The sequence below is a fragment of the Bacillus cereus group sp. BfR-BA-01408 genome (assembly GCF_022663305.1).
Taxonomy (GTDB): Bacteria; Bacillota; Bacilli; order Bacillales; family Bacillaceae_G; genus Bacillus_A; species Bacillus_A pacificus.
Window position 1 is genome coordinate 57,472 of record NZ_JAKUFF010000006.1, and the last position, 57,333, is coordinate 114,804.

A 57,333-nucleotide genomic window follows, 5' to 3' on the forward strand; every position below is an offset into this window, starting at 1 on the left:
CCAGCTTCTGCTTCGACTAGATCGTGAATAATAACCATTTTAAGTAATTTTTCAATATTTACTTTCTGATCTAAATAAGGTTCAACTAAAATGGCCATTAGAGACATGCGCCACGTATGTTCAGCAACGCTTTCTTGACGTCCGTTAGAAAGCCAGCTATGTCGCATTTCATATTTTAGTTTTTCTGCTAGTGCAATGACTTGTAAAATGTTATGTTCCATCGTGATCCTCCTCATATTTCCATACTATAATTCTAATATGGAAATGAAATGTGTCAATTTTATGAGTATATTGCGATAAATAGATGATGAGCGTATAATAAGCATTATATGTGAAAACGCATTATTAAAATAAAAAAATGTTTTATAAAAATGAAAAGGAAAGGGCAGGAATATGGGAGACAAAAATCAAGGATTTGCTAGACCAGAAAGAAGAAAAAGGAAGTTTGACATTTCTAGCCCATTTGGCATTTTAGTAGGTTTTGCTATAGTGATAGCGGCAATTATGCTTGGTGGAGGCGGAATAAAAGCTTTTAAAAACTTTTTAGATGTTTCATCTATTTTAATTGTCATAGGGGGAACAACTGCGACAATTGTTGTGGCATATCGATTTGGAGAAATAAAAAAATATACGAAAAGTATTTTTACTGTTTTACATAGAAAAGAAGAAGATTTAGAACAGTTAACGGATTTGTTTGTTGATTTTTCGAAAAAATCTAAAAAACACGGTTTACTTTCTTTAGAGGTTGATGGAGAGCAGGTGGACAATCCTTTTATTCAAAAAGGAATTCGATTAATGTTAAGTGGTTACGATGAAGAGGAATTAAAAGAAGTGTTAATGAAAGATGTTGAAACGGAAGTGTATGAATTAAGAAAAGGGGCAGTATTATTAGATAAAATTGGCGATTTCGCTCCGGCTTGGGGTATGATAGGGACTTTAATTGGTCTTATCATTATGCTTCAAAACTTGCAAGACACATCGCAAATTGGTACAGGGATGGCAGTTGCGATGTTAACGACATTGTATGGATCAGTACTTGCAAATATGATTGCAATCCCTCTTGCTGAAAAAGTGTATCGTGGTATTGAAGATTTATATACAGAGAAGAAGTTTGTTATTGAAGCAATTTCAGAATTGTATCGTGGACAAATTCCGTCTAAATTAAAGTTAAAACTCGATACGTATGTATACGAAACAAAGATAAAAAAAGTAAAACGAGCAGCCTAATATTGCAAGGAGTGGTATGGTGATGATAAAACGACCGCAAAAGGGATCGCCTCGTTGGATGACGACTTTTACAGATTTAACGATGTTATTATTAACTTTCTTTGTATTACTAGTTGCTACTTCAAAGCAGGATGCAGTAAAATTGTCAAAGATGCTTGAAAAGTTTAGTGATACGGAGCAAGTTGATGCAAAAGTAATGGAAAATACTATACCAGATATTTCACATGAAAAAAATGATGAAAAAATGGTCTCAAAAAAGCGAATGGACGACTTGTACAAAAAGTTAAAAGCATATGTAGATAATAACGGTATTAGTCAAGTGAATGTATATCGAGAAGATACAGGGGTAAGCGTTGTTATAGTAGATAATTTAATATTTGATACAGGTGATGCGAACGTTAAGCCTGAAGCAAAAGAAATTATTAGCAAATTAGTCGGATTTTTTCAATCCGTACCAAACTCAATTGTTGTGGAGGGGCATACAGATAGTAGACCGATCCATAATGAAAAGTTCCCTTCTAATTGGGAATTATCTTCAGCACGAGCAGCTAATATGATCCACCATTTAATTGAAGTGTATAATGTGGAGGATAAAAGGTTAGCTGCGGTAGGATATGCAGACACAAAGCCAGTTGTACCGAATGATTCACCGCAAAATTGGGAGAAAAACCGTCGCGTTGTCATTTATATTAAAGAATAGTATTTTAGTATTTTAGTAATAAAATACTAAAATGCAGAAATTCTTTTAAAAAAATATTAAATTTTATCGTTTTATTTTGTATAATGAGTGAGAATGATAAGGTGAAATATTAAGATATATTTATACATAGAAGGAGAGAATCAAAAAGAATGGCACATAAAATTTTAGTTGTAGATGATGCGATGTTCATGCGAACAATGATTAAAAACTTATTAAAAAGTAATTCTGAATTTGAAGTAATCGGAGAAGCGGAAAATGGAGTGGAGGCAATTCAAAAATATAAAGAACTTCAACCTGATATTGTAACATTAGATATTACTATGCCAGAAATGGACGGACTTGAAGCATTAAAAGAAATTATGAAAATTGATTCAAGTGCAAAGGTTGTTATTTGTTCAGCAATGGGACAACAAGGTATGGTATTAGATGCAATTAAGGGCGGGGCAAAAGACTTTATTGTAAAGCCATTCCAAGCAGATCGCGTAATCGAAGCTTTAACAAAAGTAGCAAATAGCTAATATAAAAGGGGTGCCACAAGGAATCAAAACAGTGATAACGGATAGATGTGTGGCCCCTTTTTTCTCATTTTAAAACACTAAATTGTTATACATAAATGAAATGTTTGTTAGACAGGTAGGGGATGAAAATGCAAACAGATCTATTAAATATATTTTTTGAAGAATCGGAAGAACATTTACAGTCGCTAAATGAAAATGTGCTAACTTTAGAACAAAATCCCACTGATATGGATGTTGTGGGAGAAATATTCCGCTCAGCCCATACATTTAAAGGTATGTCTGCGAGTATGGAATTTACGGAAATGGCGGATTTAACGCATAAAATGGAAAACGTTTTAGATGAAATTCGTCATGGGAATATAGTAGTACATGCGGATATTATTGATGTGATTTTTGAATGCATTGATAATTTAGAGAAAATGGTTGCAGATGTGCAGCAAGGCGGAATGGGTAATATTGATGTAGTCGCAACGAAGCAAAAATTAGAAGCGTTATTGAACGGAAATGTAGAAACTTCTATGGAACATGTAGAGCAAGAGTCTATAAACAATGATGATGCAGTTTCGCATGAAGTGCATATAACCGTTGAACAGCAAGCTATTTTAAAAGCAGTACGTGCCATTATGTGTATTGAAGCACTGCAAAATATAGGCGATATACAAAAAACGGTTCCTAGTATTGAAGAAATCGAAGCGGATGCTTTCGGGTTTGAGTTTACAGTATTTATGAATACGGATCGTAGTGAAGAAGAATTGAAACAGGTAGTGCTTCATGTTTCTGAAATTGAGAAAGTAGTAGTGAAACAAGGAGAATTATTACAGGAAGTAGATTCGATGGTTGCTACGCAAGAAACTACGCGAGTAGAAGAAATGATACAGCCGTCTGTAGTTGCGCAGGTGGAAGCACCTATTGAGACAGCGAAGCAACCTGCAAGTACTACGCCAACTAAAAGCACTGCAAAAACGAAAAATGCTAAAGGTGAGAATCGTTCCATTCGTGTGCAGCTAGAGAAAATTGAACGATTAATGAACATGTTTGAAGAGAGTGTAATTGAGCGTGGTCGCATAGATGAATTGGCACAAGCAATTCAAAACAAAGAATTAATTGAGCATTTAAATCGATTAGGCGATATTTCAAAAGATATTCAAAATGTACTTCTAAACATGCGTATGGTGCCGATTGAAACAGTCTTTAATCGTTTTCCGCGTATGGTACGTATGTTAGCGAAAGATTTAGGGAAGAAAATCGATTTACAAATTACGGGTGAAGATACAGAAGTTGATAAAATTGTTATTGATGAAATCGGTGATCCACTCGTTCATTTAATTCGTAATGCAATTGATCATGGTATTGAGACTGTTGAAAAACGTCGTGATGCAGGGAAAAATGAGACGGGTACAATTAAATTAGAAGCGTTCCATAGTGGAAATCATGTCGTAATTCAAATTACGGATGATGGAAATGGAATTCATAAAGGGAAAGTATTAGAAAAAGCGATTAAAAATGGTGTTGTAACAGAATCTGAGGCAAATAAATTAACGGATCGTGAAGTGTTTGATCTCATTTTCCAACCAGGATTTAGTACAGCAGAAGTAGTATCGGATCTTTCGGGGCGCGGGGTTGGATTAGATGTTGTAAAACATACAATCCATAGTTTAGGTGGACATTTAATTATTGATTCAGAAGAAGGAAAGGGAAGTACATTTAGAATTGAACTTCCATTAACGTTGTCCATTATTCAATCTATGCTTGTTCAAACGAATGATAAACGTTATGCTTTACCTCTTGGTAATATTGTTGAAGCAATTCGAATTAAGAGAGAAGACATCCAATCCATACAAGGAAAAGATGTGTTAAACTATCGTGATCAAATTATTGAAGTGAAGCATTTAAGTACTGTATTTGGTGAAAAAACAGTAGATGAGGCATTTGAATCATATGAAAGTCAAATGGTTCCTGTGTTAATTGTTCGTAATACACATCGTAGCTATGGACTTATTGTAAACACAATTATCGGCCAAAGAGAAATAGTCTTAAAGTCATTAGGTGATTTCTTTGCAGAGAGTTCGAACTATTTCTCTGGCGCGACGATTCTCGGCGATGGACGAGTGGTCCTCATTTTAAACCCAGAAGGTTTATAATAGGAATGAAGGAAAGCTCCCCACTTGTATACAATTGGGGAGCTTTTTGGTTAACTACATACTAATATAAAAAACTAATATATATAGCAGGAAATAAATACATGTTCACGATTTACGTAATAAGTTTGTTAAAATGTAATGAGTGTATTCATTGAATAGAAAAACAAAAATGAGGAGGCAGGGAAAATGCCTGAGCAACACACAAAAGGGGATACGAGCACAATTGTGCTAGAAAAAGAAAAGGAGCTTTTAACGCCTCAAGAATGTGATATTCTTGGCGAAATTGCAAATATATCATTTGGCTCTGCTTCGACAGTATTATCAACGATTTTAAATAGGCAAGTAAGTATAACTGCTCCTCATGTAGAGTTAGTGGATTTATACGATACAAGTGATGTTGAGGTTCCTCATGTTGTATTAAATATTTATTTTACAAAAGGATTAGATATGGAAAATCTACTTGTCCTTCAGCAAGATGTTGCTTTATCTATTGCTGATTTAATGATGATGGGGACAGGTGAAGTGGAAGAGGGAAAAGAACTTGGCGAATTAGAGCTCAGTGCTGTACAAGAAGCGATGAACCAGATGATGGGATTCGCAGCGACGTCTATGTCGGAATTCTTCCAAGATACAGTAGACATGTCACCGCCGACAATTAAAGTTGTAAAGTTATTAGAAGAGATGGAGAAAATCTCTGGAATAACAGGAAATAACACGATTGTGAAAGTGTCGTTTGACCTTAAAATAGATAATCTTGTAAACTCTAAACTCGTACAAATTGTTTCAGTTGAACATGCGAAACAAATGATAAATAAATTACTACAATTATCTGGTGGCGTAGAAGAGCAAGACGAGCCAGCAGAAGTAGCGGAAGCTGAAATTGTAGAAGAACATGTTAAAAAAGAACAGTTAACGCAAGAAGAGAAAGATGTACTTGGGGAAATTGCCAACATTTCCATCGGTTCAGCTTCAACGGTATTATCAACGCTTTTAAATCAGCCGGTTACGATTAGTACACCCAATGTAGAAGCGATTAATGTGCGTCATTATGACGGTGTACCGGTTCCCTTTGTGATTTTAAATGTCGATTTTGTTGAAGGTTTAAAGAATGAGAACGTATTCGTATTTACGAAAGATGTTGCTTTGACAATGGTAGATTTAATGATGATGGGAACAGGGGAGATTGATCCAGAGAAAGAGCTTAGTGAATTAGAGCTGAGCGGTATTAAAGAAATCATGAACCAAATGATGGGGCATGCGGCAACAGCGATGTCAGAAATGTTTAAAGAGAAGATGGACATGACGCCGCCAGACGTTAAATTTGTCACGTTAAAAGAAGAAATGGAATATTTGGGAGAGTCAATGGAAGTGGATGAACTCGTTCAAATTACGTTCAACCTTGAAATTGGCGACTTGCTTCAATCAAAAATGTATCAAATTTTACCGATTTCAGAAGCGAAAGAAATGGTAAGACGACTGCTATATCCAATGGTGGAAGCAGAAGAAGAGATTGCAGAGGAAGAAATGGAAGAAGAGGTTGTAGAACCTGTTGTACAACCTATTGAATTTAAAGAAGTGAAACAAATTGAGCCAGTGTATATGGATACATCTATTCTACAAAATGTAGAAATGAATGTGAAATTTGTATTTGGAAGTACAGTGAAAACGATTCAAGATATATTAAGTTTACAAGAAAATGAAGCCGTTGTATTAGATGAAGATATTGATGAACCAATTCGAATTTATGTAAATGATGTATTGGTGGCGTATGGTGAACTTGTAAATGTAGATGGATTTTTCGGAGTAAAAGTGACGAAATCACTATAAGGCGTTGAAATAGTAGATGAAAAGCGTAAAGTTTTTTCTAATTTGCTGGCTATGCATACATGTGTGCTTGCTCTTCCCGCTGCAAAGTCAGGCGGAAGAGCAAAATGTGCCAGAACAAAATATAAATGAAGTGAATGTACAAGAAGAGAATAAGGAAGTTCAAGAACAGCCAGAACAGGTGGAAATGAAGCAAGATAAAGAGGAACAACAAGAAGTAAAGAATGAGCAAGAAACCGAAAAAAAGATAGAGACGGATCAAGGGATTATTACAATAAATAAGCGAGAATTAAAGGTTGGCGAAGAAGTACGGATTATTGTAGAGCCAAAAGAGAAAAATATTCAAAGTATAAAAGGTATGTTGCGTTTGCCAAAAAACAGTAATCTGTATGAGCAAGAAAGAATGATACCTTTTGACTATGAAGAAGAGACGAAGCGATGGATTGCTAACTATAAGGTCGGGATTTTTGATTTGCAAGGTGATTGGAACCTTCAGCTTATTCAAAGTTTTAAAGAAAATGAGAAAGAAGAGCTTATAGAAAATGAAGTGAAAGTTCCTCTTATTCGTATAAATAATGAAACACCAACAATAGATAAAGAGATGCCGAAGTTGCATAAAGTCACTATTGACGAGGCGACGGAGAATGTAATCGAACGAAAACGAGGCGATTCTATACGTGTAAGAGTGAAGGCGGCAGACGTGGAATCGGTTGTGAAAGAAGTTCGTGTTACATTAAAAGGAAAAGAAAATAAAGAGATTACATTTTTATTAGATTACAATAAGCGCGACATGGAATGGCAAAAAGTATTTGAAATAACGGATGCATTGCCAAATGGGACATACGAGCTACTTGTAGAGGTAGTAGATGCGGCTGGAAATAAACTCGTTGAAGAAAGTGAGTATGTCGTTTCTGTTTTGGAACAAAAAACAGAAGAGGATAAAAAGACAGAAGAACGAGAGAAAGAAGATAAATTAGAAAATAAAATAGAAGATAAGAAAGAAACTGAGAAGCAGGAAGACACGAAAGTAGAAATCCCGCTGCAGGAAGAAAAACAGCCAGTTGTTCAAATTCCGAAAAAAGAAGCGAAAGTAAACGACCTTATAAAAGAACCATTGAAAGAGAAAGAAAAAATTACTTATGTTATAAAAGAGCCTCTCACAGACAACAAGGAAGTAAATAATACGAAGGCTCAAAAAGATAAAGATAATAACAATCAAGTCATTTCGAAAAAGAAAGAAAAAAAAGAAGAGCCAGAAGATAAGAAAGAAACTAAAAGTGACCATGGAATACAAGCTTCTAATGTATTTGCTATTATGTCAGGTTTATTCGTACTATTTTTAGTGTTAAAGAGTAATAAAGAATGGGGCTAATTATTTCATCATAGTGGAGGCGCTTAAATGGAAATTAAACGTACGACAATTGAAAATAAGACGCTACAACCATTAAAACAGCCTGCAGCTATTTCGGAACATGAAATCCAGAAAGAACGAAAGTATAGTAATCTAGTGTTTACTGGACAGTCTAAGATTATTTCGAAAAATAATGAAATCGGGATTTTACTTGCGAGTTTAGGTGATGGAAAGGTTATGAAGGAAATGCTTTCTAAAGAGATGGATACAGTATTACAACTCTTTAAAAAGTTACATACATTATCTGGAGAAGGAAAGCAAACAGATAAAATATTTGAACAAGTCATGAGAAGCCTGCAAGGACTTGTTAAGCAGGCGCATATAAAAGAACTTCCTTTGTTAGATGGAACGTATGATTTCGCTGAAGTACAACTATCATTTGGTAGAAAGGTACACATTCCGTTATTAGATGTAAGTGCACTCCTCTCTAGCGTGGAGAGTGATTCATCAGAAGGAAATATAAATTTAATGGTAACGGTTATTACTGCGTATATCACGAAATTGTCTAACGAAACCATTTTAATTAGCGTCACGGATCGCACAGCTAAAGAGCGGGATGCAAGTGTATGGAGAGCACTTGCAGAAATGAATATGACACAATTATCACAGGCGTTGAAACAAACGGTGCAAGAACATAAATGGTCAATGACGTTTCTTTTTCTCGTTATATGGGTTGCTTGTATTATTTTAATTCGAGTTATATAAGAAACGAACGGAATCACGCAATTCTTTGTTATGATTTTAGTAAATAAATACAAAAAAAGCAGGGTGCAATAATCCTGCTTTTTTCTATATTTTTTCATAAAAGAATGTATCAAAACGCTGAAGATTGAATCGTTCAGGTGTTAAAATTTGTTCTGTGCTACCGACAAATAGCACACCGCCTTTTCGTAAAGAACGGCTAAACTTTTCATACAGCTTGACTCTTGCTTCTTCTGTGAAATAGATCATTACATTACGACAAACAATTAAATCGTAATTTGTATCGAACGATTGCATTAATAGGTCATGCTGTTTGAACGTGACGTGTTGCTTAATATTTTGATGTAATGAATATACATCATCTTCTTTTGTGAAATGACGTTCTTTCAAATCGCTAGGTAATTCTTTTAAAGAACGGTCCGTATATTGACCACGTTTTGCACTCTCTAATATATGAAAATCAAGATCTGTTGCTAGTATTTCATAGCGAAATGGAGAGAGATGTTTCGATAAAATTAAAGAGAGTGTATATGGTTCTTCGCCAGCAGCGCAAGCGGCACTCCATACTTTTAATTTTCCGTTATTTTGTTCGAGTAATTTTGGCAGTGCTTTCGATTCTAACGTTTGCCAACGTTCTTTATTTCTAAAAAACTCTGAAACGTTAATTGTAATATAGTCAATAAAACTTAAAAATAAGTTTTGATCAACACGTAAAGTACTTAAAAACGTAGTGTAGTTTTCAAAGCCTTTTCTTGAAATAAAAGCATCGATTCTACGGCGCATCCTATCTTGTTTATACGAAGCGATATCCATATTGAATTGTTGTTTAAAACTCGCGATAAAATGATCATAATCTTGTTCAATTATCATATTTACAATGGGCACAATAACGATATTGTGCCGCCCCCTTTACATCATACGAATTTTTTGTTCAAAGCTTTTTTTCATTTGTTTTTCATGTAAACCTGGTAAATCATAAATGACAGCATCAATCCCAGCTTCTTTTGCAATGTCAACGGGAATGACAGATGTATGTTTGTCTCCGTTATAAAAACAGAGAACTAAATCGGTATCTTCAATAATTTGTTTCACAAAAAACATATAATCAGATCGATAAATAGAGTCGGAAGGGTGATCAAAAGCAACATACTCGGCTCCGTGTGATTTTAAATAATCTACGATTTCTTGGAATTCATCTGTTACTGCTTGTAACGGTTGGAGCGTGTAAAGGCATAAATTTTGAGCGAGTCTTTCGTTTTCAACGAAAAAACGAAGTACCTCATTTTCAATAGATTTATAACATAATATGTAAATTTTATGTTTGTGAGCATAGTCAGTTAAAAATTTTTTGATTTCTTCTTGATCTAATGCTGTTAATTGATTTGAACCACAAAGAAAAATATTCATAGAATTGTGCCACCTCATGCTAAATTGTAACATATCTTCTATAAAAAATAACTGCAAAATATTAGTGTTCAGAGTATAATTATAAATAACTAGATTTTACGATTAACTTTTGGAAGAAATAAAAAAATAAATAGGTGATATATATGCTGCGTTCAATCTCGCATAATCCAATCTTATCGCATATACCGCCTGCTACTCAAATGCCGAAAGAAGCAAATGTCAGGACTGGACTTGCATTTTCGGATAATTTGCATGCAGATCCGAAAAAAGATAAGTTGTTAGAACAAATGGAAGCGTTTGTTGATAATATTGGAGAAATTAAAGAAAAAATCGAAATGGAATTAACACTTGATAACGTAATGGAATACAAAAATACAGTAAAATCATTTTTGAATTTTTACGTTGATAATGTATTGCAATATAAAGATGTCATGTCTCGTCATCCGCGTTATGGCTATTCACAGAAAATGACGATTGTAAAACAGGCGGAAATGGGATTGAATGAGTTAGAAGATGTTATGAACTTAATTAATACAAAAACAGGACATTTAGAAATGTTAAATCAAATTGGAGAAATCCACGGTTTAATTGTAAATTTAGTCTTGTAAAAGGGAAGGAAGCTATATGTATATACAATTATATGAAAAGCTCGTTATTATTCAAAAAGCATATGAAAACATTCAAACGCTTGGAGAACAAATATATGAGAATTTAAAAAATAAAAATGTAAATGCAGTTCAAAAGTTACAAGTAGAGCAATTGCAGTACATTGAAGGTTTAAAACAATTATCGAGATCATTTGAAGAAATGGTTGTTCAGTTTTGTAAAGAACAGGGAGTGGAATCATTTCGCGTAAGTGCGTTATTTTCGTATTTTTCTCAAGAAGAAATTGAGAAAATGGAAAAATTACAAAAAAACTTAATTAGATTAGAAGAAAATGTAAAAATGCTTCTTTTGAAAAATCAATATTACTTAAACGTACTATTAAAAACTACAGAAAGTATTGTGGATTCAGTTTCTGAATATAACTTAGAACGAAACAATAATTCGCAAATCTTTATGAATGAACTATTGTAAAGGGGAAGTGAAGCATTATGAGATTATCTGATTACAATACCCCGTTATCGGGTATGTTAGCGGCCCAAATGGGATTACAAACGACGAGACAAAACTTATCAAATATTCATACACCTGGCTATGTGCGCCAAATGGTGAATTACGGATCTGTTGGAGCGAGCAATGGCCATACGCCAGAACAGAGAATTGGTTATGGTGTACAAACGTTAGGTGTTGATCGTATTACAGATGAAGTGAAGACGAAACAGTTTAACGACCAATTATCTCAGCTCTCTTACTATAATTATAAGAACTCGGTTTTATCACGAGTAGAGTCTATGGTAGGAACGACAGGCAAAAACTCACTATCTAGTTTAATGGATGGATTCTTTAATGCTTTTCGAGAAGTTGCAAAAAATCCAGATCAATCAAACTATTATGATACGCTAATTTCTGAAACTGGGAAGTTTACAAGTCAGGTAAATAAACTTGCGAAAAATTTAGATTCAGTAGAAGCGCAGACGACAGAAGATATTGAAGCGCATGTCAATGAATTTAATCGTCTTGCTGACAGTTTAGCAGAAGCGAATCAAAAAATTGGGCAAGCTGGTACACAAGTGCCAAATCAACTTTTAGACGAACGTGACCGTATCGTTACAGAAATGTCTAAGTATGCCAATATAGAAGTATCTTATGAATCTATGAATCCTAATATCGCAAGTGTTAGAATGAATGGCGTTTTAACAGTGAATGGACAAGATACATATCCATTGCAATTAAATAAAACGAAAGAACCTATGTCTGTTGAAATTTACGGTTCGGAAATTCCTTTAACTAGTGGGGCAATAAAATCTGCAATCGATACGAAAGGGCAGATTGCTAGTTATAAGAAAAATCTTGAAGAGTTAATGGGTTCAGTGAAAAATCAAGTAAATACAGTGATGGGAAAAGACTTCTTCGTTGGAGATTATGCGAAAGAGTTGAAATTAAATCCAGAATTTGCGAATGATTTTTCGAAAATGAAAATATCTGCTGAAACTGCAAATAAATTGGCAGGAATTACAGATGAAGATTATAAAGATGGTCTTTCATATAAAAAAGCATTAGACCAATTCATAGTGAAGGTAGCATCTGATAAAAGTGAAGTGAACGGTTATCAAAAAATTCATGGAGACTTATTAGAAGGTATTCAGCAAGAAAAGATGAGTATCGAAGGCGTGAATATGGAAGAAGAAATGGTTAATTTAATGGCCTTCCAAAAATACTTCGTTGCGAATTCTAAAGCTATTACTACAATGAATGAAGTGTTTGATAGTCTGTTTTCAATCATTAGATAATGAGAGGTAAAAACAAAACCCTTTTCTTTTATGTTTGAAGAGAGGGCCAGCAGAGTGTAGAAGCGGTCAGTGCCTAATAGAGGACCTATCGGTGTGAGACCAGAGATATGGAGCGGGTGCCAGATAAAGTAGAAGAGGAAACGACCTAGATTTGAGAATGGAACGCTTTGTAGCACCTTTTGTATAACGATGAATGAGAGGTAAAAGCGAAACCTTTTTCTTTTATGTTTGAAGAAAGAGCCAGCGGAGTATAGTTCCGGTTTCAGCTTCCAATCAATTTTCAATAGATAAAGGAGGAGATATAAATGAGAGTATCTACATTTCAAAATGCAAACTGGGCAAAGAACCAGTTAATGGATTTGAATGCCCAACAGCAATATCATCGAAATCAAGTAACTTCAGGGAAGAAAAATCTTCTTATGAGTGAAGATCCACTTGCAGCAAGTAAATCATTTGCAATTCAACATTCGTTGGCGAATATTGAACAAATGCAAAAGGATATAGCGGATTCAAAAAATGTGTTAAGTCAGACGGAAAATACATTGCAAGGCATTGTGAAGTCTTTAACAAGAGTGGATCAATTAACTTTACAAGCAGTAAATGGAACCAATAGTTCTAATGAATTAAAAGCAAGTGCGGCAGAAGTGGATCAACTTTTAAAGCAAGTAGTATATTTAGCAAATAAGCAAGAACAAGGAAGATATATTTTCGGAGGAGATAGCGCTTCTCACCCACCATTTGCAGAAGATGGTACATATCAAGGTGGAGAAAATGATGTGAATTGGAAATTAAATGATGGATATGAAGTAAAGATGTTTCGTAATGGTAAAGATTTATTAGAACCAACAATAAAAACATTAACAAAAATAAGAGATGCCATGCAAGATGGAGATCAAGATACCTTAAGATCTGTAATGGGAGAGAATAAAAAAAGTATAGATAATGTCTTAAATCGTACCACTGAAGTAGGATCAATATTAAATACGATGGATACATTTAAGACAATCTTAAGCGAACAAAACGTAGCTCTTCAGGAAAACAGAAAAGAAATAGAAGATGTAGATTTAGCAGTAGCTATTTCGGATTTAGCATATATAAACGCTACATATGAAGCGACGTTAAAAGCAATTAGTACAATGAGTAAAACTAGCATTTTAGACTATATGTAAAAAGGAGTGAATTCAGATGGGAACTTCAGTATCGAATTTAGGCGGTCGTCAACAGATATGGAATCTTGGTAATAATATAATTGACACTTCAAACCTAGTAAATTTAGAGTTACAAGCTTTAGAAATGAAAAAAACACCGTATAATAATCAAAAACAAACTTTAGCTACTGAAAGAAATATATATGCGAGTATGAAAAAAGAATTCGGTAGTTTTATGCAAGTATTCAAGGATATGTATGCGTTTAAAGGGAATGAGAAAAAAGCTGGAGTCTCTAAAGAGGGATTTATTAATGTTCAAGCTGATGCTACGGCAATTGCGGGAACATATACAATTAATGTTAACAAAGTAGCAGAAAGACATCAGATTACAACTAGGCTCATTGATAAATCAGATCCTGAGAATCCCAAAAATATTATTGATTTAGATTCTAAAATTGGAAAAGATGCTACATTTCTCATTAATGATAAAGAAGTTAAGCTTACTAAAGATATGACGTATAAGGATTTTGTTAATAAAATGAATAATGGAAATTATGGAGTGTCTGTATATTCATTAGGTGGACAATTATTCTTTACTTCAACAACTGCTGGTAAAAATGGAGAAATTAAATTAGTTGATGGAGAAGGAGGACTCTTAAAAGATATTGGATTGGTAACTTCAGAAGTAAAAGAGGGAAAAAATATAATTGCTAATCAAGTGACACCAGCCCAAAATGCTCAGTATACAATTAATGGTATAGCGGATAGTAGTTCATCTAATAAAATTGATACAATTCCAGGGCTAACTATTAATTTAGAAAAAGAAACGACTGAACCAATTAAAGTTACAATTGAAGATTCAAACATTAAAGAATCGATTAATATGATAAAGAAAATGAGAGATGAATACAATAAGGCTGTTTCGACGCTGGATTTGTTCGCTGGTGAAAACGGAGCTATGCAAGGTAACAATGTTGCATTTTCTATTAGTAATACTATGACAAGTGTATTTAGATATAAACAAGATGATAAATTTATGTTTTCATTTGGAATTGAAGTTGATAAGACAGGGAAGATGGTTCTTGATGAAGAGAAATTAACTAAGGCTTTTAAGGAGAGTCCAGAAACTGCAAAACAGTTTTTCTTTGGATTTAATGGGCTGGGGCATGAGATAGAAAAGAAATTAGATGGTATTTTAGGCGATGAAGGTGTAATTGGACAGAGGTCTAAAAGTATAGAAGGGCAGATAAAAGAATTAGATAAAAAAATTGATGCTATTGATAAGCTGAATAAACAAAAACAAGAGACCATTATTGATAAATATTCAAAATTAGAACAGCAGTTATCAATGCTAGATCAGCAACTGAAAACAATTAAAGCAATGACAAAACAAAAAAGTGATGATTAATGAAAGTTGAGGAAGTGATCGTATGCAAGCATGGCAACGTTATATGCAAAATGATATTATGACGAGTAATCCGATTAAAAATACAATTTTTATTTATGAAAGATGCATTGTAGAGTTTCGTAATTTAGAAGAGCTTTTACATACTTTTAAACTACAAGAGGGAGATGCGCTTCTTGAGAAGTTAGAACGTATTTTTGAAGAATTAAAGCTTCAATTAAACCCTGAGATTACGAAAGATTTATATGATAGTCTTTATGGTTTATATGATTGGATTAGTGTTCAAATTCAAACGATGAAAGTAACACGTGAAGCGAAAGATATTGATGCGATTGTGAAAGTGTTACAAGATTTAATAGACGGTTATCGCGGAGCGCTTGAAAATGAACAATGATATTTATCGAGCATTTGTCGGTTGTTTTAATGAAATCGGTGAATTGCAAGTGTCAGATGAAGAGTTTGCTGAGAAGAGCGCGATGTTAAATCGCTGGATGATGACATTGGATGAAGAAACGCGCGCACAAGTTGCGGCAGAAGTAAGTCCATTTATTATTAAGGCAGCACAGCATATTCGAGATAAGCAAAAGATTTTGGAAGAAATGATTATGACAAATGATGGGCGAATGAAAGCAAATTCATTTTACGGTAAATATTAATTATAAAGTGTGGAAACGGATCCCCCTTATTAAAAGGGGATCCATTCCTTCATGTAAATGAAGAATTCCGCTGATTGAGGTTTCATTTTATGACTGTAAAAAATAGAAGTAATCTAAATAATGTGAAAAATAATCTGCAGCTAGTCGTAAATATGTTGAAATATTATATAGATTACTACGCGTATACAGTTTTTTTGTATTCTTTTTTATATTTTTGTATTTTTCTAAAGACAACAATGTAAAAATGGAATAAAATATGTAAGGGTACATAATAGTTAATATTTTAATAAATACATATAAGAAATTAAATAATGAAGTGAAACTTCCATCAGTGGATTATTATGCCAAAATGATAAGTTAAAAAGGAAGGGTGTGGAGTATGCCAGATTTAGTGACTGATGTAAGCCATTATATGAATTATTTAGTGACGAAACGAAATACTGTTTCTAGTAATATTGCAAATGCGAATACACCTGGCTATAAAGCACAAGACGTTACATTTGCTGAGCAAATGAATAAAAGTAGTGCATTATATAAGAGTAATACTGCGGATTTAAAGACTAATGCAGATTTATATCAAACGAATGAAATGCACTTACCGACAGTAAATACGAAAAATACATATGCGAAGATTCAAACGAAGTCAATGCAAACGAATAAAGATGGAAATAGTGTGGATGTAACGACAGAAATGCTAGATTTAATGAAAACAAACCAATTGTATGGGATTTCAATTAACGCAATTAATACACAATATGCAATTAACCAAGCAGCTCGCGGACGTTAATAGTAGAAGGAGAGACAACGATGTTTCAGGCAATTAATGCAAGTGGATCAGGGCTAACAACAGCGAGAAAATGGATGGAAGTTACTTCAAATAATATTGTAAATGCCAATACAACGGCAGCTCCGGGGGCAGATTTGTATGAGCGCCGTAGTGTAGTGCTTGAATCAAATAATAGTTTTGCGAATATGTTAGACAGTGCATCGACTAACGGGGTGAAAATAAAAAGTATTGAGGCAGACAAAACTGAAAACTTAGTGTATGATCCGACGCATCCGCATGCAAATGAAGAAGGGTATGTACGGTATCCGAATGTTGATGTGACTGCTGAAATGACGAATGTAATGGTTGCTCAAAAAATGTACGAAGCAAATACAAGTGTATTAAATGCGAATAAAAAAATGCTGGATAAAGATTTAGAAATCGGCCGAGGATAAAGGGGGAATAGGGGAAGATGAAAATCCAACCAATGTTACATACACAGCCATTTGGCGCGATTCAGTCAATTGGTGCACCGAAGAATACGCAAGCATCTGTAGTCGAGGGGAAGAAGTTTATCGATTTATTGGAAGATATGAATCAAACACAAAACAATGCGCAAACAGCTGTATATGATTTACTAACAAAAGGAGTAGGAGAAACACATGACGTTTTAATTCAGCAAAAGAAGGCTGAGTCTCAAATGAAAACGGCTGCTCTTGTACGTGATAATCTTATTGAAAATTATAAGTCACTAATTAATATGCAAATTTAGGAAAATGGACGGGTGTGTTTAAATGGAAAAGTTAAAAAATGTTTTCCAATCGTTAAAAACGTGGCATAAGTTAGTCATTGGTGCTGCGCTTTTAGCAATTGTAACAGGAGCACTTTTATACTTCACCTTGCCAGATAAATATGTTGTTGTATATCAAAATTTAAATGATGCAGACAAGCAAGAGATTACAGCAGAATTATCGAAGCTAGGTGTCGATTACCAATTAGCAGCCGATGGTTCGATTCGTGTGCAAAAGAATGATGCTCCATGGGTTCGAAAAGAAATGAATGGAATGGGCTTACCGTTTAACTCAAAAAGCGGTGAGGAAATTTTATTAGAAAGCTCGCTCGGTTCAAGTGAGCAAGATAAAAAAATGAAGCAAATTGTCGGTACGAAAAAGCAATTAGAGCAAGACATTGTAAGAAATTTTGCGACAGTTGAAACGGCAAATGTTCAAATTACATTACCTGAAAAAGAGACAATTTTTGATGAAGAAAAAGCAAAAGGAACAGCTGCAATTACGGTTGGTGTAAAGCGTGGTCAACTATTAACGGCTGATCAAGTTGCGGGTATACAGCAAATGATCAGTGCAGCAGTTCCTGGTGTAAAAGCAGAAGAAGTAAGTGTGATTGATAGTAAAAAAGGTGTTATCTCAAAAGGGGCAGATGAAGCACATGCTACTAGTTCCTCTTCTTATGAGAAAGAAGTAGAGATGCAGCACCAAATTGAAGGTAAATTAAAGCAAGATATCGATGCAACATTAATGACGATGTTTAAACCAAATGAATATAAAGTGAATACGAAAGTATCTGTAAACTACGATGAAGTTACACGTCAGTCTGAAAAATATGGCGATAAAGGTGTACTTCGTAGTAAACAAGAGCAAGAAGAAACTTCTACTGCGCAAGAAGGTGCAGATACGAAGCAAGGCGCTGGTATTACAGCGAACGGTGAAGTGCCAAATTACGGTACGAACAATAATCAAAATGGTAAAATCGTCTACGATAATAAAAACGGTAACAAAATCGAAAACTATGAAATAGATAAAACTGTTGAAACGATTAAGAAACACCCAGAGTTAACGAAAACAAATGTTGTTGTATGGGTAGATAATGATACGTTAGTAAAACGAAGAATTGATATGACAACTTTCAAAGAAGCAATCGGCACAGCTGCTGGGCTTCAAGCTGACCCGAATGGAAACTTTACAAATGGTCAAGTTAACGTTGTAACTGTTCAGTTTGATCAGCCGAAAGAAGAGAAGAAGAAAGAGCCAGAAGAAAGTGGTATAAACTGGTGGTTATTCGGTGGAATTCCAGCTGGTCTATTAGCAATTGGTGGTCTAGTATGGTTCTTATTAGCAAGACGTAAGAGAAAGAAAGAAGAAGAGGAATATGAAGAATACTTAGCAGAAGATGAAGTTGCTGCAAGTAGTGAAAGTATTATGGAAATTCCTGAAGAGAAAATAGTACCAGAGCCAAAACCTGAGCCAGAACAACCGAAAGAACCAACGTTAGATGAACAAGTGCAGGATGCTACGAAAGAACATGTAGAAGGTACTGCAAAAGTAATTAAAAAATGGTTAAACGGACAGTAAGGGAGGAACAACGATGTTAGATGAAATCTCCTCCAAAGAAAAAGCTGCCATCCTCATTCGTACATTAGATGAAGAGGTGGCAGCGAAAGTCATTGAATATATGACGGCTGAGGAAAAAGAAGTGTTGCTTCGTGAAATCGCGAAGTTTCGTGTATATAAACCAGAAACGTTAGAGAATGTACTAGGGGAGTTCTTATATGAACTAAATGTAAAAGAATTGAACTTAGTCACTCCAGATAAAGAGTACATTCGTCGCATATTTAAAAATATGCCAGAAGACGAGCTTGAAAAATTATTGGAAGACCTTTGGTACAACAAAGATAATCCATTTGAATTTTTAAATTCACTTACAGATTTAGAGCCACTTCTTACAGTGCTGAATGATGAATCACCACAAACAATTGCAATTATCGCTTCTTACATTAAACCGCAACTTGCTTCTCAATTAATTGAGAGATTGCCAGATCATAAGCGAGTAGAAACGGTAATGGGTATTGCGAAACTAGAACAAGTTGACGGTGAACTCATTAATCAAATTGGTGAGCTATTAAAAGCAAAATTAAATAATATGGCATTTAGTGCAATCAATAAAACAGACGGCTTAAAAACAATTGTGAACATTTTAAATAACGTTTCACGAGGCGTTGAAAAAACAGTCTTTCAAAAGCTGGATGAAGTTGATTATGAGTTATCTGAGAGAATTAAAGAAAATATGTTTGTCTTTGAAGACTTACTTGGTCTTGAAGATCTTGCGCTTCGCCGTGTGTTAGAGGAAATTACAGATAACGGTGTCATTGCAAAAGCGCTTAAAATTGCAAAAGAAGAAATTAAAGAGAAATTATTTACATGTATGTCTTCAAACCGTAAAGAGATGATTCTGGAAGAATTAGATGGCTTAGGACCACTTAAGATGACAGATGCTGAGAAAGCGCAGCAAATGATTACAGGTACGGTGAAAAAGCTAGAGAAAGAAGGAAGAATTATCGTTCAAAGAGGTGAAGAGGATGTCCTTATTTAAAAACAGAATTCCGAAGAATTCTGTTTCTTTTTCTAAAGAAACGTATGAATTACAATTTCCAAAACCAATACCAGTTCACGTAGAAGAAGAAATACAAGTAGATCATGAAGAACTTCTTGCGCAGCAACAATCGTTACATGTTGAACTAAATCAGCTAAGGCAAGAGCAGCAAATATTAGAACGAGAGCGTCAGCAGCTATTACATGATCAAGAACAATTTCAAATGCACGTTCAGCAGCAGATGAAAGAAATAGAATCGGCACGTCAGCAGTTTCAAAAAGAGCAACAAGAAACTGCATACGAATGGACAGAATTATTATGGGATCAATCTTTCCAACTAGCAGAAAAAATTGTGAATCAAGCAGTAGATACTAGATTGCTTGATGTGTTACCTATTTTAACTGGCATCGTTCAAACGTTACCTACTTCGTTTGAAAAACTAGTTATTACCGTACATCCAGAAACGTTTGAACGTATTCAAGAAGAGAAGGAAAATACGAAAGAATATTGGTTGCTACAATTAGTAGAATGGAAATATGATTTCTCCTTACAGTTCGGTGAATTTGTTCTAGAAGAGGAGAAAGAGTTCTTTGAATTTAAGTTTGCACCCATATTTGCGAAACTTCGCCAGAAATGGGAAGAAGAGAAGTTATTTGAGGAGCAAAATGTATGAATCGACTATTAATGAATGAAAACCAAAAATGGAATACATTTATTGAAACACCGTTTTATACGAAAGTCGGTAAAGTTCATAGTGTGCAAGAGCAGTTTTTCGTAGCGAAGGGACCGAAGGCGAAAATCGGTGATGTTTGTCTCGTTGGAGAACATAGCGTCTTATGTGAAGTAATTGCAATTGAAAAAGAGAACAATATGTTACTCCCGTTTGAACAGACAGAAAAAGTATGTTACGGAGATTCCGTTACATTAATTGCAGAAGATGTTGTTATACCTCGTGGTAATCATTTACTCGGAAAAGTGTTAAGTGCAAATGGCGAAGTGTTAAATGAGAACGCTGAAAACATTCCGCTGCAAAAAATAAAACTAGATGCTCCGCCTATTCATGCGTTTGAACGTGAAGAGATTACTGACGTATTTGAAACGGGAATTAAATCCATTGATTCTATGCTAACAATTGGTATCGGTCAAAAGATTGGTATTTTCGCTGGGTCTGGTGTTGGGAAATCTACTTTACTCGGCATGATTGCGAAAAATGCAAAAGCGGATATAAACGTTATTAGTTTAGTAGGAGAACGTGGCCGAGAAGTAAAAGATTTTATTCGAAAAGAATTAGGCGAGGAAGGTATGAGGAAAAGCGTCGTTGTTGTAGCGACGTCAGATGAAAGTCACCTTATGCAACTTCGCGCTGCTAAGCTTGCGACATCTATTGCGGAATACTTCCGAGACGAAGGCAATAACGTACTACTTATGATGGACTCTGTTACTCGTTTTGCAGATGCGCGTAGAAGTGTTGATATTGCTGTTAAAGAGTTACCGATTGGTGGTAAAACACTTTTAATGGAAAGTTATATGAAGAAGCTGTTAGAGCGATCTGGGAAAACACAAAAGGGGTCTATAACAGGTATTTACACTGTACTCGTTGATGGAGACGATTTAAATGGTCCTGTACCAGATTTAGCACGTGGTATTTTAGATGGACATATTGTATTAAAACGTGAACTTGCAACGCTCAGTCATTATCCTGCTATTTCCGTGCTAGACTCAGTAAGTAGGATTATGGAAGAAATCGTTTCACCAAATCATTGGCAACTTGCAAATGAAATGAGAAAAATTTTATCTATTTATAAAGAAAATGAATTGTATTTTAAATTAGGAACGATTCAGGAAAATGCAGAAAATGCTTATATTTTTGAATGTAAAAATAAAGTAGAAGGTATAAATACATTTTTAAAACAAGGTCGATCAGATCGTTTCCAATTTGCTGATATTGTTGAAGCAATGCACCATATAGTATAAGACCTTGCGCCATGCAGGTCTTATTTTTTTGTTTTTTAATATTTCACAGATTTTTTTGGAAAAAAACTATATAATAGAAAAAGAGAGCGTTATAATAGGAAGGGGCTATAAAAACAGGTGGATAAGCAACAGTACGATACGATAAAATTGCAAATAAATCAAGAAAAAGAACAGATCTTGAAAGAAGTGTATGAATTAACAGCTGAAAAAAGAAAAATAGAACAAAAAAAAGAATATGATTTATATGTTGTAAAATCGCGTAGTAAAGTCGTACAAACTGGACAGCGTATTATGGCTGGCATGCTTTCGTCACATACGTTTTCACCTGAAAGAATAGAAGAATGGAATCGGAAAATTAAAAAAACGGAAGATTTTATTCAAAAAAATGAAAGCCTTTTAGAACAAGTAAAAGAAAAAGAACGTGTCATTGATGAGATGTATCAAGAAGATTGTAGAAAGCTTGCGAAAATACGAGAAAAGCAGGAAGAAAAAATGCTTCTTGATTTGAAAATGTGTATGAATGGATGAGGTGAATGTAGTGATACAGTCTGTATTACCGGTGCAACAAAGTTTACCTCCGCAAAAAGAAAAAGGGCTAGAAGTACAATCTAAAAGTGAAGATTCTTCATTCGATCATGCGATGAGAATGGAAAACAAAAAGCAGCCGAAAACGGAGAAAACAAAGCGAGAAGATGCACCAGAAGATAGAAAAGAAAACATTCTTTCTAAAAAACCGGAAACGAAAGAAGAGCCAAGTGTAAAGAAAGAAGAAAAAAAAGAGACAGAACAGTTATTGTTAGCTGTATCTGAGCAAATGGTTGCAATTGAGCAATTACGCGTGCAGCCAGAATTGTTATATCAATACATACAAAAAATACAAGAGCTATATAAAGAATATGGAAATATAAAACTTAACGAATTACCTGCAGGTGAATTACAACAATTACAAGAACTTCTTTCCAATATGAATATCAAAAATGCTATATGTTTAGAAGATACAATGCAAATGGTTTTAGACAAAGTGAAGATGCCAGAGCAAATGATGCAAATATTGAACGTTGTAGAAAAAGAAACTTGTAATATTGCAAAAAAACAAGAAGAATTCAAAGACTTAGATGTAGATTTTCCGAAAGCTGAGAGTGAAGATGTCAAGGTAGAGTTGCCAGAAGGTGATGTATTCAACGATTCGAATTCTGCCGGTGCGGAGTTATTAAATAAAGCGACGAGTACTGATCAAATAGGAAAATCCAATAGTGGCGCTGAGAAAGTTTCATTGCCTGACTTAGGAAAGAAAATGGAAGCACAAGTAGAAGCCTTGCAAAAGTTTGTAGTGAAACAAGAACGTGTGTTATTCCAGTTAAATCCAGAAAAACTTGGTACATTAACAGTGTTTATGAAAAAACATGGAGATCAAATTGATGTTCATGTGGAAATGGAAAAACACGATGCGAAGAAACGTGTTGAAATCATTTTTGATGAATTGAGACTGAAGTTAAAAGAAAAAGAAATCAATATTCAAATTAGCTATTCAGATAAAGATGAAAATCGTAAAGAACAGCGAGAACAAGAGCAAAGGCAAAAGCAGCAATTAGCAAGTACGAAACATGAGAAACAAGAATCAAAAGAATTTGCGGGATTATTGGAGGAATAAAGCGTGCCAACAGTTGGATTAAATACAACGAGTACAAATCATATTCCGTTGCAAGCAGGAGCGCAGAATAGGAACGCACCTGTTAACGGTGCACAACCGGCAGTAGGGCAAATGAATGGAGTATCAGCAGGAGAACAAAAAACTCCTGGAGTAATGGGAAAAGATGATTTTCTGAAATTGTTTTTATCGAGTTTCCAGCACCAAGATCCATTTAATGCGATGGATATGAATCAAATGATGAACCAAACAGCGCAGTTATCTCTTATGGAACAAGTGCAGAATATGACAAAGGCAGTTGACTCTTTAAGAACGACAATGTATTCGACAGCGCTTGATGGTGGAATGAAGTTTTTAGGGAAGTACGTAAGAGGTATTGACGGTGACGGTAAAAAAGTAACTGGTCAAGTAGAGACAGTTCGCCTTGCAGAAAATAACGATGTACAGCTCGTTATTGATAATAAAATTGTATCCCTTCGTTTCGTTGAGAGAGTGTCTGATAAACCAATTGGAGAAACGAATCCAGAAGATGCGAAGAAAGACGATCAAAAAGTAGCGGAAGAAGAAAAAACTACAAATTCATAAGGAGTGTCCATATATTATGATTAAAGCGTTATATACAAGTATTACAGGAATGAATGCAACACAAAATGCATTAAGTGTAACTTCAAATAATATCGCCAATGCACAAACGGTTGGTTATAAAAAACAAAAAGCTATGTTCGATGATTTACTGTACAACAATTCAATTGGTGCGAAAGGCGACGATAGATACGCAGGGACGAACCCGAAAAGTATTGGTAACGGTGTGAAAATGAGCGGAACGGTGACGGATTATACCGATGGTACAATTACGTTAACTGGTGGTAAAACACAAGCGGCAATGGAAGGTAATGGTTTCTTCGTTGTAGGTGATTCAAAAGCTGGAAATATGGAATTTACACGTAAAGGAACATTTACAATATCTTCAGATTACTATATTACGAATACGGAAGGGCAATATGTATTCGCTTATCCAGCAGATCCATCAACTGGTAATGTTGATTTATCTGGTATCCCAGGACCATTGCAAGTTCCAATGGGATCAGCAATCGGTGGTATTCGAACGTCAAAAGGAGTCGTTGGAGGGAACATTCCAGCAGATGCAAAACAGATTACGCAAGAATTGCCTGTATACGATAATGCCGGTAATACATGGACAATGCGCGTGGAGTTTAAACAAGATGGTGAACATAATTATAAATATAAAGTATATATGCGTAACGAATCGAAAAAAGAAACAGCGTTTAACGAGGTTAATGGCGCAGGTGGTGAGGTGAAATTCGATGCGGTAGGGAAGCCGGATCCGGTAAACCCTGAAGCGAATATTCCCTTTAATGGTGGAACAGTAAAAATAGATTTTAGTAAATTAACAAACCACCCGACAGAGAAAACATTAGCAGTAACAGATGTAGATGGTAGAGCAGCAGCGACTGTAAAAGATTGCTTTATTGCTGACGGTGGATATGTGATGGTAAAATACTCGGATGGAAGTATGAAAGCTGCGGGTCAATTAGCTGTTGCAATGTTCCCGAACGAAGGCGGCTTAATGAAAACTGGTAATGGTAACTATACAGCGACGAATACAACTGGTATTTTAGCAATGGGTGTATCTGGTCAAAATGGTGCAGGAAAAGTACGTGGTAGTGCACAAGAAGGTGCAAACGTAGATTTATCTGTAGAATTCGTTGACTTAATGTTATACCAACGTGGATTCCAAGGAAATGCGAAAGTAATTAAAATTTCAGATGAAGTATTAAACGAAGTTGTAAACTTAATTCGATAATATATAATAAAGAAAAATTGTAATGTAGTAGAAAGGGTTTTTTATTCGTATGACAAGACAAGAACGAATTTTACAATTGCCTTTTTTCGAAAATAAACGTGACCTTGCAGAGCAAGTGTTAAAAATGGAACGAGAAGAGCATGTATATTTACCAGATCAATTTGAAATTAAGCAAGTGCCTCCCTATTCATTTGGTGAAAAACAAGCAATCATTGGCCGTATTCATGAATTTTATTTCGTAAGTGTTGGTAGTGAGGGCGAGTGGAAGTATCAACTGTTTAAAGATGAGATGAAGTGCCGTGAGTTTTTTGTTACGTTATCAGGGATAACGGATCAGCAAATTGCGTTTTGGTTTAATAACATCGAGTTACTGAAAAGATCTTAAAAGATTTTAAAAGCTCTTTTTTTAGGTTTTGAGAGAGGAACTGGCGATGTGTGGTGGCGGTCAGTGCCTAATAGTGTCTCGACCGGTGTGTAAGACCAGAGATATGGAGAGTTACTAGGGTAGCCGAAGAAGAGATAAACGAAGTGTAGATAACAGCTATAATCTGTACGTAGTTGTAAGACCAGAGATATGAGAGGTACTGGGTGGTTTTGGGAAAAGATAATCATTTCATGGTAGACCAGTACCTTTTGGATCGTTAATGATGATAGATTTTTATAAAAGGAGAGGTGAGGAGGATGGCGCAGAATAAGTATCGCGTTACATTCATTTCGCCGAGTGAGGTTGAGCAGCGGACTGTAATGACAGCGAGTAGTTTGCCAGATTTAATTCGTAAAGTAGAGAGTATTATTGCAGATCCTAACGGTTATTTTGTAAATGATAAAAAAAATAATTGCTATTTTAAAGTTATTAAAGAAAATGTTACTTTCATTCAATATGAGTTGCTATTTTCAGATAAAGAGATTCATATTGAAAAATTAAAACATATAGCACCGGCAGTATTAAAACGATTATTTGAAAAAATAAATGATCCGGAACTATATGCACTTGCGCTACTGGATGTTGATATAGCAACGAAAGAATATGTGCTAGAAGTAATGAATACCGAGTTAAGAATAAGAGTCGAAACAGAGCTTTCGAAAAAATGGGAAGCAATGCCGACAGAAATTGTAGGAGCGCAAGAAGTGTTATTAGAAGCACTTTCTTCGTTTATACAAGAGTAATCACCTTTTTAAATAAAGAAATGAATCGTTCGACTATCTATATTTTTTATATAGGTAGTTGACTTTTTCGTTTTAATAAAGCTTAATAATTAGATATACGGAAATAATGAAAGGGGAGCGACACCTTTATGTCACAAGCACAAAGTATTTTATTAGAAAGCGGAACAAATGAATTAGAGATTGTTACATATACTGTTGGTGAAAACCTATTTAGTATTAACGTAATGAAAGTACGTGAAATCATTAATCCATTCCCTGTTACAACTGTGCCAGAATCTCATCATGCAGTTGAAGGTGTTGTTCAAGTACGCGGTGAAATTTTACCAGTTATTAACTTAGCGACAGCTCTTAATTTAAAATCGACAAAGCCACTTGATCAAACGAAATTTATCATTTCAGAATTAAACCAAATGAAAGTTATTTTCCGCGTGGATGAAGTGCATCGTATTCAACGTATTTCTTGGGAGCAAATTGATGAACCAGCTTCATTATCTATGGGATTAGAAGAAACGACATCTGGTATTGTAAAACTAGATGGAAAAATCATCTTACTATTAGATTACGAGAAAATTGTATGTGAAATTAGCGGTACTGGTTATGATAATAAATCACTTTCAAAATTAGAACAAAAAACAGATCGCGGTGAAAAAATTATTTATATTGCGGAAGATTCAGCAATGCTTCGTCAAATATTAGAAGAAACATTATCATCAGCTGGATATACGAAAATGAACTTCTTTAGCAATGGTGCAGAAGCGTTAGCGCAAATTGAAAAGCTAGCGAAAGAGCAAGGAGAAAAAATGTTTGAACATATTCACATGTTAATTACGGATATTGAAATGCCGAAAATGGATGGACACCATTTAACGAAAGTAATTAAAGATAGTGAAATCATGAATCGTTTACCAGTCGTTATTTTCTCTTCCTTAATTACAAATGAATTATTCCATAAAGGCGAAGCGGTAGGGGCAAATGCGCAAGTAAGTAAGCCAGATATTCAAGAGTTAATCGGTTTAGTAGATAAGTTAGTGTTGTAAAAGATTTTTAAAAGCACTTTTTTGCTTGAATAGAAGCTTTAGCCATGTGTGGCAGCGGTTAGTGCCTAATAGAGCCCTATGCCATGTTAAGACCAGAGATATGTAGCGGGTTTTTTTAGGTAAGTGGAAGAAGTGGGGCAGTGAGAGTGGTGGTGGCGGTTAAGCCACACGCGATGTGAGGTTTTAATTGAAGATTTGTAGATTCTACTTATAACTCTATTCTTTTAGTGGAGAGAAGGGAACTAACCGTGTGTAGTATTGGTTAGTTCCTTTTTAGTGTTTTATACTCTGTATAGGTGGAAAGATGGGGTGTTTGTGGTTGTATGTATGAAAAATCTTCATTTGAAGATTTTTGATTTGAAAATATAAAAATGTATCTTTGGATTTTTTTAGTAATATTTCGTGATAACGCAAATTTTTTCGGTGAAATTACATTCTAAATACCATATAATATAATTAAAAGTGATTAATATGCAATTATGCATATTAATGAAAAAATCTTTTTCTATTTCTATACTTTCTATACATTTTTGTATGTTTATTATTTGACAGACAATTTCGAAATGTTATAATATGGATATGAAAAAATTTCTATTTTCTAAAAAGACATGGGAGTCAGATGAGAATTGTGAAAGGATGAGGGGGAGTGGCACAGATTATGTATCACCACACAGCAATCAATGTATTAAGTCTCTTACAAAACATGTCAAATAATAAAATGAACGATATGCAACTAGAAGCGGAATTTAAAAAAATAGAAAAACAATTCCAAGTAAAATATGAAGAACTAGTTGATTTATATAATAGAATGGTATTATTTCAAATAGATATAGAAAAACATGGCGGGATGCGAGCATATGAAAAATCAACGATCACATGGCTCAAGTCTGAACTAGAGTTACTGTATGAAGTGTATCAATTTTGCCAACGTCACGGTTTAAACATTATTAATATTTCAAAATATGTTAGTAAAAATGAACTAAATCTTTTCCCGAAAACAGAAAGTCAATTACAAAATACGTATTACAAATTAAAAAAACGTGAAATACCGTTTGAAAATATCGAAAAACAAAAACCTGGACGAAAGCGAAAATATATACCTGTAAAAGAAGCAAATGTTGCAACGAAAAAAGAAAACAACCAAGTATTAAAAGAGGAAATCCAGCATAAAGAGAGTGAAAAAAGCCTCGTAACAGTTATATCGGGTATCGTTGATAACTTTGAGACAATTAGTCAACATAGTGAAAGAAAAGAAGATGAACTGCATCAGTTTATGGAAGGTATTTATAAGCTTTCTAGCATGGCCGCAGGGCATTTTAAAGAAGAGTCTAATAGAAGTAGTCTAGAAAGTGAATTGCGTGCGCTACAATTGGAAAACGAAAGGTTAAAACGAGAAAAAGAAGAACTCGTGCAAGATGTGAAAGATATGACGCAACATTTAATTAGTTTTATTAAAAGTTCGGATGTCAATCAAATTCGTAAATTACCAACCTTCGTACAAGAATGCAAAATAGAATTAAATAAGCTAGGTTTATATAATCCACAAGACGGAAAAATGAAAATAAGGATCGACCGTAGAGGACAAGTTATGACGGTAGCGCCATAAAAGTATTGGGTACAAAATAAAAGGGAAATACATAGTGTATATGTATTTCCCTTTTATTTTGTATGGAATCGTTTTAAAGAGTGGAAAGACAATTATAATTGCAGTAATTTAGAAACCATTTGCGGAATTTGATTTGCTTGTGAAACCATACTAAGCGCAACTTCGGTTAGCAATTTAAACTTTAAAAAATCACTCATCTCTTGCGCCATATCCGCATCTTCAATTTGAGAAGCAGCATCTGTTAACGCTGTACTTTGGCTATTTAAATTTTCGATATTAAATTGCAGTCGGTTGATCATAGCCCCGAGATCGGCACGGTGAAGTGATACATTTTGTAAAGCTTCTTCAATTTTACGAATCGCCGCTCTTGCTTCTTGTTCTGTTGAAATGTTGATGTCATGTTGTGTAGGAGAAGGGGGAATATGTTTCGTTACATTTACTGTATGACCAATATCATCTAACGTAACAGTCCGGTTTTGACCGTCAAATACGGATAAATCATTAAACGCAGTCGTCTCATCAATATAGCCAATTTGTTCTGCTAGAGATTGAAACTCTTTATTTAGTGAATCACGGTTTTTATTTGAATTTGTACCATTTGCAGATTGAACAGCTACATCACGCATACGCTGTAAAACATTCGTCACAGTTTGAAGTGCTGCTTCCGCTGTACGAAGCATCGATATCGCATCCTCATTATTTCGAATTGCCACGCGCATACCACTCGCTCTCGCATGCATACGAGTCACAATCGCAATATTAGCTGGATTATCAGAAGCGTTATTTAACTTCTTACCAGTCGCCAAATGCTCCATCGCAACATTCATACGCTTCTCATTCTCATACAACGACTGCCTAGCATTCATACTTAAAACATTCGTACCAATACGCATAATAGACACTCCTTATAGATTGATATAGTTAGTGTTCTAAAGCTAATAAACGGTCATGAAAAGATAAAAGGCTTGCTGTTTGTGTTTTAACATAAAAGGGAATCAAGATAAGCAATGACGGCTTCTGCATATCGTGGATATTCTCTTTCACATAAAAAAGAAGTTTTTATAAATAATCTATCTATATAGAAAAAATAAACCTCTCCGCAAACAGAGAGGTTTATTTTTGAAAATAACTCAAATGGCTTATTGTAATAATTTAGAAACCATTTGTGGAGTTTGGTTTGCTTGAGAAAGCATGCTGATTCCAGCTTCGTTCAAGATTTTGAACTTAGTCATTTCAGACATTTCTTTCGCCATGTCAGCGTCTTCGATTTGAGAAGCTGAAGCTGCCATGTTAGAAGCTTGGTTATTTAAGCTTTCTACGTTGAAGTCAAGACGGTTTAATGTAGCACCTAGGTCAGCACGGCTACCTGCGATAGATGCAATCATGCCATCGATAGCTTTAATTGCTTCGTTAGCGTTTTGAATTGCTTGAGTATCATCTTCTCCTGCGCCTTCAGCCCCTTTTGTAGCTGCTTTTGCTGCTCCAACTGTTTCATTTGAAATAGAAAGTGAGGCTAGAGTCTTTTCGTTGCCTTTTAGAGTAGTACTTGAAACATTTGCTAATTTAATATCGATAGTTCCACTAGTTTTTGTAGTACCTTCAGTTCCTGTACCTTCAGTTCCTGTACCTTCAGTTCCTGTACCTTCAGTTCCTGTACCTTCAGCTGCTTTTTGAACAGGTGCTGCTGTAGTAACTTGACCGTCATCGAAGCTATGGATTTTAACAGAAGTATTGTCACCATTTAATAGAGTTTTTCCGTTAAATTGAGTGTTTTGCGCGATATAATCGATTTGTTCTCTTAGTTGAGTAAATTCTTTTTGTAACGCACCACGGTTTTCGTTTGTGTTTGTACCATTCGCAGATTGTACTGCAAGGTCACGCATACGAAGTAAGATGTTTGATACAGAGTTCATTGCTGAATCAGCTGTACGGATCATAGAGATACCGTCTTGAGTGTTACGAGATGCAACACCTAATCCGTTTTCTTTTGAACGCATACGAGTAGCGATTGCAAGCCCAGCCGCATCGTCAGCTGCGCTGTTAATGCGTTTACCGCTTGATAAACGGTTCATAGAAACGTTCATTTTGTCTTGGTTTTGGCGCATGTATTCTTGCGTACGCATGCTATTAATGTTTGTATTAATTCTCATGTTAAAGAACCCCCATTTTTTTATATTGACTTTTCTGCAAATTGAAAAACGGTAATATGCGAAAAAATCGATTTCGAATTTATTTTAAGCCTTGCTATATCAAGTGTCAACTGAAAATTTGAATTAATAAATATAAAAAAATAACAGTTTAACAATTTAGTCGTTTTTTTATTACAATATAATTGCAAAGGATTATTGCAAACTTTACGAAAAAACTCTAATATTAGATTATCTTTGTTTACCGAAAAGGTGATATTATGGTAATTGGAAATATAGTAAAAGAAGTACTTGCATATAAAAAAGGACAGTTTCAGCAAAAGTTAAGTAGTCCGGAGGCTTTTGTTAGTAGTCGCTTTCAAGAAAAGTTGCAGAGCGAACCTATGAAGGAGACGAAGGCTACTACGCAGCCGGCTAAAGTAGAAGATATGAGTCAGCCGGTACAATCTACGAAAATAGAAGCGGTTGTGAATAAACCGGAAGCATCTATTCATAAAGTAGAGGAAGTAAGTAAGCCGGAAGAAAAGCCTGAAACGAAGAAAGTTGATGACGTGCAAGTCGCGCAAAAAGAGTTTGAACGACGTTTCCCGGAAACGAAAAATGAGGCTGTTGATACGTGGGGATTAACGAAGAAGTATAATATTCAAAAAATACGTTCTTCAAATGAAGGGAAGTATGAGGATATTATAGATAGAGTAAGTCGTACATACGGAATTCCGAAAACGTTAATTCAAAAAATGATTGAAGTAGAGTCTGATTTTAATCCGAAAACGGTGTCGCATGCAGGGGCGATGGGCCTTATGCAGCTTATGCCGGCGAATGTAAAAGAGATGGGTATAAAAAATCCATTTTCACCAGCTGAAAGTATTGAAGGCGGTGTGAAAGAGTTAAGCGGTTATTTAAAGAAAAATAACGGTGACTTAGTATTGGCGCTTGCTTCTTATAATGCTGGTCCTGGTAATGTGAGAAAGTACGGAGGCGTACCTCCATTTAAAGAAACGCAAGGATATATTAAAAAAATATTAAATATCGACGTTTCAAAATAAGAGATTTCATTATATAGAGAGAACATGAAATTTTCGTGAACATGATATGGGAGTTGGCTAGATTTGAAATTACAAGATGATATTCCGTTAACAATTTATTTTGAAATCGGAAATACGAAAAAGAAAATTGAAGATCTGCTTCATATTACGAAAGGTACATTGTATCGTCTTGAAAATTCAACGAAAAATACGGTGCGTCTTATGCTTGAGAATGAAGAGATTGGGACCGGAAAGATTTTGACGAAGAATGGAAAAATGTACGTTGAAATCGTTGAATTGAAAAGGTAGGGAAGGGGATTTTCATGAGTGGCGATAAATTAAGCCAAGAGCAAATTGATGCCCTGCTGAAGGCGGTAAATGAAGGCGAGGAAATGCCGGCTTTCGCACAAGAAGCAGGGAAGCAAGATAAATTTCAAGAGTATGATTTTAATAGACCAGAGAAGTTCGGTGTTGAACATTTACGTAGTTTGCAAGCGATTGCTTCGACGTTTGGAAAACAGACGTCACAGACGTTGTCAGCGCGTATGCGTATTCCGATTGACTTAGAGCCTTCGACAGTGGAGCAAGTTCCATTTACAAGTGAATACGTGGAGAAAATGCCGAAAGATTATTATTTATATTGCGTCATTGATCTCGGGCTTCCAGAGCTTGGAGAAATTGTTATTGAGATTGATTTAGCATTTGTTATTTACATTCATGAGTGCTGGCTTGGCGGAGATAGTAAACGTAATTTTACGATGCGTAGACCATTAACTGCGTTCGAGTTTTTAACACTTGATAATATATTTGCGCTTCTATGCAAAAATTTAGAGCAATCATTTGAAAGTGTTGTGGCGATTAAACCGACATTTGTAACGACAGAGACAGATCCGAATGCACTTAAGATTACGACAGCGAGTGATATTATTTCATTACTGAACGTAAATATGAAAACGGATTTTTGGAATACGACAGTTCGTATTGGGATTCCGTTCTTATCTGTTGAAGAAATTATGGATAAGTTAACGTCTGAAAATATTGTTGAACATTCTTCAGATAAACGTAAGAAGTATACGTCTGAAGTGGAAGTGAAAGTAAATCAAGTGTATAAACCAGTTCACGTTGCGATTGGTGAGCAGAAGATGACGATGGGCGAGATTGAACAAATTGAAGAAGGCGATATTATTCCGCTCCATACGAAAGTTTCGGATGAATTGCTTGGTTTTGTAGATGGAAAGCATAAATTTAATTGTTTTATTGGAAAAGATGGAACGCGTAAGGCGCTCTTATTTAAAAGTTTTGTAGAGTAGGAGGATCCATATGAAGCATGAAGTATCTCCTGTGTCATTAATGGGGTTAGAAGAATTTGCAGGAAAGCGAAATGAAACTAGTAAAGCACATATTGATACTGTTTCAGATATTTCGATTGAACTTGGTGTAAAGCTTGGGAAAACATCTATTACGCTCGGTGATGTGAAACAGTTAAAAGTGGGCGATGTTCTGGAAGTAGAGAAAAACTTAGGACATAAAGTAGATGTGTATTTAAGTAATATGAAAGTTGGCATTGGAGAAGCGATCGTAATGGACGAGAAGTTCGGTATTATCATTTCTGAAATTGAAGCTGACAAGAAGCAAGCTGCGCTTATGAAAGCGCAAAGTCAAATGCAAGATAAAGAGTAGAGGAGGAGTCATATGTCGTATATGACGACCTTATTTCAAGTCGTTTTACTGTTTGGTGCGCTCGGCTACGGTGCCTATTTTATGACGAAAAAGACGCGCAAACAGCAGTTTTTTAAACAAGGTGAAAATGGCCATATTCAAGTGAAAGACGGCGTGTATTTAAATCATCAAACGAGCGCCTTTTTATTTGAAGTAGACGGCAAGCAAGTGTTCACTGTTATTAGTAATAACGGTGTACAATCTGTGCAATTAACAGGAACAGGAAATCAGTTTCAACAAGCGCTAGAAGACGCGGTGAAGAGTGAAACGAAAAAAGTAGAGGATCCATCATGAGAATAAAGAAACAGTTATCATTATTAGCCGTTATTTTCGTATTTTCTATCGTTTTTTCAATTATTTTTGTAAATCCAGCGTATGCAGCCCAAAACGGTTTTATTAATTTCGAAAATGGAAAAGAGTTTACGAGTAATTCAAGTGTACAATTATTTGCGCTCGTTACCCTTTTATCATTATCTTCATCTATCGTTCTATTATTTACACATTTTACTTATTTTATGATCGTTCTTGGGATTACACGTCAAGGACTTGGGGTAATGAATTTACCACCGAACCAAGTGCTCGTTGGACTCGCCTTATTTTTATCACTCTTTACGATGCAGCCTGTTCTTGGGCAACTAAAGAGCGATGTGTGGGATCCGATGACGAAAGAGAAAATAACGGTAAGCCAAGCTGCGGAAACGACAGCACCGATTATGAAAGAGTATATGTCAAAGCATACGTATAAGCATGATTTAAAAATGATGCTGAAAGTGCGCGGAGAAGAATTACCGAAAGATTTGAAAGATCTATCCTTATTTACGCTCGTACCATCCTTTACGTTAACGCAAATCCAAAAGGGATTATTAACAGGGATGTTCATTTATTTAGCGTTTGTATTTATAGATTTGATTATTAGTACACTTTTAATGTACCTCGGGATGATGATGGTACCGCCGATGATTTTAAGTTTACCGTTTAAAATACTCGTTTTCGTATATTTAGGTGGATATACAAAAATCGTCGACATTATGTTTAAAACGGTCGCCTGAAGCGTTTGATGCTATGTGATAGGAGTCATATAAATGAATACGTCACCAATTATAGATATTTTTCAAACCTTTTTTTATAAAGGGGTTATGATTTTAATGCCGGTTGCCGGCGTAAGTATGATTGTCGTTATTATTATCGCAGTCATTATGGCGATGATGCAAATTCAAGAGCAAACGCTGACGTTTTTACCGAAAATGGCGAGTATTGTACTCGTTATTATCATTTTAGGTCCTTGGATGTTTCAAGAGTTAACGACGCTTATTTTAGATTTATTTGATAAAATTCCATCGCTATTGCGTTCGTACTAAGATAGGTGGACTGAAATGAATATGGAATTATGGGCGGCGACGTTTTTTGCGTTTTGCCGCATTACTTCATTTTTATATTTTTTACCGTTTTTCTCTGGTCGATCTATTCCAGCAATGGCGAAGGTTACAGTTGGACTTGCTCTTTCCATTACAGTTGCAGATCAAGTTGATGTCTCTCACATAAAGACAACTTGGGACGTAGCAGCTTATGCAGGTACGCAAATAGTAATTGGATTATCGCTTTCAAAAATTGTAGAAATGCTGTGGAACATTCCGAAAATGGCCGGGCATATTTTAGACTTTGATATCGGTTTATCACAAGCAAGTTTGTTTGATGTAAATGCAGGCTCACAGTCTACTTTACTATCAACCATTTTTGATATATTTTTTCTCATTATTTTTATTTCACTTGGCGGCATTAATTATTTCGTTGCCACGATTTTAAAGTCGTTTCAATATACAGAGGCGATTTCAAAATTGTTGACGACTAGTTTTTTAGATAGTCTACTCGCAACGTTATTATTTGCGATCACATCAGCGGTTGAAATTGCACTTCCGCTTATGGGAAGTTTATTCATCATTAACTTTGTTTTAATTTTAATCGCAAAAAACGCTCCGCAATTAAACGTTTTTATGAATGCGTATGTGATTAAAATTACGTGTGGTATTTTGTTTATTGCGATGAGTGTACCGATGCTCGGTTATGTGTTTAAAAATATGACGGATGTATTACTTGAGGAATATACGAAACTATTTAACTTTTTCTTAACGAAGTAGGGGGACGCACATGGCAAAGGATAATAAAACAGAAAAGGCCACCCCGCAGAAGCGTAAGAAATCGCGTGAAGAAGGGAATATTGCCCGGAGTAAAGATTTAAATAATTTATTTTCCATTCTTGTATTAGCAGTTGTCGTTTACTTTTTCGGAGATTGGCTCGGGTTTGAGATTGCCAATTCTGTATCGGTGCTGTTTGATCAAATTGGAAAAAATACAGATTCAACCGAGTATTTTTATATGATGGGGATGTTACTACTAAAAGTATCAGCACCTATATTAATACTCGTATACGCTTTTCATTTATTCAATTATATGATTCAAGTCGGTTTCTTATTTTCTTCTAAAGTGATTAAGCCGAAAGCGTCGCGTATTAACCCAAAAAACTATTTTACGAGATTGTTTAGTCGTAAAAGTTTAGTAGATATTTTGAAATCACTGTTTTATATGGGATTAATCGGTTACGTCGCTTACGTGCTCTTTAAAAAGAATTTAGAGACAATCGTGAGTATGATTGGATTTAACTGGACTGCGTCACTTACTGAAATTATTAGGCAAATTAAATTTATCTTCTTAGCGATTTTAATTATATTAATCGTTCTTTCTATTATTGATTTTATTTATCAAAAATGGGAGTACGAACAAGATATTAAGATGAAAAAAGAAGAAGTAAAACAAGAGCATAAAGATAATGAAGGGGACCCGCAAGTAAAGGGAAAACGAAAAAACTTTATGCACGCTATATTGCAAGGGACAATTGCGAAGAAGATGGATGGCGCAACGTTTATTGTAAACAACCCGACTCATATTTCAGTCGTACTCAGGTACAATAAACACGTTGATGCAGCCCCAATTGTCGTTGCAAAAGGGGAAGATGAGCTCGCTTTATATATACGAACGCTTGCCCGTGAACAAGAAATACCAATGGTGGAAAACCGTCCGCTTGCTCGTTCTTTATATTATCAAGTCGAGGAAGATATGGCGATTCCAGAAGATTTATACGTAGCTGTAATTGAAGTTATGCGCTATTTAATTCAAACGAATGAACTTGAAGTATAATAGCGCGTTTGGAGGAGATCTCTTTGTTTAAGATAGATTCTGCAAGAACCTATTTTTCTATCTTTTTAGCAGCGTCATTCGTAGTGGCGCTCTTAATTCCACTTCCACCATTTATACTTGATATCATTATCGTTTTTCTACTAAGTATGTCAGTGCTTATTTATATGCGAGCGACAAGTATTAACGAGTGGGATGAATTAAAGTCATTTCCGACGATGTTGTTATTAATCGGGATTTTCCGCGTATCGATTAACGTATCGACGACGCGAGCGATTTTGACAAACGGAAATGCCGGTCATGTTATTGAAGAGTTCGGCCAGTTCGTAATTGGCGGGAACTTATTAATTGGTATCGTTATTTTTACAGTATTAATTATATTCCAGTTTATCGTTGCAAACGGTGCATCTCGTACAGCTGAAGTTGCAGCTCGTTTTACACTTGATTCTTTACCAGGGAAACAAATGTCGATCGATGCTGATTTAAACCAGCGTATTATTTCAGAAAAAGATGCACAAGCAAAACGAAAAAAATTAAATATGGAAACAGAGTTTTACGGGGCGATGGATGGTGCCGGGAAGTTCATTAAAGGGGACGTTATTTTCGGGATTGTCATTTTATTCGTAAACATCATTTTCGGTTTAATTGTCGGAATGATGCAGCAGGGCATGAGCTTTGGTGAAGCGGCTCTTCATTACACGCAGTTAACTGTCGGTGATGGAATTGTAAACCAAATCGGTTCTTTAATGCTTGCGATTTCAACAGGTATTATTGTAACGCGTGTATTTGACGGTTCACCGGATACAGTAACAGAAGGTATCTTTAAAGAGTTATTAGCGCATGAAGTCGTTGTATATGCGCTCGGTGGTTTATTTATCGCAATGGGTATTTTTACTCCGCTACCATTTCTACCGTTCGCACTCGTTGGTGGAACAATTATCTTCTTAGGAATTCGAAATAAAAATCGAATGAAGAAAGAAAAAGAAGATGAGCTTCAAAAAGAATTAGAAATGATTCAAGGCGAAGATGAGCAATTGCAACAAGTGGAAGATTCATTTGGCGTATTTACAGATAAATATCCAATTATTGTAGAACTAGGTTTAGATTTAGCGGCACTTGTAAAGCAGAAAATTAACGGGGAAACAGCTCGTGATAAAGTTGTTCTTATGAGGAAATCGATTATTACCGACCTTGGTATTAACGTTCCTGGAATTAACTTTAAAGATAATACGAGTTTTAGACCGCGCGGACGTTACATTATTCGCATTAAAGGTGCGAAGGCAGCTGAAGGTGTTTTGAAATCAGGTTACTTATTAGCGCTGAAAACACCAAATGTAATGGCCGATTTAGATGCAGAACCGGCGAAAGATCCGATTTTTGGCGAGGATGGATATTGGATTTTAGAACATATGGTACAAGATGCACAAATGAAAGGCTATCAAGTATTAGAGCCACTTAGCATATTAATTACACATTTAGATGTTGTCGTTAGACGTAACCTGCATGAGTTAATTCAGCGTCAACATGTAAAAGATTTAATTAACTCCCTTGAAAATGATAACGGCGTTTTATTAGAAGAGATTAAGAAGAAAGAAATCGACTTATCACTTGTTCAAAATGTTATTAAGCAATTGCTAAAAGAAGGTATTTCTATTCGTGATTTACCAACTATTATTGAAGGTATTATTGACGGAAAAGAAATTTATCAAAATCATGTTGACGGCGTAACGTCATTCGTCCGTGAATGTATTTCAAAAGTGATTTGTGAAAATGCGAAAAATCCTGACGGGAAAATATATGCGGCGCTCTTTTCAGATTCAATTGAGTTAGATGCAGACGTTGTGAACAATTCTTATCAAGGTTATTTATTAAACTGGGATTTAGATTTAGAAACGCGAGTCGTTGAACAAGTACAACGCGTATTGAAACAAGCGAGGTTAATGGGAAGGGAACCAGTATTATTAACGCGTAGAAAAGATTTCAGGTTTGCGATTGTAAGACTTCTTGAGCGTTATCAAGTAGAAGCGCAAGTACTTTGTATTAGCGAATTAGCACCAGAAATTGTTGTAGATCAAATTGCCTATATTGAATAGTAGGGGGTGAAGTAATGGAAAGTACAGAAAAGAAAGAAGCGTTAATGCGAATAAAAGCAGCTTCGAAAAATGAATTGTATCGAAAGTTATTTGACCAATATGGTACAGATTATTATTACGTTGTCGATGAAAGTGTAAAACGCAATATCCCGTTTTTTTGGAAAAAGAATTATGAAATGTTAGTTGCTTTTCCAGAGAATAAACAGGAAGAAGTGAACGAAGGCACAGCTCAATTTCATGAACAATTAATGGATGTTGTAAATGATTCTTCAGAACAAATTGTGAAGGCGAACGGAATTCAATCGGTACTGCACAATTTAGAAAACGTGACGACTCCTATGTCGTACGCGGCGATGCAAACAGGAAATAGTGAAGAATGGGCAAGAAAGAAAGAGAAACTATTAAAGCTGTTTGAAAAAGGTATCGTCGTTGTGAAACAGACGGAAGAAACGAAAGTAACGAAAAAGCAAAAAGCTGTGAAAAAAGTCGTTCCCGTCAAAAAAGAAGAAGTGGTTGTAAAAAAAGAAAAGCAAGAATCTGTACCATTTATTATTCAAAAAGTAATTCGCATGCTAGAACAAAACGATGTAGAACAATACTTCATTCATGCATATGCTGAAAAGTTAAAAGTGAAGTTTGAGAATGCAACGATGATTACAGAAGAAGAGGTAATCGAATATATATTGGAAGATATGAGCTCTCATTTCAATACGGAAAATGTATTTGAAAAAGAAGTACAAACAATTGCATTAATCGGTCCAACTGGTGTTGGAAAAACGACGACACTTGCGAAAATGGCGTGGCAGTTTCACGGTAAGAAAAAAACGGTTGGTTTTATTACGACCGACCATTCTCGCATTGGGACAGTTCAGCAACTGCAAGATTACGTAAAGACAATTGGATTTGAAGTAATCGCTGTGCGTGATGAAGCTGCAATGACAAGAGCGCTTACGTACTTTAAAGAAGAAGCGCGCGTCGATTATATTTTAATTGATACAGCTGGGAAAAATTATCGTGCGTCAGAAACAGTGGAAGAAATGATTGAAACGATGGGACAAGTAGAGCCAGATTATATTTGTTTAACGTTATCAGCTTCGATGAAAAGTAAAGATATGATCGAAATCATTACGAACTTTAAAGATATTCATATTGATGGTATCGTATTTACGAAATTTGATGAAACAGCAAGTAGTGGGGAATTGTTGAAAATTCCAGCAGTATCATCAGCTCCCATTGTATTAATGACAGATGGACAAGACGTAAAGAAAAACATACATATCGCTACAGCGGAACAATTAGCGAAACAAATGTTGCAAACATCATAGAAAAGAGGTGAAGAATAAGGCAACTGCCTTATTCAATCGAGTATGAACGGTCTTTATATAGGTTCAATGGGTATGATGAATTACATGCAGCGCATTAATGTTCATTCGAATAACGTTGCAAATGCCCAAACGACAGGATTTAAAGCAGAAAATATGACTTCTAAAGTATTTGATGTACAAGACACATATCGCCGCGGTGACGGAGCTGTAACAAATATTGGCTCAGTCGATTACGCTGTAGTACCAGCCGCAACGCATGTGAACTTAGTACAAGGAAATATACAAATGACAAATAGTGCTACAGATTTCTTTTTAGATGACGGTGCAAACGGTACAACATCATTTTTCGTTACATCTAAAAACGATGAAACGTTTTTAACGAGAGATGGTAGTTTTACAATAAATAGTGATCGTTACTTGCAAACATCATCTGGTGCTTTTGTTATGGGAGAAAATAATGAACGTATTCGTATTCCAGAAGGAGCAAAGGTAGCTGTACAAGCAGATGGTACATTATATGATGAAGTAACACAAAATAATATTGCTCGCCTGCAAACAAAAACAGTAGATGCAGAAGCGAATAATCGTCTTGTGCAACGAGGGAACAAAAGCTTTACACTAGCAGAAGGAAATATTGCTGATTTACCGAACGGAACAGGCTTAGTAAAAAACCATATGCTAGAAAATTCAAATGTAGATATGACGAAAGAGATGGCAGATCTAATGACAGATCAAAGGATGATTTCAGCATCACAACGCGTTATGACTTCATTTGATAAAATTTATGAAAAAGAAGCAAATGAAATATTGAGATAGGGGACTTCCGTTAGCGGAAGTCTTTTTTATTTCTGTTTTAAATTTCAGAATTATCAATTGACTTTGTGGAGCTTCTTTTTTATATTAGTAGGTATAACTATAACTACTAAAGAGGTGAGAGTATGACAACGGCATTATATTTAGAAGATGCATACAAAACGAGTTGCGAAACAGAAGTGATAAAAGTAGAAGGAAATAAAGTATATGTAAAAGAAACAGTTTTTTATCCAACTAGTGGAGGGCAGGAATGTGATACGGGTGTCATTGTACAAGATGGGTCTGTATTTGAAGTTGAAAAAGTAAAGAAGGAGCAGGGAGAAATAGTTCACTATATAAAAGATGGAGCTCAAGTAAATTTAGGTCCAGTTAAATTAGAGATTAATTGGGAAAGACGTCATAACTTAATGCGTCATCATTCTTTACTGCATCTTATCGGAGCTGTCGTTTATGAAAAATATGGAGCTCTATGCACTGGAAATCAAATCTATCCTGACAAAGCACGTATCGATTTTAATGAGTTACAAGAGTTATCGAGCGTGGAAGTAGAAGAAATTGTTAAGGAAGTGAATAAACTTATTAAACAAAATAAAGAAATTTCCACTCATTATATGAGCCGCGAAGAAGCAGAAAATGCTGTAGGAATGATTAAAACAGCCATAAACCTCCTGCCAACTACTATACAAGAAATCCGCATTGTTACAATTGAAAATTTAGACGAACAAGCTTGTGGAGGCACACATGTGAAAAATACGAATGAAATAGGAACACTTGTTATTGATAAAGTAAAAAGTAAAGGTAAGCAAAATCGTCGCTTTGAAGTTAGAGCGATTTAGATTGTGAGGAGTACTAATGGATGAAATTATAAAGGAATTACAAAAGCTAGGTTTTTCCCAGTACGAATGTAAAGCGTATATTGGACTACTAAAACATTCCCCAGTAACTGGGTATGAAGTGAGTAAACAAACAGGAGTACCTCGTTCTATGATTTACGAGGTACTAGGTAAGTTAATGGATAAAGGAGCGGTACATATTGTACCTTCTGAACCAGTGAAATATGTACCAGTACCAGCTACCGAATTAATGAATCGAATGCGAAAAGACTTTGAAAAGTCCTTTGAATTTTTAGACGAGAAATTAAATGGTTTAGAACAAGAGCGACAAATAGATGTAATTTCGCATATTCGCTCAAATGATCGTGTTTTGAAGGAAATATGCAATATAATTAATAGAGCGAAGGAAGAGTTATGGATTTCTGTATGGGAAGATCAAGTGCATGAAATTGAGCCATACATTCATCAAAAGGAAGAAGAGGGAGTACATATATTTTCAATCTTATTTGGCGCTCCAGAAACAAAAATAGGAGCGACGTTTCACCATAATTATATGACGCCTCACGTTGTTGAAAAGAGAATGGGTGGTCATTTAACTGTAATTGCGCGTGACGGAGAAGAAGTATTAATTGCGAACTTCTCAAATGATAGCACTTCATGGGCTGTTACAACGTATGACCCAGCTCTAGTTCTCGTTGCTACAGAGTATGTGCGGCACGATATTATGGTTGAAGAAATCACGCAGGAATTTGGAGCTGATAAGTTAGATACGTTATGGCGTGAAAATATAGATTTAGTTCATGTCGTAACAGGAAAACGAACTTTAGAAGGAATGGAGGATGATACGGATGAGTAAAGCTCAGGCACATGTAGCTTTGCAAAGCGATGATACATTTCAGCAAGGAGTAAAAGATTGTTTACCAACTGTATTTGGTTATTTAAGCATCGGTATAGCAGCTGGTGTAATTGCAAAAACAGCAGGTTTCTCCATTATTGAAATTGCGTTTATGTCCACTTTAATTTATGCAGGTTCTGCCCAATTTATATTAGCTGGTATGTATGCAGCTGGTGCACCTGCTTCAGCGATCATTTTCACCGTCTTTTTTGTTAATTTACGCCACCTTCTAATGAGTGCTGCGCTTGCACCGTACTTTACGAAACTGCCTCTATTTAAAAACTTACTAATTGGTTCTCAAATTACAGATGAAACGTTCGGCGTTGCAGTACAGCATGCAGCGCAAAAAGGATATTTAGGCGAAAGATGGATGGTTGGGCTAAATGTAACGGCTTATTTAAATTGGATCCTTGCTACTATTATCGGCGGGCTATTTGGTGAATGGATACCAGATCCGCATACGTACGGTATGGATTATGCATTACCAGCAATGTTTATCGGGTTATTTGTACTTCAGCTCATAAGTAGTAAACCGAAGTTAGCAATTCATCTTACTGTTGCAATTGTAGCAATTATCATCGCATATGTTTCACACTTATTTATGCCAGATAGTATAGCGGTTATTATCGCAACACTACTAGCTGCGACGATTGGAGTGGTGATTGAAAAATGGAAATGAGATTAGATGTAATATTACTTTTATTAGCAGCAGGAGCTGTTACACTCGTGCCACGTATTTTACCTCTACTCGTATTTAGTAAACTACAAATTCCAGACTGGGGTTTAAAATGGTTAAATTACATACCAATCGCGATATTAGCAGCACTTTTAGCACAAGTATTATTTATGCATGAGACGATGCAGTGGGATTACCTGATCGCAGCAATTCCAACATTTCTTGTTGCGATATATACTCGTAGTTTATTAGGTGCAGTATTAACTGGTGTGATTGTGATTATTTTGTTACGTTTCTTTTTCTAAAAAGGATTACGCTCATATAATAGCGAAAGGTGTAATAACATGAAAAATATAGGGGTGGTGTTATGATACTTTTAACGATAGGAGCAATTTTGTTAACGTTGTTTATTTTCTTTATTATCGGCTTCATTACGTTTATGATGTTTGTTGATAAGGCGACACCTCAAATTTATTACACACCTTGTGAATCAGTGACAGTGAAATCTAAAGGTAAAAATAGAAGGAAGAAAAGTTGAAAGTTGACTTTTCTTTCTTTTGTTTTATCTGATTTTTCTGTATAATTTAAGTTAGTTATCCAACTAACTTAAAAGGTGGTCATAGAAGTGGCAAAACCAAATGTTGTTAATAAAGAGAATTTACTACAAGCAGCAAAAGAAATTATTGCAGAGCATGGGATGGAAAAGTTGACATTAAAAGCAGTTGCAGAGAGTGCTCAAGTTACACAAGGTACCGTATATTATCATTTTAAAACGAAAGATCAATTATTACTGGAAGTAACTGAATCGTTTTGTAAAGCGTCGTGGGAACAACTAGGAAAGGATGTACAGTTAGAAAAGGCTTTGCAGTCTGCCGAAAGTAGATGTGTGAAAGATTCAATGTATCATCATTTGTTTTTTCAATTAGTAGCTAGTGGATTACAAAATGATGCGATGAAAAATAAAATTGGTGGATTGTTACATTATGAAAACCAAGAATTAACAAGAGTGTTAAATAAAAATATAGGAGGTACAATGACACCTCAAATTTCAACTGAAACGTGGAGCATTTTATGTAATGCATTAATTGACGGATTGGCATTGCAAGCATTATTCAATCCATCTTTTTCTAGCGACGAAGTATATGGTGATTTGCACCTGTTATTGGAAAAGTTCATAGAGCTACAAAAGGGAGGTAATGGTAGTGAATAATAAACTTTGGCTCACTATTTTATTTTCTATCGGCGTTTGGTTTTTTGCCTCAGCGTTCTTCATTATTTTCGGTTCTTCTGTTTTATTGGAATACACTTCAAGTAGATTTTTTCTACAATTGACGTTTCTTGAATTAGGAACGGCTATAGCTTTATGCTTTGTAATGTGGCTATACAAAAAACTAGATACTACGAAATATGCAGTTATTAAGTTAGGTATATGTGGTACAGCAATCGGTTTAACTTTAGATTCTTACATCTTGTATCATTCTTCTAATCTATTCTCACAATTATCCTCACAGCAAATCATGTCATTTACCATTTGGATGGTGATTGCATATGCTCTTTATTTAATAATTCCTTTCGTTATGGAACGAAAAAGACTGTTATAAAGAGGATTTTTATCCTCCTTATAACAGTTACATCCCCGAAAGAACTAACAAAAACAGCCCAAATAAAAAACTAATAAAGGAAAGAAAACCGATACATATGGAGAATACACGGTTGTTTCTCCATTCGCGCCAGAAAGCGATAAAGCCTAATATGCAAAGGAAAAACCAAATGGGCAGGAATAGTAACTCGCTAATTTTTTCGGGAAGTAACGCATAAAAGGTTGATAAATATAAGATCCAATTTGTAAAAAATAAAATGTAAACGATAATAGATTGTAAGTAGGGACGTTTGGAAAACGCTCCTTTTTTTACGGTTACTAGAATAATAGTTAGCGCTGAGAAAAAGGCAATGAATATGAAAATCAGTAAGAGTAATGTAAGTGTCATTTACATCTCCTTTATAAGAGTGTTTTTTACAAGAAATGAATCTATTAAATTATATGCTTGATTTGTAGAGTGCCCGTTATATTTTTCGGTGTACGGATTTAGAAAACCATGTTCACCGTGTAGTTGGTATATTTCTAATAAAGGGTTCTTTTGTTGCTGCAACGATTGAATGAAAGAGGGTACTGAAAAACTAGCTTCTTTTTCAGGGAAAATAAGTAAGGTAGCACATGTTGGTTTCATATGAATATAGTCACGTATACGAGAACCGTAACATCCGATAATAAAATCTATTTTCGGATTGTTACTACATAGCCATGAGATGGTAGCACCAACACTAAAGCCGATAAGTCCAATATGTGTGTAACGACTAGAAAGATGAGTAATGAATGTTTCAATTTGTTTTTTTCCATCTTCAAATCCAATATGATTCATAAAAAAATGATATGCTTTTTCTTCATCACTATAAGGAAAGGCATGTTGCGATTGTAGCAGATTAGGACAGAATACATCTATATGAGATGAAGTGAAGTGGTCGGTAACGTGATGCATATGGTCGTTCACACCATATATTTCATGAACAACAACGAGAGCTAATTTTTTCTTCATAATTACAATGTACCCCTATGAAACTTAAATTCTTGCTCAACAAGGCAGATACGTAGGTGGAAGTGTTCATACCATTGCTCACGGCCTCTTTTTTTCGCTTCTTTATGTAAGGCGTTCTGTTTCCAATTGTCAATTGCCTCAAGTGACTCCCAATAAGAAACTGTAATTCCGAGTCCTGAATGATCTCGTGCACTTTCTACGCCTAGAAATCCAGGTTGCTGCTTTGCAAGTTCCTCCATTTTGTCAGAAGCGGCATTATAGTCTGTTGTATCATTTGATAAATTAGAAGTGAATATAACTGCATAATAATGACTTGTTTTTTGTAAATTATTTTTCATATACAATCCTCCTTTTCATATAGTTTAGCATGTGAAAAATAGAAAAGAAGTCATGGCTTCTTATTAATATTTCGTTTTTTATTGTTACTTGAATGAAGTAAGATGGTTTCTATATTGATGTTCGAAATTTTATTATCACTAGATATGAAAATCTTTATATACGAATGTTTAAAATAGGAAAAAATCACATATTTTGTTAACAAAATATGTGATTTATATTAGAATAATACGTGTAATATATATTTATATAATATATTAATAAATTTTATTGAAGGAGGTGACCTCTTTGCACAGTAGGAGGAAAGAAAATAAAAAAATATTAAATGTATTTGTAGTTGTTATGAGTCTATTCTTGCTATTATCTCAATTACAATTTTTAAGTCCAATTGATACGGCAACGGCAGCAGTTACAGATGAAGAAGGTTTTGATAAACCAACCTATCAATCTATTCATAAAGGTGAGATGTATTCGACCGGTAATGTGAATTTAGGTATTAAAGCTACTGAAGCTCAGAAGAAAACGGCATTGTATTCGGAGATAACGAATACTGCGTATACAGCACCGAATGGCTATACCCGTGAACTCATTGATGTAGATGATGACCCAACAACTACAAATTCATCTAAGGCATATATTCCTGTTCCAGAAGATGCTGAAATTGAATGGGCTGGATTATATTGGAGTTCCACACGTTATGAATTAACGCAGCAACAGTATGTAGCACCAGTTAAGTTCACGACTCCGGCGGGGAAGAGCTTTCAAGTAAAACCAAGTAATACGTATTACGGAAGTGGCTTGCTTTATGGTTTCGGTATTGATGGTACTTATTATTCTAACTATGCAGATGTTACAAAGCTTTTACAGTCCTCTAATTCAAAAGGAGGAAGCTATACTTTAGCAAATATTCCTTATCCAAATACAAAACTTGCATATAATTCTGGATATTATTCTTTTGCTGGTTGGTACATGTTAGTTATTACAAAAGATAAGTCTAAAACAAGAAAAGCATTTACTGTTTATGATGGTGGATTGAAAAGAGCTACTGGATCAGGTGAAAAAGAATTCACAGTGAAAAACTTTATTGCTTCAAAAACTGGAGATTTAGATCCGAAAGTTTCTGTTTTCGCTGTCCAAGGTGATAGATATTGGACAGGTGATAGACTGTTTGTTCACACAGATAACACTTGGAAAGAAATTAATGATAAGCTCAATCCAACTGGTAATATATTTAATTCCACTATTTCTGAATATGAGGAACATATGCGAGATAAGTATCCGGGTACATTTAACCCAGATTATAAAAATAATTTGGGTGTTGATGCAGATTTAATCAAGTTACCAGCAGGATATATTAAACCAGAGCAAAAGGAAATACGCTTAAAAGCTGCGACAGCTGGTGATGACTACGTATTAAACACATTAGCTTTTGCAGTAAATGCAACAGCGCCAGAGCTTGTCATAGATAAGGAAGTAGTAGATGCAAAAGAAAAGTATGAGCCAGGTGATGAAGTTACATATCGTTTAAGGGTGAAAAACATTGAACCGAATTCGAGTTCTGTTGATACAAAAATTGAAGATGTTTTAGATTCGCGTCTAGAATTTGTACCAAATTCGGCGAAAATCATTTCTGGTCCGAATGCTGGAAATGAAACAGAACAAGTTGACTATGATGCAAAGACAAGAAAGTTAACAATAAGAATTGGTGAAGGAGCAAATGCTACAAAAGGTGGAATCTATACGGATAAAACACCTGAGACAACAATTGAATTTAAAGCAAAATTAGGGGGAGAAAAGGTAGAAACAGAAGTCCCTAATATCGCTGTTGTTCAAGGGGTTGATGAGTTAACAGGAAGTCAGGTTGAAGCTAACGATTCTAATAAAGTAGTAGTTAAAGTATTACCCGAACGAGAAGAGAAACCCGGGAAGTTAGTAGCTACTAAACTAGCTAAAGATATAAACGGTGGTACGCTGAAAGTTGGCGACAAACTAGAATATACAATTCATGCTAAAAATAGTGTGCCGGATTCTCTCTTAAAATCTGTTAAAATTACGGATAAACTTCCTGAAGGGGTAGAATATGTTCCAAATACGTTAAAGATAAACGGGAGGGAACAAACGGATGTTGAAGATGAAGATCATGCACATATAAAAGATGGAACGATTTATGCTCATTTCGGCGATCTTAAAGGTGAGGAAGAGAAAGCAATCACGTTTGAAGTTGTTGTAAAACCGGAGCTGGCAAATAAGAAAATAAAAAACATAGCAATAGTTGAGACCGATAGTTCGAAAGATAAGGAGAAACCAGAAGTTGAAACACCGGTTGACCCGTTGTCTGGACAACTAGAGTCGAAAAAAGAGATTATTGGTATAAAGCAAGAAAAATTTCATGTTAATGATGAATTTGAGTATCAAATTAAAGCCCGAAATAAAGTGGAAAATGGGCTTATTAAAGATATGCGTCTAATAGATAAACTTCCTGAAGGTATTGAGTATATAGCTGGTAGTATGAAATTGAATGGGAATGTATTGACAGATGCAGTTGACGAAGATGAAGGATCGTATGAGGATAATACGATTAAAGTAAACTTTGGGGACGTACTTGATACAGAAGAAAGAATTGTAACTTTTAAAGTGAAAGTTACGCAAGACGCATTAAAAACGAAAGAAATTGAGAACATAGCGGTTGTTGAGGGGAAAACACCGGATAATGAAGATTTACCACCACAAAAACCGAATGTAAAAACAAATGTAGAAGCAAAGGAACCACAAGTAAGAAAGATGGTTTCGGATGCAGATGAAAAAGAAGTGGAAAAAGCGACATTACAAAGTATAGATGAAGAGTTTACATGGCATGTAAACTATCATTTTGGTAATGATGTTATGAACCTTGAAAAAATAGTATTGCAGGATGACTTAGAAGATATTTTAACTACCTTGCATGTAAAACTTGTAAACAGTAATGGAGAAGAAATAGAAGTTAAACCGCAAATTGATGAACAATCAAAGAAAGTAAGTATTGAGTTACCGAAGCAGGACGGAAATTATGCTTACCTTGCGAATCAATCGTATACAATGCATATTAAGTCAAAATTAAGCGCGAATGTAAATGCAGATATACTAACGAAATACAATGCGAATGATGGTATTCCAAATAAAGCAGAGTTACTGTTTGACCAGAAGAAATTCGTATCAAATGAAGTGTTTGTAGTACCGCCAGCATTAGGGAAATTTGAGATTGAAAAAGTAGATGCGAATGATGAAAATCTCAAATTGGAAGGCGCAGTATTTGAAGTGATTAGTAAAGATGGAAATATAGTATGTAAATTAACAACCGATAAAGATGGTTTGGCAACTTCTATTCCATTAATCGTTGGCAAATATACATTAAAAGAAGTACAAGCACCAAAAGGATATATGTTGATGAGAGAACCAGTAGAAATAGAAGTGAAATCTGGAATGGATTCACAAAGAATAAGAGTAGTAAATAAAAAGAGTGAATTTGTTATTCCAGAGACTGGTGGAATAGGGACAATAATTTATTATGTAATTGGTGGAATATTGATGTTTGTTACATTGTTCCTCTTTGTTAGAAAGAGAAATAATGAGAGATAGAAAAAACAAAAGTAATACAAACAATAGGGAGTGGACAACAATGAAAAGGATTTTTAGTTTATTTTTAATCTGTATGTTAGCTTTTTCAACGTTATCTAACATGGCTGTTAGTGCGGAATCTAGAAGTACAGGTACGTTAACGATTCATAAGTATGAGCAAAGTAAAGGTTCTAAAACAACTACAGAAGGCAATGGAAAAGAAGGACAAACTGTTCCAGAAGATGCAAAACCTTTAGAAGGTGTAACTTTTGAAATTAAACGGATTGAGTCATTTGAAAAAATTTCAAATGATGGAACTGTTATAAAAGAAGAAGCAAAGCCAGTAAAAAATGCTACAATTACAAAGGTAACAAATGCAAAAGGTGAAGCTATTTTTACAGATCTTCCACTAGGACGTTATGAAGTAAAAGCTATTAAAGGTCCAGAACATATTGCTTTGGATACGACTACTTTTATTGTCGATATTCCAATGACAAGTACAGACGGTAAAGATTTAAATTACGATGTTCATATTTACCCTAAAAATGAAACAAAAAGAGGTTCAGTAGAATTCGTAAAAATAGGTGAAGCTGGTCAAGTGTTAAAAGATGCAGAGTTCCATTTGTTTAAAAAGAATAAAGATGGAACAAGCACACAAGTGAAGACACCAAGTTCATTAGTAACAGGGGAAGATGGTAAAGTTCGTGTAGATTCTCTAGAATATGGGGATTATTATTATTTTATTGAGCATAAGGCTCCAAACGGTTATATAACTAGTAAAGAAGAGCGTCCTTTCTCTATTAAGGAGTCTGGTGAAGTAGTTAAGCTAGAAGATATAAAGAACTATAAAGAACCTACGATTACTAAAAGTATAAATAACGGTTCAAAAGTAGCTGGAATCAATAAAGAGACAGATTATACGTATGATATCAAAACATTACTTCCAGAAGATATTAAATTATATAAAAAATATGTCGTAACAGATATTTTAGATGATCGTTTGGAAATAAAAGGCCAACCAATTGTTATGGTTGATGGAAAGAAAGTTGAAGATGGTAGTGTAAAAGTAGTTGTAGAAGGTCAAAAAGTAACCGCTACAATTGAAGATTTTTCAAAAATAAATGGAAAAGAGCTTCATTTACAAATTACTGCAAAAATTAAAAGTGATGTTGAATCTGGAGTGAAAATTCCGAACAAAGCAGTACTTGATTTTGTAAATAAAGATGATGTTTCATCAGAAAAAGATGGAAAGCCATCTAATGAAGTGGTGGTCACACCGACAGCTGGAAATATTAAAATTGAAAAAGTTGATGGTAAGGATAAGACGCTTAAATTAGAAGGTGCGAAGTTCCAATTACAAGATAAAAAAGGTAATGTTATAAAAGTTAATGGGAAAGAAATGAATGATATAACAGATGCAAATGGTATTATTACATGGAATGAAATCCCGTACGGTGAATATCAAATTGTTGAGACGGAAGCACCAAAGTATAAAGATAAAGACGGTGCAGTCGAACACTATCAAAAGTTAAGAGATCCGATTGATATTACAATTGATGAAAAACACCAAAAAATAGAGCTACAAGTTGAGAATAATAAGAGTGGATGGATTATTCCAGCAACAGGTGGTATGGGAACAATTATCTTTACGGTAGTTGGTCTGTTATTAATGGTGACAGCAGCGTTTATTTTCTTTAGAAAGAAACCGGTAAAGAATTCTTAATTCATATTTTATAATAATTGAGTTTGGAAAAGAGGAAAGGTAAAATGCTTTCCTCTTTTCCGTATTTTATCCGAAGTGAAAGAGGATGTTATGAAACGAAATATTATCTTTGGAAGTATTTTTTTACTAGGATTAAGTATATTTCTCTATCCAACTGTGAGCAATTGGTTTGCAACAAGAACACATTATTCAGAAGTAAGTACCTATGACGAAGCAGTAAAGAAGTTGGAGAAAGAAGAGATTGATCGTAAAGAAACGGAAGCACGAGAGTATAATAAGAAGGTCCAAAATACGACGCAAACATTTTCGGACCCGTTTCATGAAAAGAGTGATGAGGAAAAAAGTTCATATGTAGATATGTTAAATATAGGGGATGTTATGGGGTATGTAGAAATCCCTAAAATTAATGTGAATCTTCCGATTTATCAAGGGACGACGGAAGAAGTGCTAAGTCGTGGAGTTGGACAACTGAATGAATCTTCACTACCAGTAGGGGGAGAAAATACGCATACAGTTTTAACTGGGCATCGCGGTTTGCCTTCAGCACTAATGTTTACTCATTTAGATAAAGTCGAACAGAATGATATATTTTATATACATTCATTAGATAAAATACTTGCTTATAAGGTAGATCAAATAAAAGTTGTATTACCAAATGAAACGGAAGACTTATTAGTTGTACAAGGACAAGATTACGCAACATTAATTACGTGTACCCCGTATGGAGTGAACACGCACAGGTTACTAGTGAGAGGACACCGTGTTCCATATGATGCTGGTGAAAAAGAAAAGATTACAAAATCTTTCATTTTAGAAGATTGGATGATCGTTTTTCCTATTGGTATTATTTGCATCGTCTTTCTAATAATCTATTTAAAAAAACGAAAATAGTATGTATTGTATTGTGTGGTGAGTGTGTGAGAAGGGGAGTTATAAGCGTAGCATTGTTTCTTACAGGATTATCACTATTTATATATCCAATGATCGCTAATTATATAAACAATTATGTGTATAAGACAGAAGTGATACGTTATGAAAAAATGGTTGATGATTTAAAAATAGAAGATGTAAATGAGAAGTTTCGAAAGATGGAAACATATAATAAATCGTTAGGGAAAACTACTTTCAAAATGAGTGACCCATTTGTACAGGATGATGAAATAAGTACGGACCTGTTACATTTTATAAACAAAGATGAAATATTTGGCACGATTTCTATTCCGAAAATAAATGAGGAGTTGCCAATTTACTTAGGAGCAAGTCAAGAAAACTTAAGTAAAGGAGTAGGGCAAATTGAAGGGACTTCTTTACCTATTGGTGGGAAAGATACACATGCTGTATTGGCAGGACATCGTGGATATCACGGGGCAACGATGTTTCGTCATCTTGATCAGTTAAGTGATGGAGATGTATTCTATGTAAAGGTATTTGGAAAGCAGCACGTGTATAAAATAATTGGACGTGAAATCATTAATCCAAATCAAGTGGATAAATTAAATGTAGTAAAAGGAAAAGACAAAGTTACACTGCTTACATGTGAACCATATACATCAAGTAAATATCGTTTGTTAGTATATGGGGAGCGAGTAGAAAGTGAGCAAAAGGAAATGGAACGTCTGAAAAAGAGTGTAGTCGAAGTTAAAAGTTATGAAACAAGAGACATAATTGTAAAACTAGCTTGTGGAATAGTAGGTTTCATTGTAATTTGTATTGGTTTGTATGGATTACTAAGGAGAAAATAAGAATGATGATACTTAAATAGAACAAAGAAAAATGCCACTTCAAAAAATGAAGTGGCATTTCTTATATTTCCTCTAAGCTATTAACTGGAACTGTTAATTCGCGTCCTGGGTTTTTTACTTCATATATGCGGGCGGTTTCATTGCTCTCGTCGACGTGTTGAATCATAACAGGCATGCCTTGAAAACTAACATTCGCTTGCTCTGCTGACACAGAAAGCTCTTTTGCACGTTGAATATTCATTTATATTCCTCCCATCATTATTATCTTTGCTAAAAAAGAGGAATAATATACCATTTCGAGACATTCTTAAAGTTTTTGTATTATTTGTAATGTTTCTTTAATAAATGAAGAGAAGATCGAATCAGGATAGCTATCTATTGTTTGAACGGATTCTTTTGCCTCTTTTAAGGCAGATTTTTTATCTTGAAGTTCTATATAGCAAAGGGCACGATAAGATCCAGCTGTTAATAACCACGATTGATCAAGTGGATGAGTCATATAATCTGGTATGGTAGCGTGTTTTAATGTTTCCAAAGCTTCCTTATAACGTTTTAAACCATACAAAGATTTTCCTTTTTCCAGATAATACAGTCCATCGTCTTGGAAAATTGGATCATTTTTTAGTTTTTCTCGAAATTGTTCTAGATGTTCTAATGCGATTGTATATTCATTAGTAATTGTATTGTAGTAATAAGCTTTTAATATATCTATATTTGCAGCGGATAAAGTATCTTCTGTAAAAATGGCAAATTGCTCAGATTTTTTTATGTAATATAAATATCGTTCTTTATCAGCTACAATGATTTTTTGATAAGATAAAATACGGTAAAATTCATCTGTTTTATAATACACTTGATGTTTTTTTGAAAATGCAAGTGCATCTAAAATGACTTTTTCACATTTTTCATAATTGCCATATGCGAGTAAAATAATTGCTTCTTTTAAATATAATTGTATATGTGTAATAAGATCCATTTCTAAATTCTTCGTTTTATATTCATCGCGAATTCTGGCGATCAATTGTAAACATTCTTTATATTTTTTACGTTTGAAGAGCATATAGTAAAACAGTAGTTTCGTTTCAGTACTTTCGCGATACAAAGTATATTTTTCAAATATAGAAACAGCTGTTTCAACGTAATATTCAATATTATAATCGTTCATAATAGCCGCTCCAGTTATGAACTGTTTATATAAACGTGCTGTATTTAAAGTTGGAGGTAAATCTGTTTGAACGATAGGTAGTAAAGTTTTGTATACTTCATCGCCATTTGCCTTTATTAGTGGCTCCATTTTTTGAATAAGTTCTACAACTTCTCCTTCATCTTCTTCTAATAAAAAGCTCGGTTCACATTCAAGTTTTTCTGCAATATATTGTAATGTTTTCATAGAAGGTGTAGCTTTTCCATTTTCAATTTGACTAAGCATACTTTTTGTCAGTTCTGAACCTGCTAGTTCAGTTTGTGTAAGTTTTTTTTCTTTACGTAATGCTTTAATTTTTTCGCCGAGAGTTGCCATAGTGTAGCTCCTTTATAATTAAAAAGTTAAATACAATTAAACTTTTTGTTGTAATAGTGGGAAAGGTGATTATATAATAAGTTTAACACAATTTAACTTTCAAAGGGAGAGTGTCATAATGGAAGATGTAAGTATAGGACAACATGATTCAAGAATGAAGATTGCAACGAGAAATATTATTTTAATGATGATTGGAAAAATGACGTCTTTATTAGGAGCAGGTATTTATACGTTTGCAATGGGATTATACGTATTAAAGACAACTGGTTCAGGAATGGGATTTGCAACTACGCTCGTTTGCGGATCACTTCCAAGGATGATCTGTGGCCCAATTGCAGGTGCTGTAGCTGACCGCATCAATCGAAGATGGCTTGTCATTGGTACTGATTTATTGAGTAGCTTAACGATGCTTATTATGTTTATTCTTGCTACTATATTTGGACCATCACTTCTTTTTATTTATGTTTCAGCAGCATTATTATCAATTTGTGCAAGTTTTTATTCTGTAGCATTAACTTCATCTATTCCGAGTTTAGTAGACGAAGGACGTATTCAAAAAGCGAGTGCTTTAAATCAAACGGCGGCTTCTTTATCAAATATTTTAGGGCCGATTATTGGCGGAGTCGTATTTGGTTTCTTTTCAATTCAGTCGTTCTTTTTGCTAAATAGTATTACGTTCTTTTTAGCAGTTATTTTGCAATTATTTATCGTATTTGATTTATATAAAAAAGAAGTGGCTGAGAGTAAAGAGCATTTCTTGACGAGTATAAAAGAAGGTTTTTCATATGTAAAACGACAACATGAAATATATGGTTTAATGAAAATAGCATTGTGGGTAAACTTTTTTGCGTGTGGGCTAACCGTTGCACTGCCATACATTATCGTCCATACATTGCATTTATCTTCAAAGCAACTCGGTACTGTAGAGGGAATGTTAGCAGTCGGGATGCTAATGGGTGCGATTGCTTTATCTGTGCGTAAAGAAGTAAATAATCCGTTTCGTTCTATTTATATTGGATTGTTTTTATTTGCGGGTTTAAGTTTATGTACAGTCTTTCCGTTGTTAGTTATTATTCCAAAAGTAGCGAGTTTTATTTACTATATCGCTTTTATGATGTTAACGGGTATAGCAATTATGGTTGTCAATATTCCGATGCAAGTACATATGCAAAAAACGACAGATCCAAACTACTTAGGGCGTGTATTTGGCCTACTTGAAACAATTGCGACTGCAATCGCACCGCTCGGTATGATTGTATATGGATTATTATTAGATATGTTACCAACTAGCATTGTTATGATGACAATAGGCGGAGGTTTATTGTTAGTTGTATTAGTTGGAGTAAGGCAACATATGGCGAAAAAGCAAGTGGATGTGTCGGCTTAAAAATAATAAAATAATAAAATAATAAAATAATAAAAATTTGACTTATTATTATAAAAATGACCAAATCAGTATTTTAGTTTTTGAAACTCTTTTTCATGTATGTTAAAGTAAAGTGAGCAGGCAAAGAAAAGGAGACAACAGCATGAAAAAATTAAGTTTTGTTATGCTTTTTCTGTTAGTCGTAATGGCTGGATGTAGTAATTATGACACATATATTGAAACAGGTATGCAATCATTGAAAGATGAAAAATATAGTGATGCAACAATGTGGTTTGAAAAAGCAGAAAAAGAGAAATCGGGAAATGAAGCGAAATCATATAAAGAAATGGCCGAGAAAATGGATCACGGAGCGACAGCATTAAAAGACGGTAAGTATTTAGAAGCGAAAGACATTGCAAATGAAGTGTTACAAATGAAAAAAGACGATGCACTTGAAACAGCTGTAACATCAAATGCGGAGAATATGCTTCAAAAAGCAAAAGATGTAGAAAAGAAAGTAAATGAAAGAGTAGCAAAACGGAGAAAAGTAGAAGAAGAAGGAATTGATAAACTCATTAAAGCTGTAGATAGTATAGATGATGTGAAAGAAAAAGAGAAAAAAGTTTCAGAAGCATTAGATAAGACTGAAGAGGCGCAAGCAAAAATTGAAGCGAAGAAAAATAAATAGAGTTATAGCTTAAAAGGCTGTCGTGTAAAACGACAGTCTTTTAATTTTTTGTTGCATAAGAAGTGATGTTATGTAGTAAAAAAGAAATAATTTTAGAATTCCATCTGTCCTCAT

The 57,333-nt window shown here is 34.8% G+C and carries 65 protein-coding genes (2 of these 65 cut by a window edge); 54 read left to right on the plus strand and 11 right to left on the minus strand.

The genetic code is table 11. From position 1 onward, the window contains the following. Nucleotides 1-221: the start of an HD domain-containing protein gene (locus tag MR083_RS05425; protein WP_242268679.1), read on the minus strand. It extends 382 nt beyond the left edge of the window; 221 of the gene's 603 nt are visible here — the first part of the coding sequence; its start codon is at nt 219-221; its stop codon lies beyond the left edge, outside the window. 172 nt (nt 222-393) lie between these two features. Here MR083_RS05425 and MR083_RS05430 point away from each other — a divergent pair, with 172 nt between their 5' ends. From MR083_RS05430 to MR083_RS05460, 7 genes are all read left to right on the plus strand, one after another. Beyond that, a complete protein-coding gene (locus MR083_RS05430) occupies nt 394-1,227 on the plus strand; it encodes a flagellar motor protein MotP (protein ID WP_000502571.1) in 834 nt (277 codons plus the stop codon). A 22-nt stretch (nt 1,228-1,249) separates the two neighbouring features. Next, nucleotides 1,250-1,927 (plus strand): OmpA family protein, encoded by a 678-nt coding sequence (locus MR083_RS05435; protein WP_000596046.1) that lies wholly within the window; start codon nt 1,250-1,252, stop codon nt 1,925-1,927. A gap of 149 nt (nt 1,928-2,076) precedes the next feature. Then, nucleotides 2,077-2,445 carry a response regulator gene (locus MR083_RS05440; RefSeq protein ID WP_000940577.1) on the plus strand — a complete coding sequence of 123 codons (369 nt, stop codon included), beginning with the start codon at nt 2,077-2,079 and terminating at the stop codon, nt 2,443-2,445. Between the two features lie 128 nt (nt 2,446-2,573). Continuing rightward, nucleotides 2,574-4,586 (plus strand): chemotaxis protein CheA, encoded by a 2,013-nt coding sequence (locus MR083_RS05445; protein WP_049113212.1) that lies wholly within the window; start codon nt 2,574-2,576, stop codon nt 4,584-4,586. Nucleotides 4,587-4,772: 186 nt separating this feature from the next. Continuing rightward, nucleotides 4,773-6,413 carry a flagellar motor switch protein gene (locus tag MR083_RS05450; protein WP_001114998.1) on the plus strand — a complete coding sequence of 547 codons (1,641 nt, stop codon included), beginning with the start codon at nt 4,773-4,775 and terminating at the stop codon, nt 6,411-6,413. Nucleotides 6,414-6,429: 16 nt separating this feature from the next. Beyond that, nucleotides 6,430-7,782: an Ig-like domain-containing protein gene (locus tag MR083_RS05455; protein ID WP_242268681.1), complete on the plus strand. Its 1,353-nt coding sequence runs from the start codon at nt 6,430-6,432 to the stop codon at nt 7,780-7,782. Between the two features lie 27 nt (nt 7,783-7,809). After that, entirely contained in the window at nt 7,810-8,526 is a 717-nt protein-coding gene (locus tag MR083_RS05460; protein ID WP_000403991.1) for a hypothetical protein, read from the plus strand. Between the two features lie 84 nt (nt 8,527-8,610). Here MR083_RS05460 and MR083_RS05465 read toward each other — a convergent pair whose 3' ends face one another. Both MR083_RS05465 and MR083_RS05470 read right to left on the minus strand, forming a co-directional pair. Next, nucleotides 8,611-9,393, minus strand: a complete 783-nt coding sequence (locus tag MR083_RS05465; protein ID WP_000582894.1) for a CheR family methyltransferase — start codon at nt 9,391-9,393, stop codon at nt 8,611-8,613. Nucleotides 9,394-9,432: 39 nt separating this feature from the next. Next, nucleotides 9,433-9,930 (minus strand): flagellar motor switch protein FliG, encoded by a 498-nt coding sequence (locus tag MR083_RS05470; protein WP_001020115.1) that lies wholly within the window; start codon nt 9,928-9,930, stop codon nt 9,433-9,435. Nucleotides 9,931-10,073: 143 nt separating this feature from the next. Between MR083_RS05470 and MR083_RS05475 the strand changes: the two genes are divergently transcribed. The 22 genes from MR083_RS05475 (at nt 10,074) to MR083_RS05580 (ending at nt 28,942) form a co-directional block, all read left to right on the plus strand. Next, complete coding sequence (locus tag MR083_RS05475; protein ID WP_000946323.1) at nt 10,074-10,538, plus strand: YaaR family protein; 465 nt, start codon at nt 10,074-10,076, stop codon at nt 10,536-10,538. Nucleotides 10,539-10,554: 16 nt separating this feature from the next. Next, nucleotides 10,555-11,007, plus strand: a complete 453-nt coding sequence (locus MR083_RS05480; RefSeq protein WP_000275908.1) for a hypothetical protein — start codon at nt 10,555-10,557, stop codon at nt 11,005-11,007. A 17-nt stretch (nt 11,008-11,024) separates the two neighbouring features. After that, entirely contained in the window at nt 11,025-12,323 is a 1,299-nt protein-coding gene (gene flgK, locus MR083_RS05485; RefSeq protein ID WP_001239726.1) for a flagellar hook-associated protein FlgK, read from the plus strand. Nucleotides 12,324-12,628: 305 nt separating this feature from the next. Continuing rightward, nucleotides 12,629-13,492, plus strand: a complete 864-nt coding sequence (locus tag MR083_RS05490) for a flagellar hook-associated protein 3 (protein ID WP_228919869.1) — start codon at nt 12,629-12,631, stop codon at nt 13,490-13,492. A gap of 16 nt (nt 13,493-13,508) precedes the next feature. Then, nucleotides 13,509-14,879 (plus strand): flagellar hook-associated protein 2, encoded by a 1,371-nt coding sequence (locus MR083_RS05495; protein WP_228919867.1) that lies wholly within the window; start codon nt 13,509-13,511, stop codon nt 14,877-14,879. A gap of 22 nt (nt 14,880-14,901) precedes the next feature. Then, complete coding sequence (locus MR083_RS05500; protein WP_001149522.1) at nt 14,902-15,270, plus strand: flagellar export chaperone FliS; 369 nt, start codon at nt 14,902-14,904, stop codon at nt 15,268-15,270. After that, nucleotides 15,260-15,532 carry a hypothetical protein gene (locus MR083_RS05505; protein WP_001058066.1) on the plus strand — a complete coding sequence of 91 codons (273 nt, stop codon included), beginning with the start codon at nt 15,260-15,262 and terminating at the stop codon, nt 15,530-15,532. The genes MR083_RS05500 and MR083_RS05505 overlap by 11 nt, the downstream gene beginning before the upstream one ends. 379 nt (nt 15,533-15,911) lie before the next feature. After that, entirely contained in the window at nt 15,912-16,319 is a 408-nt protein-coding gene (gene flgB / locus MR083_RS05510; protein ID WP_016717066.1) for a flagellar basal body rod protein FlgB, read from the plus strand. Between the two features lie 20 nt (nt 16,320-16,339). Further along, a complete protein-coding gene (flgC, locus tag MR083_RS05515) occupies nt 16,340-16,753 on the plus strand; it encodes a flagellar basal body rod protein FlgC (protein ID WP_242268683.1) in 414 nt (137 codons plus the stop codon). Nucleotides 16,754-16,770: 17 nt separating this feature from the next. Continuing rightward, nucleotides 16,771-17,070: a flagellar hook-basal body complex protein FliE gene (gene fliE, locus MR083_RS05520; protein WP_000701665.1), complete on the plus strand. Its 300-nt coding sequence runs from the start codon at nt 16,771-16,773 to the stop codon at nt 17,068-17,070. Nucleotides 17,071-17,092: 22 nt separating this feature from the next. Continuing rightward, complete coding sequence (gene fliF, locus MR083_RS05525) at nt 17,093-18,667, plus strand: flagellar basal-body MS-ring/collar protein FliF (protein WP_242268685.1); 1,575 nt, start codon at nt 17,093-17,095, stop codon at nt 18,665-18,667. Nucleotides 18,668-18,680: 13 nt separating this feature from the next. After that, the gene (gene fliG, locus MR083_RS05530) at nt 18,681-19,685 is read left to right on the plus strand and encodes a flagellar motor switch protein FliG (protein ID WP_000883351.1); all 1,005 of its coding nucleotides are present in this window, start codon (nt 18,681-18,683) and stop codon (nt 19,683-19,685) included. Further along, nucleotides 19,672-20,358 carry a FliH/SctL family protein gene (locus MR083_RS05535; protein ID WP_100633667.1) on the plus strand — a complete coding sequence of 229 codons (687 nt, stop codon included), beginning with the start codon at nt 19,672-19,674 and terminating at the stop codon, nt 20,356-20,358. The genes fliG and MR083_RS05535 overlap by 14 nt, the downstream gene beginning before the upstream one ends. Next, complete coding sequence (locus tag MR083_RS05540) at nt 20,355-21,659, plus strand: flagellar protein export ATPase FliI (protein WP_001080960.1); 1,305 nt, start codon at nt 20,355-20,357, stop codon at nt 21,657-21,659. The genes MR083_RS05535 and MR083_RS05540 overlap by 4 nt, the downstream gene beginning before the upstream one ends. Before the next feature lie 117 nt (nt 21,660-21,776). Then, nucleotides 21,777-22,187, plus strand: a complete 411-nt coding sequence (locus tag MR083_RS05545) for a hypothetical protein (protein WP_000360871.1) — start codon at nt 21,777-21,779, stop codon at nt 22,185-22,187. A 10-nt stretch (nt 22,188-22,197) separates the two neighbouring features. Beyond that, nucleotides 22,198-23,310, plus strand: a complete 1,113-nt coding sequence (locus MR083_RS05550; protein WP_242268687.1) for a flagellar hook-length control protein FliK — start codon at nt 22,198-22,200, stop codon at nt 23,308-23,310. Nucleotides 23,311-23,313: 3 nt separating this feature from the next. Further along, on the plus strand, nt 23,314-23,892 hold the full coding sequence (locus MR083_RS05555) for a flagellar hook assembly protein FlgD (protein ID WP_001143467.1): 579 nt from the start codon (nt 23,314-23,316) through the stop codon (nt 23,890-23,892). A gap of 16 nt (nt 23,893-23,908) precedes the next feature. Beyond that, on the plus strand, nt 23,909-25,132 hold the full coding sequence (locus MR083_RS05560; RefSeq protein ID WP_000588316.1) for a flagellar hook protein FlgE: 1,224 nt from the start codon (nt 23,909-23,911) through the stop codon (nt 25,130-25,132). A gap of 49 nt (nt 25,133-25,181) precedes the next feature. After that, complete coding sequence (locus MR083_RS05565; RefSeq protein ID WP_074568193.1) at nt 25,182-25,517, plus strand: DUF3964 family protein; 336 nt, start codon at nt 25,182-25,184, stop codon at nt 25,515-25,517. Between the two features lie 296 nt (nt 25,518-25,813). Further along, nucleotides 25,814-26,299, plus strand: a complete 486-nt coding sequence (locus tag MR083_RS05570) for a LysR family transcriptional regulator (RefSeq protein WP_242268689.1) — start codon at nt 25,814-25,816, stop codon at nt 26,297-26,299. A 128-nt stretch (nt 26,300-26,427) separates the two neighbouring features. Further along, nucleotides 26,428-27,336 carry a chemotaxis protein gene (locus tag MR083_RS05575; RefSeq protein ID WP_000075952.1) on the plus strand — a complete coding sequence of 303 codons (909 nt, stop codon included), beginning with the start codon at nt 26,428-26,430 and terminating at the stop codon, nt 27,334-27,336. Between the two features lie 658 nt (nt 27,337-27,994). Beyond that, entirely contained in the window at nt 27,995-28,942 is a 948-nt protein-coding gene (locus MR083_RS05580) for a DNA-binding domain-containing protein (protein WP_242268714.1), read from the plus strand. Between the two features lie 92 nt (nt 28,943-29,034). On the opposite strand, the gene MR083_RS05585 is transcribed toward MR083_RS05580, so the two are convergent. Both MR083_RS05585 and MR083_RS05590 read right to left on the minus strand, forming a co-directional pair. Continuing rightward, a complete protein-coding gene (locus MR083_RS05585; RefSeq protein WP_242268691.1) occupies nt 29,035-29,835 on the minus strand; it encodes a flagellin N-terminal helical domain-containing protein in 801 nt (266 codons plus the stop codon). 246 nt (nt 29,836-30,081) lie between these two features. Further along, nucleotides 30,082-31,092, minus strand: coding sequence for a flagellin N-terminal helical domain-containing protein (locus tag MR083_RS05590; protein WP_242268693.1), 1,011 nt, complete (start codon nt 31,090-31,092; stop codon nt 30,082-30,084). A 257-nt stretch (nt 31,093-31,349) separates the two neighbouring features. Between MR083_RS05590 and MR083_RS05595 the strand changes: the two genes are divergently transcribed. From MR083_RS05595 to MR083_RS05685, 19 genes are all read left to right on the plus strand, one after another. After that, entirely contained in the window at nt 31,350-32,135 is a 786-nt protein-coding gene (locus MR083_RS05595) for a lytic transglycosylase domain-containing protein (RefSeq protein ID WP_242268694.1), read from the plus strand. Nucleotides 32,136-32,198: 63 nt separating this feature from the next. Next, nucleotides 32,199-32,423, plus strand: a complete 225-nt coding sequence (locus tag MR083_RS05600; protein WP_000775712.1) for a flagellar motor switch protein FliN — start codon at nt 32,199-32,201, stop codon at nt 32,421-32,423. Between the two features lie 14 nt (nt 32,424-32,437). Beyond that, a complete protein-coding gene (gene fliM, locus MR083_RS05605; RefSeq protein ID WP_000012187.1) occupies nt 32,438-33,424 on the plus strand; it encodes a flagellar motor switch protein FliM in 987 nt (328 codons plus the stop codon). 10 nt (nt 33,425-33,434) lie between these two features. Next, nucleotides 33,435-33,794: a flagellar motor switch protein FliN gene (gene fliN / locus MR083_RS05610; protein WP_000680028.1), complete on the plus strand. Its 360-nt coding sequence runs from the start codon at nt 33,435-33,437 to the stop codon at nt 33,792-33,794. 12 nt (nt 33,795-33,806) lie between these two features. Beyond that, nucleotides 33,807-34,127, plus strand: coding sequence for a hypothetical protein (locus MR083_RS05615; protein ID WP_000121170.1), 321 nt, complete (start codon nt 33,807-33,809; stop codon nt 34,125-34,127). Further along, nucleotides 34,124-34,882 (plus strand): flagellar type III secretion system pore protein FliP, encoded by a 759-nt coding sequence (locus MR083_RS05620; protein ID WP_001220586.1) that lies wholly within the window; start codon nt 34,124-34,126, stop codon nt 34,880-34,882. The genes MR083_RS05615 and MR083_RS05620 overlap by 4 nt, the downstream gene beginning before the upstream one ends. A 33-nt stretch (nt 34,883-34,915) precedes the next feature. After that, nucleotides 34,916-35,191, plus strand: coding sequence for a flagellar biosynthetic protein FliQ (locus MR083_RS05625; RefSeq protein WP_001098085.1), 276 nt, complete (start codon nt 34,916-34,918; stop codon nt 35,189-35,191). A 15-nt stretch (nt 35,192-35,206) separates the two neighbouring features. After that, nucleotides 35,207-35,968 carry a flagellar biosynthetic protein FliR gene (locus MR083_RS05630; RefSeq protein WP_001055716.1) on the plus strand — a complete coding sequence of 254 codons (762 nt, stop codon included), beginning with the start codon at nt 35,207-35,209 and terminating at the stop codon, nt 35,966-35,968. A gap of 10 nt (nt 35,969-35,978) precedes the next feature. After that, complete coding sequence (gene flhB / locus MR083_RS05635) at nt 35,979-37,025, plus strand: flagellar type III secretion system protein FlhB (RefSeq protein WP_049112010.1); 1,047 nt, start codon at nt 35,979-35,981, stop codon at nt 37,023-37,025. Nucleotides 37,026-37,048: 23 nt separating this feature from the next. Then, a complete protein-coding gene (gene flhA / locus MR083_RS05640; RefSeq protein WP_000472544.1) occupies nt 37,049-39,115 on the plus strand; it encodes a flagellar biosynthesis protein FlhA in 2,067 nt (688 codons plus the stop codon). 14 nt (nt 39,116-39,129) lie between these two features. Further along, nucleotides 39,130-40,440: a flagellar biosynthesis GTPase FlhF gene (flhF, locus tag MR083_RS05645; RefSeq protein WP_242268695.1), complete on the plus strand. Its 1,311-nt coding sequence runs from the start codon at nt 39,130-39,132 to the stop codon at nt 40,438-40,440. Nucleotides 40,441-40,482: 42 nt separating this feature from the next. Continuing rightward, nucleotides 40,483-41,256, plus strand: coding sequence for a flagellar basal-body rod protein FlgG (locus MR083_RS05650; protein ID WP_277931428.1), 774 nt, complete (start codon nt 40,483-40,485; stop codon nt 41,254-41,256). A 122-nt stretch (nt 41,257-41,378) separates the two neighbouring features. Further along, nucleotides 41,379-42,089 carry an alanyl-tRNA editing protein gene (locus tag MR083_RS05655; protein ID WP_242268697.1) on the plus strand — a complete coding sequence of 237 codons (711 nt, stop codon included), beginning with the start codon at nt 41,379-41,381 and terminating at the stop codon, nt 42,087-42,089. Between the two features lie 16 nt (nt 42,090-42,105). Continuing rightward, complete coding sequence (locus tag MR083_RS05660) at nt 42,106-42,942, plus strand: TrmB family transcriptional regulator (RefSeq protein ID WP_049112006.1); 837 nt, start codon at nt 42,106-42,108, stop codon at nt 42,940-42,942. After that, the gene (locus tag MR083_RS05665) at nt 42,935-43,660 is read left to right on the plus strand and encodes an AzlC family ABC transporter permease (RefSeq protein ID WP_000030487.1); all 726 of its coding nucleotides are present in this window, start codon (nt 42,935-42,937) and stop codon (nt 43,658-43,660) included. Before MR083_RS05660 ends, MR083_RS05665 begins: the two co-directional genes overlap by 8 nt. Then, nucleotides 43,651-43,962 (plus strand): AzlD domain-containing protein, encoded by a 312-nt coding sequence (locus tag MR083_RS05670; protein ID WP_208754941.1) that lies wholly within the window; start codon nt 43,651-43,653, stop codon nt 43,960-43,962. Before MR083_RS05665 ends, MR083_RS05670 begins: the two co-directional genes overlap by 10 nt. Before the next feature lie 62 nt (nt 43,963-44,024). Then, nucleotides 44,025-44,195 (plus strand): DUF3951 domain-containing protein, encoded by a 171-nt coding sequence (locus tag MR083_RS05675; protein ID WP_000602235.1) that lies wholly within the window; start codon nt 44,025-44,027, stop codon nt 44,193-44,195. Nucleotides 44,196-44,282: 87 nt separating this feature from the next. Then, nucleotides 44,283-44,867 carry a TetR/AcrR family transcriptional regulator gene (locus MR083_RS05680; RefSeq protein WP_001118327.1) on the plus strand — a complete coding sequence of 195 codons (585 nt, stop codon included), beginning with the start codon at nt 44,283-44,285 and terminating at the stop codon, nt 44,865-44,867. After that, nucleotides 44,860-45,258: a DUF5367 family protein gene (locus MR083_RS05685; RefSeq protein ID WP_001060579.1), complete on the plus strand. Its 399-nt coding sequence runs from the start codon at nt 44,860-44,862 to the stop codon at nt 45,256-45,258. Before MR083_RS05680 ends, MR083_RS05685 begins: the two co-directional genes overlap by 8 nt. A gap of 27 nt (nt 45,259-45,285) precedes the next feature. Here MR083_RS05685 and MR083_RS05690 read toward each other — a convergent pair whose 3' ends face one another. Genes MR083_RS05690 through MR083_RS05700 form a run of 3 tightly spaced genes read right to left on the minus strand, consistent with a single transcriptional unit; the run spans nt 45,286 to nt 46,589 of the window. Further along, nucleotides 45,286-45,645 (minus strand): hypothetical protein, encoded by a 360-nt coding sequence (locus MR083_RS05690; protein WP_000176482.1) that lies wholly within the window; start codon nt 45,643-45,645, stop codon nt 45,286-45,288. Then, nucleotides 45,646-46,251 carry a dienelactone hydrolase family protein gene (locus MR083_RS05695; RefSeq protein WP_242268698.1) on the minus strand — a complete coding sequence of 202 codons (606 nt, stop codon included), beginning with the start codon at nt 46,249-46,251 and terminating at the stop codon, nt 45,646-45,648. Between the two features lie 2 nt (nt 46,252-46,253). Further along, on the minus strand, nt 46,254-46,589 hold the full coding sequence (locus MR083_RS05700) for an antibiotic biosynthesis monooxygenase family protein (protein WP_042515468.1): 336 nt from the start codon (nt 46,587-46,589) through the stop codon (nt 46,254-46,256). 277 nt (nt 46,590-46,866) lie between these two features. On the opposite strand from MR083_RS05700, the gene MR083_RS05705 reads away from it, so the two are divergent. The 4 genes from MR083_RS05705 (at nt 46,867) to MR083_RS05720 (ending at nt 53,646) form a co-directional block, all read left to right on the plus strand. Continuing rightward, entirely contained in the window at nt 46,867-50,202 is a 3,336-nt protein-coding gene (locus MR083_RS05705; RefSeq protein WP_396022292.1) for an isopeptide-forming domain-containing fimbrial protein, read from the plus strand. 40 nt (nt 50,203-50,242) lie between these two features. After that, on the plus strand, nt 50,243-51,904 hold the full coding sequence (locus MR083_RS05710) for a SpaH/EbpB family LPXTG-anchored major pilin (RefSeq protein WP_049111993.1): 1,662 nt from the start codon (nt 50,243-50,245) through the stop codon (nt 51,902-51,904). Between the two features lie 90 nt (nt 51,905-51,994). Next, on the plus strand, nt 51,995-52,795 hold the full coding sequence (locus MR083_RS05715) for a class C sortase (protein ID WP_000827796.1): 801 nt from the start codon (nt 51,995-51,997) through the stop codon (nt 52,793-52,795). A gap of 26 nt (nt 52,796-52,821) precedes the next feature. After that, nucleotides 52,822-53,646, plus strand: a complete 825-nt coding sequence (locus MR083_RS05720; RefSeq protein ID WP_041184537.1) for a class C sortase — start codon at nt 52,822-52,824, stop codon at nt 53,644-53,646. Between the two features lie 61 nt (nt 53,647-53,707). Here the strand turns inward: MR083_RS05720 and MR083_RS05725 are convergent, their stop codons facing one another. Beyond that, a complete protein-coding gene (locus MR083_RS05725) occupies nt 53,708-53,887 on the minus strand; it encodes an H-type small acid-soluble spore protein (RefSeq protein ID WP_001025740.1) in 180 nt (59 codons plus the stop codon). 66 nt (nt 53,888-53,953) lie between these two features. Then, nucleotides 53,954-55,165 carry a helix-turn-helix domain-containing protein gene (locus MR083_RS05730; RefSeq protein WP_242268702.1) on the minus strand — a complete coding sequence of 404 codons (1,212 nt, stop codon included), beginning with the start codon at nt 55,163-55,165 and terminating at the stop codon, nt 53,954-53,956. Nucleotides 55,166-55,283: 118 nt separating this feature from the next. Between MR083_RS05730 and MR083_RS05735 the strand changes: the two genes are divergently transcribed. Beyond that, a complete protein-coding gene (locus tag MR083_RS05735; RefSeq protein WP_000390441.1) occupies nt 55,284-56,552 on the plus strand; it encodes an MFS transporter in 1,269 nt (422 codons plus the stop codon). 142 nt (nt 56,553-56,694) lie between these two features. Then, on the plus strand, nt 56,695-57,219 hold the full coding sequence (locus tag MR083_RS05740; RefSeq protein WP_242268704.1) for a COG3014 family protein: 525 nt from the start codon (nt 56,695-56,697) through the stop codon (nt 57,217-57,219). Between the two features lie 40 nt (nt 57,220-57,259). On the opposite strand, the gene MR083_RS05745 is transcribed toward MR083_RS05740, so the two are convergent. After that, nucleotides 57,260-57,333, minus strand: partial view of a LysR family transcriptional regulator gene (locus MR083_RS05745; protein ID WP_242268706.1) — the 3' end only. Its footprint extends 820 nt past the window's final position; 74 of the gene's 894 nt are visible here — the last part of the coding sequence; its start codon lies beyond the right edge, outside the window; its stop codon occupies nt 57,260-57,262.

Excerpts from the sequence above, each read along its gene's own strand:
- MR083_RS05430 (WP_000502571.1), top strand. The coding sequence starts at position 394 with ATGGGAGACAAAAATCAAGGATTTGCTAGACCAGAAAGAAGAAAAAGG.
- MR083_RS05435 (WP_000596046.1), top strand. The coding sequence starts at position 1,250 with ATGATAAAACGACCGCAAAAGGGATCGCCTCGTTGGATGACGACTTTT.
- MR083_RS05440 (WP_000940577.1), top strand. The coding sequence starts at position 2,077 with ATGGCACATAAAATTTTAGTTGTAGATGATGCGATGTTCATGCGAACA.
- MR083_RS05445 (WP_049113212.1), top strand. The coding sequence starts at position 2,574 with ATGCAAACAGATCTATTAAATATATTTTTTGAAGAATCGGAAGAACAT.
- MR083_RS05450 (WP_001114998.1), top strand. The coding sequence starts at position 4,773 with ATGCCTGAGCAACACACAAAAGGGGATACGAGCACAATTGTGCTAGAA.
- MR083_RS05455 (WP_242268681.1), top strand. The coding sequence starts at position 6,430 with ATGAAAAGCGTAAAGTTTTTTCTAATTTGCTGGCTATGCATACATGTG.
- MR083_RS05460 (WP_000403991.1), top strand. The coding sequence starts at position 7,810 with ATGGAAATTAAACGTACGACAATTGAAAATAAGACGCTACAACCATTA.
- MR083_RS05465 (WP_000582894.1), bottom strand. The coding sequence starts at position 9,393 with ATGATAATTGAACAAGATTATGATCATTTTATCGCGAGTTTTAAACAA.
- MR083_RS05470 (WP_001020115.1), bottom strand. The coding sequence starts at position 9,930 with ATGAATATTTTTCTTTGTGGTTCAAATCAATTAACAGCATTAGATCAA.
- MR083_RS05475 (WP_000946323.1), top strand. The coding sequence starts at position 10,074 with ATGCTGCGTTCAATCTCGCATAATCCAATCTTATCGCATATACCGCCT.
- MR083_RS05480 (WP_000275908.1), top strand. The coding sequence starts at position 10,555 with ATGTATATACAATTATATGAAAAGCTCGTTATTATTCAAAAAGCATAT.
- flgK (WP_001239726.1), top strand. The coding sequence starts at position 11,025 with ATGAGATTATCTGATTACAATACCCCGTTATCGGGTATGTTAGCGGCC.
- MR083_RS05490 (WP_228919869.1), top strand. The coding sequence starts at position 12,629 with ATGAGAGTATCTACATTTCAAAATGCAAACTGGGCAAAGAACCAGTTA.
- MR083_RS05495 (WP_228919867.1), top strand. The coding sequence starts at position 13,509 with ATGGGAACTTCAGTATCGAATTTAGGCGGTCGTCAACAGATATGGAAT.
- MR083_RS05500 (WP_001149522.1), top strand. The coding sequence starts at position 14,902 with ATGCAAGCATGGCAACGTTATATGCAAAATGATATTATGACGAGTAAT.
- MR083_RS05505 (WP_001058066.1), top strand. The coding sequence starts at position 15,260 with ATGAACAATGATATTTATCGAGCATTTGTCGGTTGTTTTAATGAAATC.
- flgB (WP_016717066.1), top strand. The coding sequence starts at position 15,912 with ATGCCAGATTTAGTGACTGATGTAAGCCATTATATGAATTATTTAGTG.
- flgC (WP_242268683.1), top strand. The coding sequence starts at position 16,340 with ATGTTTCAGGCAATTAATGCAAGTGGATCAGGGCTAACAACAGCGAGA.
- fliE (WP_000701665.1), top strand. The coding sequence starts at position 16,771 with ATGAAAATCCAACCAATGTTACATACACAGCCATTTGGCGCGATTCAG.
- fliF (WP_242268685.1), top strand. The coding sequence starts at position 17,093 with ATGGAAAAGTTAAAAAATGTTTTCCAATCGTTAAAAACGTGGCATAAG.
- fliG (WP_000883351.1), top strand. The coding sequence starts at position 18,681 with ATGTTAGATGAAATCTCCTCCAAAGAAAAAGCTGCCATCCTCATTCGT.
- MR083_RS05535 (WP_100633667.1), top strand. The coding sequence starts at position 19,672 with ATGTCCTTATTTAAAAACAGAATTCCGAAGAATTCTGTTTCTTTTTCT.
- MR083_RS05540 (WP_001080960.1), top strand. The coding sequence starts at position 20,355 with ATGAATCGACTATTAATGAATGAAAACCAAAAATGGAATACATTTATT.
- MR083_RS05560 (WP_000588316.1), top strand. The coding sequence starts at position 23,909 with ATGATTAAAGCGTTATATACAAGTATTACAGGAATGAATGCAACACAA.
- MR083_RS05565 (WP_074568193.1), top strand. The coding sequence starts at position 25,182 with ATGACAAGACAAGAACGAATTTTACAATTGCCTTTTTTCGAAAATAAA.
- MR083_RS05570 (WP_242268689.1), top strand. The coding sequence starts at position 25,814 with ATGGCGCAGAATAAGTATCGCGTTACATTCATTTCGCCGAGTGAGGTT.
- MR083_RS05575 (WP_000075952.1), top strand. The coding sequence starts at position 26,428 with ATGTCACAAGCACAAAGTATTTTATTAGAAAGCGGAACAAATGAATTA.
- MR083_RS05580 (WP_242268714.1), top strand. The coding sequence starts at position 27,995 with ATGTATCACCACACAGCAATCAATGTATTAAGTCTCTTACAAAACATG.
- MR083_RS05585 (WP_242268691.1), bottom strand. The coding sequence starts at position 29,835 with ATGCGTATTGGTACGAATGTTTTAAGTATGAATGCTAGGCAGTCGTTG.
- MR083_RS05590 (WP_242268693.1), bottom strand. The coding sequence starts at position 31,092 with ATGAGAATTAATACAAACATTAATAGCATGCGTACGCAAGAATACATG.
- MR083_RS05595 (WP_242268694.1), top strand. The coding sequence starts at position 31,350 with ATGGTAATTGGAAATATAGTAAAAGAAGTACTTGCATATAAAAAAGGA.
- fliM (WP_000012187.1), top strand. The coding sequence starts at position 32,438 with ATGAGTGGCGATAAATTAAGCCAAGAGCAAATTGATGCCCTGCTGAAG.
- fliN (WP_000680028.1), top strand. The coding sequence starts at position 33,435 with ATGAAGCATGAAGTATCTCCTGTGTCATTAATGGGGTTAGAAGAATTT.
- MR083_RS05615 (WP_000121170.1), top strand. The coding sequence starts at position 33,807 with ATGTCGTATATGACGACCTTATTTCAAGTCGTTTTACTGTTTGGTGCG.
- MR083_RS05620 (WP_001220586.1), top strand. The coding sequence starts at position 34,124 with ATGAGAATAAAGAAACAGTTATCATTATTAGCCGTTATTTTCGTATTT.
- MR083_RS05625 (WP_001098085.1), top strand. The coding sequence starts at position 34,916 with ATGAATACGTCACCAATTATAGATATTTTTCAAACCTTTTTTTATAAA.
- MR083_RS05630 (WP_001055716.1), top strand. The coding sequence starts at position 35,207 with ATGAATATGGAATTATGGGCGGCGACGTTTTTTGCGTTTTGCCGCATT.
- flhB (WP_049112010.1), top strand. The coding sequence starts at position 35,979 with ATGGCAAAGGATAATAAAACAGAAAAGGCCACCCCGCAGAAGCGTAAG.
- flhF (WP_242268695.1), top strand. The coding sequence starts at position 39,130 with ATGGAAAGTACAGAAAAGAAAGAAGCGTTAATGCGAATAAAAGCAGCT.
- MR083_RS05650 (WP_277931428.1), top strand. The coding sequence starts at position 40,483 with ATGAACGGTCTTTATATAGGTTCAATGGGTATGATGAATTACATGCAG.
- MR083_RS05655 (WP_242268697.1), top strand. The coding sequence starts at position 41,379 with ATGACAACGGCATTATATTTAGAAGATGCATACAAAACGAGTTGCGAA.
- MR083_RS05660 (WP_049112006.1), top strand. The coding sequence starts at position 42,106 with ATGGATGAAATTATAAAGGAATTACAAAAGCTAGGTTTTTCCCAGTAC.
- MR083_RS05665 (WP_000030487.1), top strand. The coding sequence starts at position 42,935 with ATGAGTAAAGCTCAGGCACATGTAGCTTTGCAAAGCGATGATACATTT.
- MR083_RS05670 (WP_208754941.1), top strand. The coding sequence starts at position 43,651 with ATGGAAATGAGATTAGATGTAATATTACTTTTATTAGCAGCAGGAGCT.
- MR083_RS05675 (WP_000602235.1), top strand. The coding sequence starts at position 44,025 with ATGATACTTTTAACGATAGGAGCAATTTTGTTAACGTTGTTTATTTTC.
- MR083_RS05690 (WP_000176482.1), bottom strand. The coding sequence starts at position 45,645 with ATGACACTTACATTACTCTTACTGATTTTCATATTCATTGCCTTTTTC.
- MR083_RS05695 (WP_242268698.1), bottom strand. The coding sequence starts at position 46,251 with ATGAAGAAAAAATTAGCTCTCGTTGTTGTTCATGAAATATATGGTGTG.
- MR083_RS05700 (WP_042515468.1), bottom strand. The coding sequence starts at position 46,589 with ATGAAAAATAATTTACAAAAAACAAGTCATTATTATGCAGTTATATTC.
- MR083_RS05710 (WP_049111993.1), top strand. The coding sequence starts at position 50,243 with ATGAAAAGGATTTTTAGTTTATTTTTAATCTGTATGTTAGCTTTTTCA.
- MR083_RS05715 (WP_000827796.1), top strand. The coding sequence starts at position 51,995 with ATGAAACGAAATATTATCTTTGGAAGTATTTTTTTACTAGGATTAAGT.
- MR083_RS05725 (WP_001025740.1), bottom strand. The coding sequence starts at position 53,887 with ATGAATATTCAACGTGCAAAAGAGCTTTCTGTGTCAGCAGAGCAAGCG.
- MR083_RS05730 (WP_242268702.1), bottom strand. The coding sequence starts at position 55,165 with ATGGCAACTCTCGGCGAAAAAATTAAAGCATTACGTAAAGAAAAAAAA.
- MR083_RS05735 (WP_000390441.1), top strand. The coding sequence starts at position 55,284 with ATGGAAGATGTAAGTATAGGACAACATGATTCAAGAATGAAGATTGCA.
- MR083_RS05740 (WP_242268704.1), top strand. The coding sequence starts at position 56,695 with ATGAAAAAATTAAGTTTTGTTATGCTTTTTCTGTTAGTCGTAATGGCT.